We start from the raw sequence: 55,533 nt of genomic DNA, 5'->3' as shown, positions 1-55,533 counted from the left end.
GACAATGGGGCAAAACCCGCCCTAAACATAGATGAATAGGGGTTTTTCGGGGACACTTTCGCGCGCATCCGGGCTTCTGTTTCCCGCAGGGCGACAGTGCCACATTGCGGCCCCAAGACCGGCCGATTCGGGTCAGAGGCCTGAAGGAGACGTTACCGGGATGCTCAAAAATGTCGCATAGCTGTGGAGAACCTGCTTAAGGTGGCAACAACACTCGGTGTGTATTTCGAGTCGCAGAAGGTCAGGGAGGACCACTATGAGCCCAAGGAACGAACCCAGTTTTCGTGAGAGTGTGGATCTGATGTTCAACAGGGCGGTCGCCCTGATGGACCTGCCGCCGGGGCTTGAGGAAAAGATACGGGTTTGCAACGCCACCTACACGGTCCGGTTTGGCGTGCGGCTTCGCGGTCAGATCCAGACCTTCGTCGGCTATCGCTCGGTGCATTCCGAACATATGGAACCGGTAAAGGGTGGTATCCGCTATGCGCCCTCGGTCAATCAGGACGAGGTCGAGGCGCTTGCAGCGCTGATGACCTACAAATGCGCGCTGGTCGAGGCACCGTTTGGTGGCTCGAAGGGGGGCTTGTGCATTGATCCGCGCCAGTATGACGAACATGAGCTGGAACAGATCACCCGCCGTTTCGCCTATGAGTTGGCCAAGCGCGACCTGATCCATCCCTCGCAGAACGTGCCGGCCCCGGACATGGGCACCGGCGAGCGCGAGATGGCCTGGATCGCGGACCAGTACATGCGGATGAACACCACCGATATCAACGGTCGCGCCTGTGTCACCGGCAAGCCGATCAATGCGGGCGGCATCCAGGGCCGGACTGAGGCCACCGGGCGTGGCGTGCAATACGCGCTGCGTGAGTTTTTCCGCGACACGCGCGGCATGGAAAAGGCCGGGATGACCGGCTCGCTTGATGGCAAACGTGTGATTGTACAGGGGCTGGGCAATGTGGGTTTTCACGCCGCCAAGTTCCTCGCTGAAGAGGACGGCTCCAAGATCATCGGCATCATCGAGCGTGACGGCGGGATATACAGCGCTGACGGGCTCGACGTGGAAGGCGTGCGCAACTGGATCGTCAAACATGGCGGCGTCACCGGTTTCCCCGATGCCACCCATGTGGAGGATGGCGCGGTGTTGCTCGAGGAAGAGTGCGACATTCTTATTCCCGCGGCGCTTGAGGGGGTGATCAACCTCGGCAATGCCGAGCGCATCAAGGCGCCGCTGATTATCGAAGCGGCCAATGGCCCGGTCACGGCGGGCGCGGACGAGGTGCTGCGCAAGAAGGGTTGCATCATCATTCCCGACATGTATGCAAACGCCGGTGGTGTGACCGTGTCCTATTTCGAATGGGTCAAGAACCTCAGCCATATCCGCTTTGGCCGGATGCAACGTCGTCAGGAAGAGGCGCGCCACCAGTTGGTGATCGACGAGTTGCAGCGGCTCGACGATTACCTGGGCGACAAATGGTCGATGTCTCCGGACTTCAAGGACAAATATCTGCGCGGTGCGGGAGAGTTGGAACTGGTGCGCTCGGGTCTCGATGACACGATGCGGATCGCCTACCAGTCGATGCGCGATGTCTGGCATGACCGGGCCGATATCGAAGACTTGCGCACGGCGGCCTATATCGTCTCGATCGAAAAGGTCGCGGCCAGTTATCGGGCCAAGGGGCTTTGACCCTTCATGGCGGGCAGGGATCTGGCATTTGGTTGCGCATGTGGCAAGCTGCGCGGTGTCGTACGCGGGGTCTCACCGCGAAACGGAGCGCGCGTTGACTGCTATTGCAAGGACTGTCAGGCCTTTGCCCGCCATCTTGGCGCCGATCACATCCTGGATGAGAATGGCGGAACCGCGATCTATCAGACCCTTCCGGCCCGGCTGGAGCTGACCAAGGGCGTTGAAAACCTCGCCTGCCTGCGGCTGACGCCGAAGGGAACCTATCGCTGGTACGCAAAATGCTGCAACACGCCGCTTGCCAATACGGGCGGGCCGAAGCTGCGCTTTGTGGGCACACTGCTGGCCGGATACAAGGATGGCGAGATGGCGCAGGTGATGGGGGCACCCACCGCCGTGGTCAATGTCGGCGAAACCGCTGCTGCGGCGGGTGTGAAGGCGCGGGGCATGAAGGGATTGGTGATGTCGATCCTGTGGCGGCATTTCAAGGCGGGGTTCAAAGCAAGAGACCGCGAATCGCCGTTCTTTGATGCCGCCGGAAAACCGGTCGTCCCACCCGAGCTTGCGCCGCGCACATGAAAAGCCATGCGATCGGCCTTTGACATGATTTTGTCGCAAACCGCTTAGGTTTGAATCCGATCCGCCTATAGTCCTGAACATGAGCGCCTCATTGCGCCGACGGGGAGGGTGACAGATGCGGTTTTCCGGGCTGCGGGTCCTGAAAGAGGGGCTGACCGGCAACAAGGGCTGGACGCCGCATTGGCGCGATCCCGAACCCAAAGCCGAATACGACATCCTTATCATCGGCGGTGGCGGGCACGGGCTGAGCACCGCCTATTACCTTGCCAGCGAGCACGGGCTGACCAATATCGCCGTGCTCGAGAAGGGCTATATCGGCGGCGGCAATGTCGGGCGCAATACCACCATCGTGCGCGCCAACTACTTCCTGCCGGGCAATTCCGAATTCTATTCCCATTCGCTGAAGCTGTGGGAGGGGCTGGAAGAGGACCTGAACTACAACGTGATGCATTCGCAGCGCGGCGTCATCAACCTGTTCCACTCGGACGGGCAGCGCGACGAGGCGGCGCGGCGGGGCAACATGATGATCAGCCAGGGCGATGACGCGATCCTGCTGGGGCGCGATGATCTGCGCAATATGCTGCCCTATCTCAACTACGACAGCGCACGCTTCCCGATATATGGCGGGCTCTACCATCCGCGCGGCGGCACAGCACGGCATGACGCGGTGGCCTGGGGGTATGCGCGTGGCGCGGATCAGCGCGGTGTCGATCTGATCCAGAATTGCGAAGTCACCGGCATCGACATCGCAAACGGCGCGGTGACCGGCGTGCAGACCACGCGCGGTCCGATCCGGGCCAAAAAGGTCGCGATGGTCGCGGCGGGCCGGTCGGGGCAGGTGGCGGCGATGGCGGGCATGCGCCTGCCGATCGAAAGCCATGTGCTGCAGGCCTTTGTGACCGAGGGGCTGAAACCCTGCATCGACCATGTGGTGACCTTCGGCATGGGCCATTTCTATATCAGCCAGTCCGACAAGGGCGGGCTGGTCTTTGGCGGCGATCTGGATTTCTACGCCTCTTATGCCGCGCGCGGCAACCTGCCTACGGTCGAACATGTGATGGAGGCGGGGGTGACCCTGATGCCGATGATCGGCAAGGCGAAAGTCCTGCGCAGCTGGGGCGGGATCATGGACATGTCGCCCGATGGCTCTCCGATCATCGACCGGACCGACACGCAGGGGCTCTACCTGAATTGCGGCTGGAACTACGGTGGCTTCAAGGCGGTGCCGGGCTCGGGCAATGTCTTTGCCCATCTCATCGCGACCGGCAATTACCATGAAAACGCCACCGGGTTCCGGCTGGACCGGTTCCGCACCGGGCGCGGGATCATCGACGAAGAGGGCAAGGGCTCTCAGCACAATCTGCACTAGGGACTGGCGCAAGCCGGATTTGGGAATGTTCAGGACCAGCACACAGGGGATAGCGCCATGAGGATCACCTGCCCGCATTGCGGCGAGCGCGACCGGCGCGAGTTCTACTATCGCGGCGCGGCGGTTGATCTGGACCGCCCCGCGCCCGATGCGGGCGAGAAGGCCTGGGACAGCTTTGTCTATCTACACGACAACCCGGCGGGCGAGACCCGCGACCTCTGGTATCACGAGGGCGGCTGCGGTGCCTGGCTGGTGGTGACCCGAAACACGGTGACCCATGCGGTGCTGAAAACCGAGCTTGCGTCGCAGGCGCGCTCATGAGGGTTGCGGGCAAGGGGTTGATCGACAGGGACAAACCGGTGCCGTTCACCTTCGATGGCCGGGCGTATTCCGGTTTCGAGGGCGACACGCTGGCCTCGGCCCTTTTGGCCAACAGCGTGCGTTTGATGGGGCGGTCCTTCAAATACCACCGTCCACGCGGCGTGCTGACGGCGGGCAGCGAGGAACCCAACGCGCTGGTCACGCTGGGCGATGGCGGCGCTCAGGAGCCCAATATCCGCGCCACGGTGCAGGAGATCTATCCGGGGCTTGCCGCCCGCAGCCAGAACCGCTGGCCGTCGCTCGATCTCGACCTGATGGCGGTGAACGATCTTGCCGCGCCATTTCTGGGGGCTGGGTTCTATTACAAAACCTTCATGTGGCCGCGCCGTTTCTGGGAGAAACTCTATGAGCCGGTGATCCGGCGTGCGGCGGGGCTGGGTGCGCTGTCAGGTGCGGCCAATACCGACCGCTATGAAAAAGCCTATGCCTTCTGCGACCTGCTGGTGATCGGAGCGGGCCCTGCCGGCCTGATGGCGGCGCTGGTGGCTGGCCGCGCCGGGGCCGATGTCATTCTCGCCGATGAAGATGCCAGGATGGGCGGTCGCCTGCTGGCCGAAACGCTTGCAGTGGACGGGCAGCCGGGTGCCCTCTGGGTTGATTCGGCGCTGGAGGAGTTGCGCGCGCTGCCCAATGTGCGGCTGATGACGCGCACCACCGTGACCGGGGCCTATGATCAGGGCACGTTCTCGGCCTTGGAACGGGTGTCGCACCATATCGGTCAGCGGCCCTCTGGTGCGGTGCTCGAAACCTTCTGGCGGATCGTGGCGAAACGCACGGTGCTGGCGGCGGGCGCGCTCGAGCGGCCCATCGCCTTTCGCAACAATGACCGGCCCGGCATCATGATGGCGGGGGCCGTGCGGGCCTATCTGAACCGCTGGGGGGTTGCTGCGGGCAAGCGGGTGGCGATCTTTGGCAACAATGACGGCATTCACCGCACCGCGCGTGACCTGCTGCAGGCGGGCGCCCATGTCGCGGCGGTGATCGACAGCCGCCACGATGCGCCCTTGTCGGATGACTACAAGGTCTATCGTGGTGCGCAGGTCTGCGACACCTCGGGGCGCAAGGGGCTGGAGGCGGTCACTTTGCGCCGCGCCAGCGGAATGGATCGGATTCAGGCCGATTGTCTTGCCGTGACCGGCGGCTGGAACACCTCGGTGCATCTGACCTGTCACATGAATGCCCGCCCGGACTGGCGGCGTGACATTGCCGGTTTTGTGCCGGCACCGGACGCGGTGCCGGGCCTGCGCGCGGCGGGGGCCTGCAACGGCGCCTTTTCGACTGCCGCCTGTCTGCGCGAAGGGGTCGAGGCGGCGCTTGCGGCTCTGGGTGATCTGGGGATCAAACCTGCCGACGCACCGATCCCGGCTGCCGAGGACGACGCCTACACCCTGTCGCCGCTCTGGGCGGTGCCGGGACGCGGGCGGGCCTGGCTCGACTTTCAGAACGACGTCACCGTCAAGGATGTCAAACAGGCTGCCACCGAAAACTTCCGCTCGGTCGAGCACATGAAGCGCTATACCACGCAGGGCATGGCGACCGATCAGGGCAAAAGCTCGAACGTGGCCGCTTTGGCGGTGCTGGCGGATGCCACCGGGCGCGCCATCCCCGAGACCGGCACAACCACCTTCCGCCCGCCCTATACGCCCACGGCCATTGCCGCGCTGGGCGCGGGCGGCGAAGGGATGGGCTTTGCCCCGCAACGCTTCACCACCTCGCATCAGGCGCTCACCGCGCGCAACGCGCCGATGGTGGAGGCCGGGCTCTGGTACCGGCCCAGCTATTTCCCGCAGCCCGGTGAGACCACCTGGCGGCAATCCTGTGATCGCGAAGTGCGGATGGTGCGCGAGGCGGTTGGTGTCTGCGATGTCTCGACACTGGGCAAGATCGACATACAGGGGCCGGATGCGGGCGCGTTTCTGGATTTTGTCTACACCAACATGTTCTCGACCCTGAAACCGGGCTGCGTGCGCTATGGTTTGATGCTGCGCGAGGACGGGCATGTGATGGATGACGGCACCACCGCGCGACTGGGCGAGCATCATTATCTGATGACCACCACCACGGCAGCGGCGGGCGAGGTGATGCGGCATCTGGATTTCGTGCATCAGGGGCTGTGGCCCGATCTGGATCTGCGGTTCACCTCGGTCACGGAACACTGGGCGCAATTTGCCGTGGCCGGGCCGAAATCGCGCGCGATTCTTGAGGCCGTTCTGGGCCAGACCCTCGCGGATGAGAACTGGCCGTTCATGGCCTGCGGTTCGGTGCGTATCGGCGATGTCGAGGGGCGGCTTTTCCGGATCTCGTTTTCGGGCGAGCAGGCCTATGAAATTGCCGTGCCTGCCCGCTTTGGCGCCAGCCTCTTCGACGCGCTGACCAAGGCGGCCGAGGCTGAGGGCGGCGGGCTGTATGGCATGGAGGCGCTGAACGTGCTGCGCATCGAGAAGGGCTTCATCACCCATGCCGAAATCCACGGGCGGGTCACTGCGTTCGACGTTGGCATGTGGCGCATGGTTTCGGCCAAGAAGGATTGCATCGGCAAGACCATGTCCCAGCGCCCCGGCCTGTGCGACGACAGCCGCGAGCAGTTGGTGGGCGTGAAACCGGTGGGTGAAAGCCGCGAACTGCTGGCGGGCGCGCATCTTTATCGCGAAGAGGATCAGCCGGTGCGGCAGAACGATCAGGGTTATCTGACCTCGGTTTGTTTTTCGCCCACGCTGGGCACAATGCTGGGGCTTGGGTTCCTGAAAAACGGCCGGGAAAGACATGGCGAAGTGGTCAGGATGATGGATCACCTGCGCGGGGTCGAAACGCTCTGCGAAGTGGTGGATCCGGTTTTCTTCGACCCGGACGGAGGGCGGATGCGTGGTTGAACTTTTGGCAACGTCCCCCTGTGAGGGGCTTCTTCCGCTCTGCATCGGCCAGGTCACCTTGCGCGAGGAAGAGGTCGGGCACCTGACCTCGCTTGCGCCCTACAGGGGGCAGTCGGACGCGCTGTCGCAGACCTTGCACTCGGCCCATGGCGTGGCGTTCCCCGCGCCCAACCGGGTGACCGGCAAGGCGGGGGCGCGCGCAATCTGGTTTGGCCGTGATCAGGCCCTGCTGATGGGACCGGAGCCCGACCAGAGCCTGCGCGCCCATGCCGCCATCGCCGATCTGTCTGATGGTTGGGCCGCTGTCCGGCTTGAGGGAGACGGCGCCGAGGATGTGCTGGCCCGTCTGGTGCCGGTCGATCTGCGCCGGGAGCACTTCAAGCGCGGGCATACGATCCGCAGCCAGATTTTCCACCTGAACGCCTCGATCTCGCGGGTGGATGACAACGGATTCGTGATGCTTGTATTCCGCTCCATGGCGGCCTCATTGGTACATGACCTCAAAACGGCGATGGAAGGTGTCGCGGCGCGCGGGTAGTCTTGCCGGGTCTCAACTGATTCCGGAGTACCCTGATGATCCGCTATGTGTTTGTTGCCGCGTTGCTGGCGACACCTGTTCTGGCCACGCAAGCTCTGGCCAAGGAAACCAAAGAGCAAAGCTGCGGGTATCAGGCGCAGGTCATCCAGGCGATCCAGAAGGCGCGGCTGGATCGGGTGAAAGAGGCGGATGTGGCGGCGACGATCGCGGCCAGCAACCCGACATGGCCAGCGAAATACAGCGCCGCGATCCCGCAATTTGTGCCTTGGGTCTACAGCCAAAAGAAACGCGATCTGCGCAAGACCGATCTGGGTGCGCAATTGCAGGTCCAATGTCTGGAGAACTGGGATAAGATCCAGAAGATGCAGAAACAGTTGAAGAACTGATATGTCGCTGCCGCCCGGCTTCCTGGATGAATTGCGCAGCCGCGCCAGCCTGTCACAGGTGGTGGGCCGCAAGGTCATGTGGGACGCGCGCAAATCCAATCAGGGCAAGGGCGACATGTGGGCACCTTGCCCGTTCCACCACGAGAAAACCGCCTCGTTCCATGTGGATGACCGCAAGGGGTTCTATTACTGCTTCGGCTGCCACGCCAAGGGCGACGCGATCAGTTTTGTGAAAGAGACCGAGAATGTCTCGTTCATGGAAGCGGTCGAAATCCTTGCGCGCGAGGCCGGGATGCCGATGCCCGAACGCGACCCGCGTGCGCAGGAAAAGCAGGACCGACGCACGCAACTGGCCGAGGTGATGGAGCAGGCGGTGCAATTCTTCGGCCTGCAACTACGGAGCGGGGCGGGCACGGCGGCGCGCGATTATCTCAAGCGACGCGGGCTGGACGGTGCCTCGGCCGAACGGTGGGAGATCGGCTTTGCCCCCGATGGCTGGCAAGGGCTCTGGGACCACCTGCGCGGCAAGAGCGTCGAGGAAGAGCTGATCTTTGGTGCCGGGCTGGCCAAACCCTCGACCAAGAGCGGCAAGCCCTATGACACCTTCCGCAATCGCATCATGTTCCCGATCCGCGATGCGCGCGGGCGCTGCATTGCGTTCGGCGGTCGCGCGATGGACCCCAATGACAACGCCAAATACCTGAACTCGCCCGAGACTGAATTGTTCGACAAGGGCCGCAGCCTGTATAACCAAGGGCCAGCGCGCACGGCGGCGGGCAAGGGCCAGCCGTTGATCGTGGCCGAGGGCTATATGGATGTGATCGCGCTGGCCGAGGGCGGCTTTGGCGCATCGGTCGCGCCGCTGGGCACCGCGGTGACCGAGCACCAGTTGCAACTGCTCTGGCGCATTGCGGACGAACCGATCCTCGCGCTGGATGGTGACACCGCCGGGTTACGCGCAGCGATGCGGGTGATCGACCTGGCCTTGCCGCTGCTGGAGGCGGGAAAATCCCTGCGGTTTGCGCTGATGCCCGAGGGCAAGGACCCCGACGATCTGATCCGGGCAGAGGGGCCTGCGGCAGTGCAGGCGGTACTCGATCAGGCGATGCCGATGGTGCGCCTGCTCTGGCAGCGCGAGACCGAGGGCAAGGTGTTTGACAGCCCCGAACGCAAGGCGGCGCTGGACAAGGCGTTGCGCGAAAAGATCAAACTGATCCGTGACCCTTCGATCCGCAGCCATTACGGGCAGGAGATCAAGGACCTGCGCTGGGAGTTGTTCCGTCCTCAGCGCAAGCCGAAACAGGGCAACTGGCAGCCGCGCGGCAAATGGCAACCACCCAGGCCGACGCCGCTGCCGCAGACCCGCGCCTCGCTGCTGGCCTCGCAGGGGGAGCAGAGCCAGATCCAGATGCGCGAGGCTGTCATTCTGGCCGCCGCCATCGCAACGCCGCAAATCGTGGTCCAGTTCGAGGCGCAGATCGAAGAGATGGAATGCCGCGATCCCGATTACGCGGCGCTGCGCGATCAGGTCCTGCGCCACGCGATAGATGCGCCGGAACAACTGTCGGACCGAATTTACGAGGCACTTGGCCCCGAGGCCCTTGAAAACCTGCACCGGCTTCGCCATGTGGCCATCAGCCCCTGCGTGCGCCGACCCGGCGATGTTGAACTGGCCGAGATGACCCTGGCCGAAGAACTCGCAAAACTCACCGCGCTGCGTGGGCTGACCGCCGAGATGGCCGAAGCACGCGAAGAGATTGCCGAACTCGAAGACGAGGCGGTAACCTGGCGCGTGGCGCAGGCCGCCGAAGAGCATAATCGTGCCAGCCGCTCGCAGAACGAGGACAAGGCGATCTTTGACGTGGCAGACAATGGCGCGCGAATCAAACGGGACGAACGGGACGCTCTGGATGCCATCGTTTCGGGAATCAACTTTGAACGAAAACGCCGTTAGGGGCGTTTTGCTAAGGAACACGTAGAAAAAAGAGGGTAAACGGGTGGCCGAATCAGATCTTCGCGCTAATGATTCGTTTCAGCCGAATCACCCAGCCCTGCAGGAGCATTGAATGGCCGCCAAAGACACCAACGACGACCGCAAGCCCGACGAACAGGAACCTGAAACATCGCTGGACATGAGCCAGGCCGCGATCAAGAAGATGATCGCCGAGGCCCGCGAAAAGGGATACATCACCTACGATCAGCTCAATCAGGTGCTGCCGCCCGATCAGGTCAGCTCGGAGCAGATCGAGGATGTGATGTCGATGCTCTCGGAAATGGGCATCAATATCATCGAGGATGAAGAGGCCGAAGAGGAAGAGCAGAAAGGCTCGACCGATCTGGTCACCACCGAGGGCGCGCGCGAGGTCACGCTGGCCAGTGCTGCCACCGAAAAGCTGGACCGCACCGACGACCCGGTCCGCATGTATCTGCGCGAGATGGGGTCCGTCGAACTGCTCAGCCGTGAGGGCGAGATCGCCATCGCCAAGCGGATCGAGGCCGGGCGCAACACGATGATCGCAGGGCTGTGCGAAAGCCCGCTGACCTTTCAGGCGATCACCATCTGGCATGACGAACTTCTGTCCGAAGACATTCTGCTGCGCGACGTGATCGACCTTGAAACCACGTTCGGTAACCAGCTGGGTGACGAGGAAGAAACCGTCGAACCCGTTGTCGCGCCTGCTGCGGCGCCTGTGGATGCGGCGAAACCGGCCAATACCGATCAGGGGCCGGAACTGGATGCCGATGGCAACCCGATCGCGCAGGACGACGATGACGACGAGGATGATCAGGCCAACATGTCGCTGGCCGCGATGGAAGCGGCCCTGAAGGATCAGGTCCTGACCACGCTGGAGCGGATCTCATCAGATTATGCCCAGCTCAGCGAGATGCAGGACAACCGGATTTCGGCGACGCTGAACGAGGACGGATCGTTCAGCACCAAGGACGAGGACATCTATCAGGCGCTGCGCTCCGAGATCGTTGAATTGGTGAACGGGCTGCACCTGCATAACAACCGGATCGAGGCGTTGATCGACCAGCTCTATGGCATCAACCGCCGGGTGATGTCGCTGGACAGCGCGATGGTGAAGCTGGCCGATCAGGCCCGCATCAACCGCCGCGAGTTCATCGATGCCTATCGCGGGCGCGAGCTTGATCCGAACTGGCTGACCGAGATGGCCGAAAAACCGGGCCGGGGTTGGCAGATGTTCATCGAACGCTCGACCGACAAGGTCGAGGAACTGCGCGCCGACATGGCGCAGGTGGGCCAGTATGTCGGTCTGGACATCAGCGAATTCCGCCGCATCGTCCAGCAGGTCCAGAAGGGTGAAAAAGAAGCCCGCCAGGCCAAGAAGGAAATGGTTGAGGCCAATCTGCGTCTGGTGATCTCGATCGCCAAGAAATACACCAACCGTGGTCTGCAATTCCTTGATCTGATTCAGGAAGGTAATATCGGCCTGATGAAGGCGGTGGACAAGTTCGAATACCGCCGCGGCTATAAATTCTCGACCTATGCGACCTGGTGGATTCGTCAGGCGATCACCCGCTCCATCGCCGATCAGGCCCGCACCATCCGTATCCCGGTCCACATGATCGAGACGATCAACAAGCTGGTCCGCACCGGTCGCCAGATGCTGCATGAAATCGGGCGCGAGCCGACGCCGGAAGAACTGGCCGAAAAGCTGCAGATGCCGCTTGAGAAGGTCCGCAAGGTGATGAAAATCGCCAAGGAACCGATCAGCCTTGAGACGCCGATCGGCGACGAGGAAGACAGCCAGTTGGGCGATTTCATCGAGGACAAGAATGCCGTGCTGCCGCTGGACAGCGCCATTCAGGAAAACCTCAAGGAAACCACCACCCGCGTGCTGGCCTCGCTCACCCCGCGCGAGGAACGGGTTCTGCGGATGCGGTTCGGGATCGGTATGAACACCGACCACACGCTGGAGGAAGTCGGTCAGCAGTTCAGCGTGACCCGCGAACGTATCCGGCAGATCGAAGCCAAGGCGCTGCGCAAGCTGAAACACCCCAGCCGGTCGCGCAAGCTGCGGTCTTTCCTGGATCAGTAAGCACAGATCACATCGACAAGCCCTTGAACCCGCTGGTTTTCCGGCGGGTTTTTGTGACGCTGGACAAAGTCGCTGACAAGCATGTGACGTGCCGTTTCCGTGCGGCGCGACACACCTATCTATAGGTAAGATCAAATCAGACAGGATGTTTCGCCATGAAAACGCCCCTTCTTACCACGGCTTTTACCCTTTGCGCGCACGCCGCCCTGGCGTTGGGACAATCCCCGGATTTCGTCTTTGACCGTGTGAACATCAATCAGGTCGATTCAGCCGTTTTCGAAGCCATTCCAAGGGGCGCGGCCAGCACGGACCGTATCTGGTGCGCCGCGTCGGAATACGCCGTGCGGCGCCTTGGGGCGGATTGGCGTCAGAAGCTCTATGTTGAACGGGGTTATGCCCGAAGCGTCACCACAGGTCGCCCGACCTCAGTCCAGTTCACGCTTGATCCGAAAGCGACAGGTCTGCAGACCAAAGAGCCGGGATTCGGGTTTCAGCCGGGGGCAAACGTGACGGTCCAACTGGCGAATACGCGGTGCGGACAATTTCCGTTCGGCATGAACTAAGCGGCAATGGGCTTAGGTTTTAGCGTTGCGGTGAGGTCGATAACATTTTCCGAAAGGATGGGAAGAAGGTCAGCCAGTTTGTCACCATGTCATGCAACATTTCAAGATGAGACACTGTGCTCAGGTTGTTTTCCCGGCTATCCTTCAACCAAGGATCGATTGTAAGGAGTTTATTATGAAGAGATGTTTCGCCCTGGCGGCGTTGTTGCTGGCCTCTGCATGTGACATCGAAACCGGGGAAGCGCCGAAATACGCCTTTGTGTCCCCCTATGGCCCACGGGTGAACCCGGTCAACGCCAACGAGTTCGAGGTGATCCTGAGCGCTGGTGGCGCTTTTGACGGCTACTGGTGCGGGGCCTCTGACTATGCGCGGCGCAAGCTGGGCGCGGCCTGGACCGATCGCGTCTATGTGGCAAGCCCGATCAGCCAGAGTGTGACCACTGACCGGCGCTCGGCGGTGCGCTTCACGCTTGATCCCGCGGCGCTGGGGATCACGCCGGTCAACAAGACCTTCAGCGCCGGGCTGCAGGTCGGCGACAACATGTCCGTCACCCAGGCGAACACGCGCTGCAGCTATGCGCGACCGTTCACGGTCGGGGGACGCTTCTGACAGAGGCGCAAGCGCCGGTGATCCGGGACCTACAGATCGAGACGCGGGGCCAGGGCCTTTATGAGGTGACGGGGCAGGTGCGTGCCGCCTTGACCGGTGACGGCGACGGGGTGCTGACCCTGTTCGTGTGCCATACCTCCTGTTCGCTGCTGATCCAGGAGAATGCCGATCCCGAGGTGCAATCTGATCTGAAAGCCTTCTTTCACCGGTTGGTGCCGCCCTCGAACCACCCGTCGATGTCTTACTTGCGCCATACCTATGAGGGGCCCGACGACATGCCCGCCCATATCAAGGCGGCGCTGTTGCCGGTCAGCCTGCAAATCCCGGTCTCGGGCGGTGTGCCGATGCTGGGCACCTGGCAGGGCGTTTATCTGTTCGAACATCGCGACGCGCCGCATAATCGCCGGATCGCGCTTCATTTCGGCTAAAGACACACCATAATCTAGCGGTGCATTTTTCCGGCTACCCAAAATGCAGAGGGTATCCTATAGTTGTGGATAAGTGGGCCGAAGCGCTCACAATTCGAGGCGGAAATACAAGTCAGGACAACGAGGGAGACGGCGAATGCGCTGCCCGTTTTGCGGAAATATCGACACGCAGGTCAAGGATTCACGACCGGCCGAGGACCACGTTTCAATCCGGCGGCGGCGGTTCTGTCCGGCCTGCGGTGGCCGGTTCACCACTTATGAGCGGGTGCAACTGCGCGATCTGGTGGTGATCAAATCCAACGGCAAACGCGAGGATTTCGATCGCGACAAGCTGGAACGCTCGATCCGGATTTCGATGCAGAAACGCCCGATTGAACCCGATCGCATCGACCAGATGATCTCGGGCATCGTGCGGCGGCTGGAAAGCATGGGCGAGACGGATATTCCCTCGAACCGGATCGGCGAGATCGTGATGGAGGCGCTGGCCCGGATCGACACCGTGGCCTATGTGCGGTTTGCCAGCGTTTACAAGAACTTCCAGGCGGCGGATGATTTCGAGGACTTCGTTCACGAACTGCGCCCGCCAACCGCACCCGGCGAAGAATGACGTCAGCAGACGAAAGATACATGGCGTTGGCCCTGACCCTGGGCCGGCGCGGTCAGGGCATGACCTGGCCTAACCCCTCGGTCGGATGTGTGATCGTGCGCGAGGGGCGCGTCGTCGGGCGCGGCTGGACCCAGCCGGGCGGGCGGCCCCATGCCGAAACCGAGGCGCTGGCGCAGGCAGGCGCGGCGGCACGCGGTGCCACCGCTTATGTCTCGCTGGAACCCTGTGCCCATCAGGGCAAGACGCCGCCCTGCGCGCAGGCGCTGATCGATTCCGGTGTCGCGCGGGTTGTGGCCGCTGTCGAGGACAGCGACGCGCGTGTGGCGGGACAGGGATTTGCGATGCTGCGCGCGGCGGGTGTGACGGTGGAGACCGGCGTACTGGACCAGCAGGCGATGCGTGATCATGCAGGGTTTTTCCTGCGGACCGAGCAGGGGCGACCCTTGGTGACGCTGAAACTGGCCAGCAGTTTTGATGGCCGGATCGCCACAGCCACCGGGCAGAGCAAATGGATCACCGGTCCGCAGGCGCGCCGCGCGGTGCATGCGATGCGCGCGCGCCATGACGCGGTGATGGTCGGGGCCGGAACCGCGCGGGCGGATGACCCGTCGCTGACGGTGCGGGATCTGGGCGTCGCGCAGCAGCCGGTGCGGATCGTCGTCTCGCGCCATCTGGATCTTCCTTTGATGAGCCAACTGGCGCGCAGCGCCGCCGAACATCCGGTCTGGCTCTGCCATGGGCCGGGCGCCGATTCCGAGCGTATGCAGGCCTGGGAGGGGCTGGGTGCAAAGCTGATCCCTTGCGCGGTGGACGGCTCGCAACTGGATGCCGGTGATCTGCTGCAGCAACTTGGGGGCGCCGGGCTGACGCGGGTGTTCTGCGAGGGCGGCTCGGCGCTTGCGGCGTCGCTTCTGGCCGAGGATCTGGTCGACGAGTTTGTGGGCTTTGGCGCCGGTCTTGCCATCGGGGCCGAGGGGCTACCGGCAATCGGTGCGATGGGTCTGGACCGGTTGGAGGATGCGCCGCTGTTCACCCTGTCGGAAACCCGTCAGATCGGCGCGGATATCCTGCACCGATGGACCCGCGCGCTAAAGTGACCCGTCAGCGCCAATAAGGCGCATAGGTCGCAAAAATCCCCTGCAGCTTTGACAGCAATCTGTTGGCCAGACCCGGATGGGGAATGTCTCCGCTGGCCAGCCGGTCGACGGCGACTTCGACCGGGCAGGGCAGGCCGGTCACAGGATCACGGTAGCGCGGGTAGTCGATCAGCACCGCATGAACCAGCCCCATCAGATCGGGCCGCGCTCCGCGCCGCGCCGGAACCGGACCCAGATCATCGGTGAGGCCCCAGCCCGCATAAAACGGCGCGCCCAGCGTGGTCACTTTGACACCTCGCAACAGCGCCTCGAACCCCAGGAGCGAGGTCATGGTCCAGACCTCGTCCACCTGCGCCAGCAGCGCTGCCGGATCGCTATGCTCGGTCACCAGATCGGCCAGCCCGGTGGCGTCTACTCTGCCCACGCGCAACCCTGCCTCGACATCGGGGTGCGGCTTGTAGATCAGGATCGCATCGGGATGCGCGGCGCGCACGGATTGCAGCAGGCCCAGATTGGTCCGCACCGCCTCGGTTCCCTGCAGGATCGAGGCGTCGTCTTCGACCTGTCCCGGCACCAGAATGCGATGCCCCGCGGGCAATTCCGGCCTGCCCCCCGCCAGATTGTATTTGGTCACGCCATCCGCCGTCAGCCGCGCCACCAGACGCTCAGCGCGCCTGCGCTCGCTGTCGGTCAGGCTTTCGCGCCGCGCGATCAAATCTTCCAGATCCGAGGGGCGTTTGGGATCGTAGTAGATGCCGCTCGCATCGGTCACCAGCGACAGGGGCGGCACCAGTTCAGCCCCCAACCCCCGAGAGCGCAAAAATCCGTCCTCGACCCGTGTGATGTCAGTCTCATTGCCCGCTTTCGACGCCCAGATCATGCGCGGGCGTGGGTCGCCCGGCGGGCGGGTTTCGGCGAAACTGACCTTGCCATGGCCGCCAAACGCCCGCCGGAGCGCGGGACGTTTCCATAGCCGCATACCCGAGGCGATCCAGCCGCGATGGTCCTGCCGCCAGGCCCGCGCCTGCGCCTCCATCCCGTCCAGCGCGGTTTCCAATTCGCAAAGCTGGTCGCGAAAGGGATCGTACCAGACCGGGTAAAGGATCATCGCCGCCGCAAACAGTTGCGCCCGCGTCAGTCTGCGTTCGCGCCGGGGGACCGGGTTTTCGTCCTGCGTCAGCCCCCAGCCCGCATAGAAAGGCGCGCCGAAGATGCGGGGTTTGTGCCCGGCCAGAATTGCCTCGAACCCCAATTGCGAGGACAGGGTATAGACACCGACCGCACCCTCCAGCAACGACCACGGGCTGACGGGTTGATCCAGCAGCGAGATACGGTGATTGGCATCCGCCTGCGTGTAATAGCCGCCGCGATGACCCGCTGCGGTTTCGGGATGGGTCTTGATGATGACGCGCGCGCCGGGATGTTCCTCCTGCGCAAAGACCAGCATTTCGCGGAACAACGCATCCGTACCGCCGCTGGCCCGGACCGAGGCATCGTCGCGGGTCTGGTCGACCACCAGAACATAGCCAGGGTCGGGCGGCGGCAGGGTTGGATCGGTGGCGCAGTATTTGCTCAGATGCTGGTGCCGCATGCGGGCCATTGCGTCCCGCGCGCGGTTGAGCAGCGCCGTGTCATCCAGCGGGTGCGTGGTCAGCAGGACTTCCAGGTCGGACCGGGTCGCGGCATCGAAATGCACGCCCGAGCGGTCCAGGTTGAGGCCGATCGGCGGCTCGCCATGCCGACCGGGATGCAGCGAGCGTAGGAAGCTGTCTTCGACCCGCAGTAGGGGGGCACCTCGGCGCGCGGCAATGGATGTGCCGCGATGGGCGGTTGGGCTGTCACCCCAAATCCCGACCAGATCACCTGCGCCGGGCAGGCCAAGCCGGATGTCATAACCCGCCAGCGTGAGGATCCGGCGGATGCGGGGCTGGGTCAGGAAGCCGCCATTATACACAAACAGCCGGTGGCGTTCGCCCCCGGCTGCCGTTTCGCGTTCGCGGTGCACCGGGTCAGCTGCCGGCCAGCGTCTTGACGTTTGCAAAGGGTGTCAGGCCACCGGAAATGAGCGAGATCGCCTTGGTCCATTGCGCATATGGCGCTTCGGTCACATAGAGCGTATCCTCGTCCCGGATCACGAAATCGCGGGCCAGGAACAGCCCGTTGGGTTCGGTCAGGTTCAGCACATAGACCATCCGCTGCGCGCCCTGAAGATCGTTGCGGCCCAGAACCTGCCCGGCAATTTCGGCCGGTTCGTTGCGCAGGACAAACACGCCGGTCGGGTCCGACGCGGATGAGACAAGCCCGCCGATCTGCGCGATCGCTTCAAGCGCTGACAGGTCCTGTGTCTCGAACGGGACACGCGCCTGGCTCTGGGTCGCCCCCAGCGCAGTGAAGGTGCGGTCGTCTTCTTCAACCAGGATACGGTCACCGCCGCGCAACGCCACATCCAATTCGGGATGCTGGAACAGGTCCTGATACCAGATCTTGCCCTTGTGCCGTCCGCGGATGACGGTCACCTGGGCTATCTCGGGCTCGATGATTATCCCGCCCGCTTGCGCAAGCATGGCGGACAGGGTGCGCGTCGGACGCTCGATGGGAAAGACACCTTGCGCCCCGACCGATCCTGTCACCGATACGGTTGCGCCATCGCCTGCCAGGCGTCGCACCTCGACCTGCGGGTCCGGGGTCTGCTCTTCGAGCTTTGCAGTGATTTCCTGACGCAACTGGTTGGGCGTGCTGCCCGAGGCGCGCACCCGCCCGGCATAGGGCACGAAGATAAATCCGTCGCTGTCAACCTGCACCTCTTCCAGAGGGGTCGAGTTGCTGGCCTCGCCCGAAAGCAGCCCGTCATCGACGTTTTCCCATATCGTCAGACCCAGAACGTCGCCTGGGCGAATCGTATCGGACGTGAGACGCGAGGCTGATTTGAAGCCATCGGAAAACCCAAGCGCGGGCACAACGGCGGTCGCTCGCGTAACGCGGTCATTGACCGCCACGACGAAGGCATCGCCGTCATTTTGCACTGAACCCGCAAAAATCTGGCTTTTGCTGGGCCCGGAACGGGGCAGCGCGCAGGATGCCACCAAGCCCAAAACAGCCAGCAACGCGATGGGCTTGGCCCAGCGATTGGAAATGGAATTCACTGTCGGTCTCCTCGACCCTTTTTTTATGCCTGCCTCGGATCTCGAGGCAAGCTACAGAAATCGAGGGCAAATATCCAGAGGTTGTGGGTGCGACAGTCAGTTCACCAGACGTAACTGTTGCCGAGGAGCCGCGTTCCCGGATTTCAGCATTTCATAGGGATCGCCGGGGGCCAGCATCATGTCGACCACTTGCCGCAGCAATTGCTGCCGTCCCTTGCGGGCGTAATATCCACCAGGCACCTGGCTGGTTTCCAGCAGGTACCGGCGATAGCACCGATAGGCTTCCTTGTCGGGGCGGGTTGGTGCGTCGAAGAAGGCAGGCAGGGTCTGGTCCGAGACAAATTCGGGCTTTGCATAGACCGCCGTGCCGAAGATTTTCAAAGGAAGGCCGCGCCACAGAACCTGCTGGCCCGACGTGGAATTCACCGTCACCGCGCTGCGGGCATCGTCCAGCAGTTGCGCCAGCTTGCCGCCGCGCACGTAATGCACGCGGTCGCCAATACCATGCTGCTTAGCCAGCCTTCTGACCTCGTGGCGCAGCGGGACGCGGTCGTTTTCAAGCGGGTGCGCCTTGATGACAAGATGGTGGTGAGAGGGCGCGCCCTCGGCAAAACCGCTGAATAGCGTGTCGAGAAATTCCGCCATCCGCGCAAAGGGCGAATGGGCCTGAAACGAGCTGTCCTGTTCCAGCTGCAGCAGGGCAAGGTGGTATGGGAATCCGCCGCTACGCACGCGCCGCGTCGCGATGCGGCGCTCGATCGCATGGGTTGGCATCAACAGCAGCCGTTTCAGGTAGAGCCTGAATTCGACCGTCACCGGAAACTCGCGATGCGGTTGGAAGTTGCGATAGCGCCGGTTCCGGAACATCACGAACCAGTGATAGAGCGCGCCGTAGAAAATGTGCTCGCGCATGTCGCCCCAATGGGCCGGTGGCGGCGGAGAATCATGGTCTGCGTGGTCCAGATCGTCCTGCATCTGCGCCACGCTCATCCCCATCAGCCGTGAGTTGCCGTTCGAGCCGCCGCGTTCATAGGTCACCCAATAGGGGCGCAGATAACCTTCTTCGAAGACATGCACCGTGACACCGCGCGCGCGGGCGATACGGATCGCCCCGGCATGAATCGGGCGGGCATCGCCATAAAGCACGATATCCGTCACGTCATGTTGGTCCAGCAGGGCGCTTAGCGTGTCGGGCCAGTCCGCGATCGTGCCGCGATAGGGGATGTAGCGTTTTGAGTGGCGCCAGAAGGCCCGGTCGCCCGCGTTAAATCCGACGCGCCAGGTCTCGGCGCCGGTGGTGCGCAACATGCGGGCAAGGCCGTGAAAGAACGGACCATGCGGACCCTGCAGAAACAGGAACACGCGCTGCGACTGCGGCGTCTTGGTGTCCCGTAGGTCTGCCCGGTTGCTCATCTGCGCGATACTGCTCTGTCTTTTGGTCGAAACTATGACCATAACCGCGCCCTTGGGCAAGCGGGGGCTTGCCCGCTGCGTGGTGCGCCGTTAGGTCAGCAGATAGACAAACACGCAGAGGTTTCGAAAATGTTCACGGGTATCGTCACGGATGTGGGCACGGTCATCGAACTGGATCAGCAGGGCGACCTGCGCGCGCGCATCCGGACAGGCTATGACACGGCTGGCATTGATATCGGGGCCTCGATCGCCAGCGACGGCGTCTGTCTGACGGTAATCGCGCTGGGCGACGACTGGTATGACGTGCAGATCAGTGCCGAGACCGTGTCGAAAACCAACCTTGGTGCCTGGCAGGTCGGCAAGTGTGTCAATCTGGAACGCGCGCTCAAGGTGGGCGACGAGTTGGGTGGGCATATCGTATCCGGTCATGTGGATGGTGTGGCCGAGGTGATCGCGGTTGAGGATGAAGGCGACAGCACCCGCGTCACCTTCCGCGCGCCTGGCGGTCTGGCGCGGTTCATCGCGCCCAAGGGCTCGGTCGCGCTGAACGGCACCTCGCTGACGGTGAATGATGTGCAGGGCCGCGAGTTCGGCATCAACTTCATCCCGCACACCAAAGAGGTGACCAACTGGGGCAAGGTTGGCGTTGGTGATCACATCAACCTTGAGATCGATACGCTGGCACGCTACGTCGCGCGGCTGAACGAGGTCGGCTGAACCGCACCGGCAGCTTGCCGCGCATACGGGCAACGTCTATCAAGGCTCAACAAGGGCAGAGCTCAGGCAGGGCAGGGACAACATGCGCATTCTTCTGACCAATGATGACGGCATCAATGCGCCGGGTCTCGCCGTATTGGAAGAGATCGCCGCCGAGATCGCTGGCCCCGATGGCGAGGTCTGGGTCGTGGCGCCCGCTTTCGAGCAATCCGGCGTGGGGCATTGCATCAGTTACACCCGCCCGATGATGGTCATCAAGCTGGCAGAGCGCCGCTACGCCGCCGAGGGCAGCCCGGCGGATTGCGTCATGGTCGGCGTGCATGACGTGATGAAAGAGATGCAGCCCGATCTGGTGCTCTCGGGTGTGAACCGGGGCAATAACGCGGGTGAGAATACGCTGTATTCCGGCACGATCGGGGCCGCGATGGAGGCGGCGCTGCAAGGGCTGCCCGCCATTGCGCTGTCGCAGTTTTATGGCCCGGACAATCGTGATCTCAACGACCCGTTCGAGGTGTCGCGTGTGCATGGCGCGCGGGTGGTCAGGTCCATTCTCGACAACAACCCGCCGGATGGCGGCGATTACCGCCTGTTCTACAACGTCAATTTCCCGCCGGTGCCGGCGGACGCATTGGCGGGCATTCGTGTGGTCGCGCAGGGCTATCGCGGAAATTCGCGGTTTTCGGTCCTGCCGCAAAATGCGCCCTCGGGGCGCCGGTTCCTGTGGATACAGGGCGGCGATCAGCGGCAGCGGAGCGCGCCGGGCACCGATGTGGCTGTCAACCTTGACGGTTATATCTCGGTCACGCCGATGCGCGCCGATCTGACCGCCCATGACCAGCTAGACGCGCTGAAAGCGATCGAATGAGCGGACCTGACGCCGAAACCAAGATGCAGTTCCTCTATCACCTGCGCGCGCGCGGGGTGACGGATTCCAAGGTGCTGGCCGCGATGGAAGAGATCGATCGCGGACCCTTCGTGCGCGGGCTGTTCACCGGGCGCGCCTATGAGGACATGCCGCTGCCGATTGCCTGCGGGCAGACGATCAGCCAGCCCTCGGTGGTGGGGATCATGACCCAGGCGCTGGAGCTGACACCGCGCGACAAGGTGCTCGAGGTCGGGACCGGCTCGGGCTATCAGGCGGCGGTGCTGGCGCGGCTGACACGGCGGGTCTATACGATCGACCGCCATGCGCGGCTGGTGCGCGAGGCGATGCAGCTGTTTCAGGACCTCAACCTGGTCAATATCACCGCCATTGTCGGCGACGGATCGCATGGTTTACCCGAACAGGCCCCCTTTGACCGCATCATTGTGACCGCAGCCGCCGAAGATCCTCCCGGCCCGCTCTTGGCGCAACTCAAGATCGGGGGTATCATGGTGGTGCCGGTCGGTCAGTCCGATACGGTTCAGACGTTGATCCGGGTGCGCCGGACGGATGCGGGCTACGATTACGATGAACTGCGCCCGGTGCGCTTCGTGCCCTTGCTGGAAGGGCTGGGAAAAGACGGCTGAACAGGGTAGGGCAGACCCGGCACATCAAGCCTCCGGTCAACAGGGGGCGCGGATTTTGAGGATTGAGATATGGCAGTACCCTTTGACGGTTCCCGTATGCGCTGGCCACTGGCCATCGCGGCCACGGGGCTCCTCGCGGCCTGCGAAGGTCCGCTGGATTATGATCTGCGCGGCCAGGTCGGCGCGTTCAACACCACCGAAGCGGCCCAGAACGTCAATACACAGGCCCGTCCGAGCCCCGACAGCCGGGGCGTGATCTCGTACCCGAATTATCAGGTCGCGGTGGCGCGGCGCGGTGACACGGTCACCTCGCTGTCGAACCGGATCGGGGTGCCCCCCGGTGAGGTGGCGCGGTTCAACGGGCTCAACGCCAGTGACAAACTGCGTGATGGCGAGGTCGTGTCATTGCCGCGCCGTGTGGCCGAGCCAGCGCCGGGCAGCGGCAATGTGGATATCGCCACGATCGCCGGGTCGGCCATTGATCAGGCGCCGGATACCACGCCGGTGCAGACCACAACACTGGCCCCGGCCAAACCTGCCGCACCCGCCGCTCCGGCTGGCCCGGAACCGATCCGCCACAAGGTCAAGCGCGGCGAGACCGCCTATACCGTCTCGCGGCTTTATCAGGTGCCGGTCAAGTCACTGGCCGAATGGAACGGGCTTGGCCCCGATTTTGCAATCCGCGAGGGGCAGTACCTGTTGATCCCGGTCAAGGATCAGCCCGCGCCGATCTCGGTCGCCGTCGCCACGACCACCACAGCGGTCAGCGGGCCAGGGCAGGGCAGCCCGACCCCGACGCCGCCCAGCTCGACCGCGGCGCTGCCGGATGAAAAGATCTCGGCCAAACCGCCGGAAGCGCCGGATGTGTCGCTGCCCGAGAAAGCCACCAACAGTTCCGCCCGGCTGGGCTATCCGGTGACCGGCAAGGTCATCCGAACCTATGCCAAGGGCAAGAACGAGGGTATCGACATCGCGGCTGCCCCCGGAACGGCTGTTCTGGCCGCCGAGGCGGGCACCGTTGCCGCGATCACCGCCGATGCGGACGAGGTTCCGATCATCGTTGTGCGCCACAAGAACAACCTGCTGACGGTCTATGCCAATGTCTCTGGTATCGAGGTCAAGAAGGGCAGCCGGGTCAAACGCGGCCAGAAGATCGCGCAGTTGCGCAGCGGCAACGACGCTTATGTGCATTTCGAGGTGCGTCAGGGCTTCGAAAGCGTCGACCCCGAACCTTACCTGAAGTAATTCCGGCGCGTCAGCGGCAATAATTACCACCCCGATGGCGCGCGGTATCCATGTGGAAATGGTCCTGATGATAGCGGTCGGCATTGGGGCCCAGCACGGTGCCGAACGGTCCGCACGCCGCGCGCCAGGCGCGCAGCAGGGCCTTGCGGGACTGACCAGTGCGCCAGCCGCTCGCAACCGTGATGGTGCGGCCGGTATCCAGGGTGAAGCCCGAGATGTCGATCGCCTTGCCCTTGCCGTGTTCCGAAATTTTCGCGCCGCGCTTGTTGTTGCGGGTGCGGCAGGCGTAATGCGCCGCCACTTGCAACTGGGCCACCCGACCCATCGGCTTGAATGCAGGTTTGACCCCCCGCTGGACCCATTTATTGAGCGCTTCCGCCGTCTCGCAGGTCATCAGCGACGGGCGGCTGAGCATGACGCCGCTCACGGATTTCACCCGCACCGCGTTTTTTGCGCCGCAACCGCGCTTCTTGCCGGGAATCTTGCCGACCTTTTCGCCCTGAATGTCGATATCGCCGCAGACCGAGGTCTTGCGAAGTTTGCGCTTCTTGAAAAACACCTTCTGCTCCAGCCCTTTTGGCCGCTCTGCCGGACGCAACGACAGGGCCGGGCCGGGGGTGATGTCTTCGAGGATGCGCGCGGTTGCCAGCATCGCCTGCTCCGAGGCCGGGCGCGCGACGGGACGCAGGCGCGGGGCGGTGGTCACAAAACCGGCGCGGGTCACCTGCGCGGTTTCAACCGGGCGTATCCGGGGGCGGGGCGAGGTATCGGGACTGAGTGCTTGCGCCATGTCGCCGCCGATTACCAGTGCGGCAATTGCCGCCAGACCCCACCCCCGCTTTGTCATGTCTTGACCTTTCCTCGTCCGAAATCCGGGGCGTCGGTATCTTGCCCCGCTTCGATAATGCCGCGCCGGATGGCGCGGGTGCGTGTGAAATAGTCGTGCAGCATCTCGCCATCGCCGGTGCGGATGGCGCGTTGCAGCGCAAAAAGCTCTTCGGTGAAGCGGCCCAGAATTTCCAGCGTCGCCTCCCGGTTGGTCAGGAAAACATCGCGCCACATGGTCGGGTCACTGGCCGCGATCCGGGTGAAGTCACGGAACCCGGCGGCGGAATACTTGATGACCTCGCTATCGGTGACGCGCCGCAGATCATCGGCCACACCGACCATCGTGTAAGCAATCAGATGCGGCGCGTGACTGGTCACCGCCAGCACCAGATCGTGGCGCTCGATCTCCATCTCTTCGACGTTGGAGCCCAGCCCCTCCCAGAACGCGCGCAGCTTTGCCACCGCCCGGGTATCGCTGCCCTCGACCGGAACCAGCAGACACCAGCGGTTGTCAAAGAGTTCGGCAAAGCCCGATTCCGGACCGGAATGCTCGGTCCCGGCCAGCGGGTGAGCGGGCACGAAATGCACCCCCTCGGGGATATGGGGCGAGACCGCCTCGACCACACTGCGCTTGACCGAGCCGACATCCGAGACCGTCGCACCGGGTTTGAGATGTGGCGCGATTTCGGCGGCCACGGCACCCATCACGCCCACCGGGACGCAGAGCACCACCAGATCGGCGCCCTCCACCGCTTGGGCAGCGTTGTCGCAGACCCGGTCGCACAGACCGATGCGGCGGGCGGTGTCGCGGGTTTCCTGCGAACGGGCATAGCCGGTGACCTCACCGGCGAGACCACCACGCTTGATCGCCCAGAACATCGACGAGGCGATCAGGCCCAGACCGATCAGGGCCACACGGTCATAGATCTGGCTCATGCCCGGCCCGCCTTGAAACTGCGCACGGCCTCGGCCACCCGTTTGCAGGCCGCGTCATCGCCCACGGTGATCCGCAGCGCATTGGGCAGGCCATACCCAGCCACCCTGCGCACGATCAGACCCTGCGATTGCAGATAGGTGTCGCAGGCCTCGGCTTCGTCTCGATCGGCAAAGCGGGCGAGGATGAAATTGGTGCAGGAGGTGTCCGAGGGCACGCCCGCCTCGGCCAGTTCGCCCGCCAGCCAGGCCCGCAAGCGGGTATTCTCGGCACGGCAGTGATCGACATAATCGCGGTCCCGCACGGCGGCCTCGGCGGCCAGCAAAGCGGTGGAGGACAGATTGAAGGGCTGGCGGATGCGGTTCAACACATCAATGATGTCCTGCGGGGCATAACCCCAGCCGACCCGCATCCCGCCCAGACCGTAGATCTTGGAAAAGGTACGCGTCATGATCACGTTATCTCGCGCCGCAACCAGCGCCGCGCCGCCATCGAAGCCGTCAACAAATTCGGCATAGGCCCCGTCCAGAACAAGGACCGCCTGTGGTGGCAGAGCGTCGGCCAGCCGCGCGATCTCACCCTCGGCCAACATGGTCGAGGTCGGGTTGGCAGGATTTGCGAGGAACACCACTTTTGTGCACTCCGAACACGCCGTCAGGATCGCATCCACATCGACCTTACGGTCGCGCTCGTCCACCTGCACCGGGGTGGCACCGACCATCCGGGCCAGGATCGGGTACATGGAAAACCCGTGCTTGGTATAGATCACCTCGTCGCCGGGACCGGCATAGGCATGCACCACGAATTGCAGCACCTCGTCCGAGCCCACACCGCAGATGATCTGCGCAGGGTTCAGCCCGTGCACCTCGCCAATCGCGGCGCGCAGGGCTGCGTGATCGGTCGAGGGATAGCGATGTAGCAGCGACGCGCTGTCGCGTACCGCCGCCATCGCCTTGGGGCTGGGCCCATAGGGATTTTCGTTGGAACTCAGCTTGATGACATTGCTGACGCCTTCGACATGCGCAGCCCCACCCCGGTATAGGGCGATGTCCATTATTCCGGGCTGCGGCGTAAGTTTGTTCATGTCGGGCTCCTTGATGGACCCCTAATAACGGCCTCACACCGCAGAGGAAAGTGGCAAGATCAGGCGGCTTTCTTCATCGCCTTGGCCTTGCGCGCAAACTCGGTGCGGATCATGTCCTGCATCTTCTTGCGCAGCTCGGCATCCTTGCGCATGGCGTCATTGGCGAGCTTCTGCATCTGGCCTGCATTCTGCGACCCGTCCGAGGCATTCACCGCGTCCACCGCCGCCTTTTCGATCGCCTTGCCGGTCAGGCTTTCGGCCACTTTCAGATAGATCTCGCCCGCATGTTTGGTGGCCAGCGTGTCGAACGTGTCGGCACCATAGATCTTGACCAGATCCTTGCGCATCGAGTCCATGATCTTGGGGGCCATGGTTTTCCGCAGAAACGCCTCACCCGCGCCGGGCAGCTTTTTGGTGAACCCGTCCAGCGCCTTGGCCGAGGCATGGGACATGATGCCCGCCGTCAGCGTCTTGGCGACCGCTTCCTTGATCTCCTTGAGGTTGGGCGCGCGGCCCTTTTCGATCAGCGGCTTCATCAGCCCGATGGTTTCCTTCAGTGCGTTGGTGACCATGGCTTGACCGGCCTTGGAGGTGAGGAAACGCTTGAAGAACGTCTCGGCCGCCTTTTTAGAGAGATTGCCGGACAGTTTCGGCAGCACCGCAGCCGCCAGCTTGGTCGCCAGGCCTTTGGAGAGCGCATCGCCCAGCTTGCCGCCCGCCGCCCCCGCAAGTCCGGCGATGAAACTGTCGATGAACACCTTCTTGGCGGCGCCATCCCAGGTCACGTTGTTGCCGGCAAGATATTCGCCGAACTGACCGGCGCCCGATTTCAGCGCCTCGGTGCTGGCGGCGGCCACGGCATTTGCCTTGGCCGGGGTCATGCCCTTGGTGACCACCAGACGGGCGGTCATATAAGCCTCGACCACCGAAAACGAGGTGTCGCGCACGATCTCCAGATTGCTGACGATCGAGCTTGCCGTGCCGATCCGGGCCTGAATGAATTTCTTGAAGGTCTTGACCGCCTTGTTATAGGTCTTGGTCGCCTTCAGGTCCTGTTTGTGAACCTTGTTCCAGTCCGGTGAGGATTTGCCAGCGAAGGCTTTCAGCAACGACGCTTCAGAGCGTGCGTTCAGGATGTCTGTCCAGGGCGGGTCGGTCTTGTCATTGACCGAGCTGACCGCAAATTCGACCAGCGCATCCAGCAGCCCGTCCTGCGCCTGCCGGGTCTTTTCGATGTCGTTGCAGATGCTGACCCAGGATTCGGCCTCGGAATGCATCTTGTTGGCCTTGGACAGGATCTCTTTCTGCAGCGCCTTGACGCCAGCCTCGTATTCCTTCTTGGTGACCAGCTTTTTCTTGCCACCCTCATAGACCTCATAGACTTCGACCTTGGAATCGGCGGCGACCTGCGCGGCCAGTTTCGGCAGACCCGCGTTCCAGGTGCGCATGCCGGGGTCGACAATGCCGTCGGGTTTCTTGAAACCCAGCTTCTTTTTCTGGAAATCGCGAATCGTTTTGATCAGCCCGGCATCGCATTTGCCGTGGATGGCGACCGCATAGCCGTTCGCCTTCAGCATCAGCCGAACCATTTCCACATCCGCCGGTTTGTTCTGTACCGGCTTGAATTTGGCGTTCTTTTTCTTCGGGTCGGGTTGGGTTATTCGCTTCTTTTCACCAACGGGGGCGGTAATTTTCAAGGCCATGCCTCAACTCCAATAGCAGATTTAAAATATGCACATAATCTGCCAGAGGGCTGCGGCGTTGACTGTGAGATCGTTCACATTGCCGGCGTCATGCGGCCTTGAACCGGGCTGTCGTAGCGTCAACTTTGTAATGTGGTGCAAACTCTTCGACGCGGCGCGTCAGGTCATTGACGGCATCAATGATGAACCGCACCGTGTCTTCGCGCATCAGATACGAGAAATTCAGCCGCACCCAGCCGGGCTTGCTAAGTTCGTGGCCCGCCAGCAATTCCTCATGCAAGGCGTCGGACGTCTCATGGTCGATCCCCAGCAGGTGATGCGCATAAGGGCCGGCGCAGGCGCAGCCGCCGCGTGCCTGGATACCGTAGATATCGCTCAGCATCCGGGTGAAGAGTTGCTGGTGCACCGGGTGCCCGGCAGCGTCCCGCACAAGGAAGGAAAAGATCGGCAGGCGATGCTCTGCCTCGGCCCCCAGCAAGATCAGATGCGGGTTGCCGCGCCACCCCTCCAGCGCCATGCGGTTATAGAGCGCCTCGCGTTCGGCGATGGTGTCGCTGCCAACCTCATCCTTGATTATGAAGGCCAGCGCGGCGCGGATATCCCCGATCACATTGGGGGTTCCGGCCTCTTCCCGCGTGGCGAGATCGTCGCTGTAATCATGCCGCCAGGGTGAGACGAACGACACCGTGCCGCCGCCGGGCCAGCTGGGGCAGGTCCGCTGCACGGCGGATGTGTTGACGACCAGCACACCCGAGGCACCGGGGCCGCCGGGAAACTTGTGCGGCGAGATCACGATCGCGTCCTTTTGCGCATCCCGACCGCTGGCCATGTCGATGGGCAGATAGGGGCCACCGCCCGCATAGTCCCAGATCGCGCGCGCGCCAAAGCGGCGCAGCAGCCGTGTTACCGGGTCCGGGTCGGTGATAATGCCGGTCACGTTCGAGGCCGCCGAAAAGCTGCCGATCAGCAGATCGGCATCACCATGCGCCACCAGCGCGGCCTCCAGCGCGTCCAGATCGACGCCGCCGCCGGTTGCTTCGGGGATTTCAACCACCTCGGCCTTGCTTTCGCGCCACGGCAGGATGTTGGAATGATGCTCATAAGGTCCAATGAACACGACCGGGCGCTCCGCCTCGTTCACGCCCATCAGGCTGACCAGCCGGTTCAGACCGGCGGTGGCGCCCGACCCGGTAAAGATCACTGCATCCTCTTTGCCCGCATTCACCGCCCGCGCGATCTCGGCCCGTGCTTCGCCGCGCAGCCGGGTCATGTAAGCGCCGCAATAGGAGGCCTCGGTATGGCTGTTGGCGTAATAGGGCAGCACCTGTGTGGTGACGAAATCCTCGACCTGGCGCATGGCGCGCCCAGAGGCCACGTAATCGGCATAAACCAGCGGCACATCGCCCGAAAATCCGGGGATCATGATGCCTTCGCCGATCGACCCGTCCTGCAGGGTTCCGGCATGAATGGCGTCCTGTATGGTCTTGCGAAACTGGTCGAGTGGCATGGGTCGAACTCCTTCTGTGAGTTCAATATGACCCTTATTAAAGCAATAAACTTCACCAATCTCTCTGGATTATCTCGCAATTTCGTGTCATTTGATTGGAAATGTCTGACAAAATAGATCACATTGACCTCAAACTGCTACGCGAGATGCAACTGGATGCCAGCCTGTCGCAGCGCGACCTGGCAGAACGGGTGGGGCTGTCGCAGAACGCCTGCTGGCGGCGGTTGAAGGCTTTGACCGAGGCAGGGGTGTTGCAAGGGTCCTGCGCCCGTGTCGCGCGGGAAAAGCTGGGGCTGAAGCTGGTCGTCTTTGTCATGCTGCGCACCCGGCACCATTCGGCAGACTGGCTGCAGGCCTTTCGCCGCCATGTCCTGACCATCCCCGAAGTGGTCGACTTCCACCGCATTGGTGGCGATTACGATTACCAGCTCAAGGTGGTGACCCAGGACATGACCAGTTTTGATAAGGTCTATCAGCGGCTGATCGAAAAGGTAGAACTGGACAGCGTGACTTCCTATTTCGCGATGGAGGCGATTGCCGAAGGGCGGCCGCTGCCGCTTTGAGGCAATTGGGGATAGGGTCAATCCATGTGGATATTCCTTGCACTTGTGATGCTGGTTCCGGCCGCGCTGGGCTATCGTTATTGGGCCAGAAGGCAGGCGCGTCACAGGCTGCTGGACACCCCGCTTTCCGACGCTCAGCGCGCCACCATCGAAAACATGGTTCCGATTGTGCGCAGACTTCCGCCAGGCCTGCGCGCCGTGATGGACGGCAAGGTGAACCTGTTTCTGGATCAGGTGGATTTTGTCGGTTGCGACGGGCTGGAGGTGACCGAGGACATGCAGCTCTCCATCGCGGCGCAGGCCTGCCTGCTCGTTGTGAATAGCGAGCTGTGGTACGAGAACCTGACAACGGTGCTGATCTACCCGAACGCTTTCAAGTCACGGCAGCGCCGGCAATCCGGTTATGTCGTGACCGAACAGGAGGTCGTGCGCACCGGCGAAAGCTGGGATCGCGGCCCGGTGATCCTGTCCTGGGCGCATAGCCGGCAGGGCGCGCTGAACGACCGGGACGGGCAGAACGTGGTCTTTCACGAATTCGCGCATCAGATCGATGATCTGTCCGGGCGCACCAACGGGGTTCCCATCCTCAGCCAAGGGCAGAGCTTTGCCGAGTGGGAGCATGTGTTTCTGACCGCCTATGACGCCCATGTCCGGGCCATTGAAGCCGGGCACCGAACGGTGATCGATCCCTATGGCGCAGAAGGGCATGAGGAGTTCTTTGCGGTCTCGGTGGAGGTGTTTTTTGAGCGGCCACAGGCGCTGAAAAGCGACGTCCCGGAGGTGTATGAGCAATTGTCAAAGCTGTTTCAGCTCGACCCGGTAGCGTGGTCCTGAGCGAGGCACGCCCGCTCAATCCGGCACATAATCCGACAGGCGCTTGCCCGGCTCGTCCACGAACAACTCGGGCAGGGGGGTGAGGTCTTCGATCAGATCGACGCGGAAGACCCGGAAATCATCGCGCGCCTCGCACCAGGCGGTCAGGGTCCAGACCCGACCCCAGTATTCCATATGCAGCGGGCGGATTTTGCGGTGGGTCAACGTGCCATCGATCCGGCGATAGGTCAGGTCAAGCTTCTGGCGGGATTTGATCGCAGCCCTGAGCGGGGCCATATGGGTAAATCCGCGTGCGGCGTCGGCAAAGGGATAGACCGCGAATTTCCACGCATCCGCCGCGGCGACCACCTCGGTCGGCAGTACGGCGTCGATCTTGTCAGCGAGCGACTCCGCCGCCGCGCGCAGGTCGGGATCGGCGGCCTCGGCCACGATGGCCATGCCCAGATTCAGCGCTTCTAGCTCTTCGGCGGTCAGGGTCAGCGGCGGCAGGGTGATCGCCTCGCGCACCATGTATCCCACGCCGCGCTCGCCCTCGACCGGGATGCCCGAGGCGGCCAGCGTGTCCATGTCGCGATAGATCGTGCGGACCGACACCTCGAGCCGGTCCGCGATATCCTGCGCGCGGTGCAGTTTGCCGTCGCGCAGGATCTGGATGATGTCGAACAGGCGGTCAGTGCGGCGCATCGCCCATGCCTGTTCGCGAACACGGCATCATGCAACCATGTCCCAGTGAATATGTTCGTGCCGCATCTTCACGGTTTCGGGGTCGATCGCCGCCATCAGCTTTGGCGCGAACTCCTGATCGGCAAATGTTTTGGCCACTCGCTGCGCCGTGTCCATATCCCGCCAGACCACGTAATCGGTCCAGCTGCCATCCTCGCCCTGGCTCAACTGTCGATGCAGAAAGCCGGGGGTAGAGCGCACAAAGGCCTCGGTAGCCTGGCTGAGTTCCACGAAAGCCTCGGGGGAAACGCCGTCGGCCAGATGAAAAGTGACGATTTCGGCGACATGGGTCATGTTCAGTTCTCCTGTATGTGTTGACACAGCGCCGGTGCTAGCAGCCTACAACTGACATAAACCTGTCAGTTGGATCAAGCCTTGCGCAAAAAATACGACGCGGCGGATCAAATCGCCGGGATTCGCACCCGCCAGCGCTTCCACCTGAAGGGCGCTCTGCGCTACAGCGGTGCCAGATCAAAAGGAGTGGCGCGTCTGCGCCTCAGACTAGGAGAATATTCATGCTGAACAATATCGGCCTTCCGGGCATCCTGCTTATCGCCGTTGTGGTGCTGGTTCTGTTTGGACGCGGCAAGATCAGTTCGCTGATGGGTGAAGTGGGCAAGGGCATCACCTCGTTCAAGAAGGGCATCAGCGAAGGCGCCAAGGAGTTGGAAGAAGACGCGGCAGAGGTTGCCAAGGACGTCACGCCCGAGGCGGAAACCGTGTCCGACAAAGACAAGGCGTAATCGCAGATGTTCGACCTGGGCTGGACCGAGCTGCTGGTCATCGGCATCGTGGCTCTGATCGTTGTGGGGCCAAAGGACCTGCCGGTACTGTTCCGCAATGTGGGCCAATGGGTCGGCAAGGCGCGCGGCATGGCGCGCGAGTTCAGCACCGCGATGCACGAGGCCGCAGATGAGGCCGGGGTCAACGATATCTCGAAGGGGCTCAAGGCCGCGACCAACCCGGTGAACACCGCGATGGACAGCGTCAGGAAGGCCTCGAAGGATCTCACCGACAGTATGGACCCAAGCAAGTTCGACCCCGACAGCGAGACCGGCAAGCTGGCCGCCGAACGGGCCGAACAGGCCAAGAAAATACAGGCCTCTGCCGCACGCAAGGCTGCCGAACGCAAGGCGCGCGAGGCCAAAGAGGCGCTGGCCAAGGCTGACGCGGCCGAGGCGGCGCTCAATCCCGAGACCAAATCATGAGCAATACCGACGAAATCGACGATTCCGCGGCCCCGCTGATCGAACATCTGACCGAGCTGCGCACGCGGCTCATCCACTGTGTGGTGGCGTTTCTGATCGGCATGATCATCTGCTTCACCGTGGCGACGCCGATCTTCAACTTCCTCACTGCGCCGCTCTGTCAGGTGCTGAACGAGCGCGGGCAGGATTGCGGGCTGATCTTCATCTCGCCGCAGGAAGGCTTCTTTGTCGCCATCAAGGTCTCGCTGCTGGGCGGGTTCATGCTGGCCTTTCCTTACATCGGGATGCAGATGTGGCGGTTCGTGGCGCCGGGGCTCTACAAGTCCGAGAAAGGCGCGTTCCTGCCGTTCATGCTGGCCTCGCCCTTCATGTTCCTGCTGGGGGCGTCGTTTGCCTTTTATGTCGTGACACCATTGGCTTACGACTTCTTCCTCGGGTTCCAGCAATTCGGCGCCGAGGGTGAGGCGCTGCCAGCAGATGCCGCCGCCCCGCTGAGCGTGGTGTTTCAGGGCTCGGCGCAGGAATATCTGAACCTGACCATCAAATTCATCGTGGCCTTTGGCTTGTGCTTCCAACTGCCGGTGCTGCTGACGCTGATGGGCAAGGCCGGGCTGGTCAGCGCCGAGGGGCTGGGTGCGGTGCGCAAATACGCGGTGGTGGGCATCTTGGTTCTGGCCGCGCTGGTCACGCCGCCCGATGTCATCACGCAGGTGATCCTGTTTGTGGTGGTCTACGGGCTTTATGAGATTTCGATCTTCCTCGTCGCCCGCGTCGAGAAGAAGCGCGAAGAGCAACTGCGCGCTGAGGGTTATTACGACGACGAAGAGGGTTTCGACGACCCGGTGCTCGCGGAATTCGACGAGGACGACAGCAAGTAGACCGCATCAGGTGGACGGAAATCTGGTGCGCCGGTTTATCGGCGCGCCTGTTTTCTTGCCAACAGGAATGGCAGGCGCGTTTTGACGATGACACGGCGAACCGCACTTTGGATCGGTCAAGCGCGTTAGCCGTATTCTGCGCAATGCGGGCTGATTTTCGAGTAATGGCTGTCGGTGTCGATCTTGAGACTTTTGACTGCCACTTTGAAGTACGGACCGTCATCCATTTCTTTGAAGGCGCCGAAGGCGATCTTTTTGACCGCCGTGGCCTCGTTGGCGCTCAGTTTCTTGATGTCGCCCTTGTAGGATCTCAGCACTGCGTCGAAATGCTTTTTCAGGATTTTCCGGCAGGCACCAGTGGCGGCCTTGGTGCCGGCGATGCAGATTTTCTGATGCTCCTGCTCGTGTTCTTTGACCAGTTTGAAGCATTTCGAGTTCTTGTCGATGGCCTTGCTGATATAGATCTGCCCCGAGTATCTGACCTTGATCACAAAGGCCGACACACCGGTGGGAGATTTGGTTTTCTTGTCCATGTCCCATTCGATGGATGCGTTAATCAGCTTCCAGTCAGGGCGGTGCTTTCCAAACAGGACGCCGGATTTGCCCTTGCGCATCTTCTGCATCGCCGCATGGGCGAGCAGGGTGATCGGCGCCTTGGCAACGATGTCGGTTTCGACGGTGATCCTGGGCTTTGCCATTTACCGGGTCCTTGGTGCAGGTCATTTCATGTTCCGCGACGCTGGTGGCGACGGTCAATGGCGAATTTCCCGTCTCCACTTGTCGCCGGTTCCGGTTCATGCTTTGACACCCCGGCAACAGGACGGAGCATGGATATGGATCACGACGCGCTGACCCGCATCGCCGAGGCGCTGGAGCGTATGTCGCCCGCGCCGCTCGCCGCGCCCGATTTTGCAAGCGCCACCGCCTTTGTCTGGCATGTGGCCCCCGAACGGCTGGAACCCGTGGCAGAGGTCAACCGCGTCGATCTGGACCTGCTGCTGGGCATCAACCGCTCGCGCGACACGCTGGCCGACAACACCCGCCGCTTTGCTCGGGGGTTCAAGGCCAACAATGCCCTTCTCTGGGGTGCGCGCGGCATGGGAAAATCAAGCCTTGTCAAGGCATTGCATGGCGCGCTTCATTCGGAATTCCCGGACCTGAAATTGATCGAGCTGCAGCGCGAGGATCTGCCTTCGGTCGGGCGGCTGCTGAACCATCTGCGCGCGGCGCCTTACCGGTTCATCCTGTTCTGCGACGATCTTTCCTTCAGCCATGACGACCAGCATTACAAAAGCCTCAAGGCGGTGCTGGATGGCGGGATTGAGGGGCGGCCTGAGAATGTGGTCTTTTATGCCACTTCGAACCGACGCCACCTGATGCCGCGCGACATGATCGAAAACGAGCGCTCCAGTGCCATCAACCCGTCCGAGGCGGTCGAAGAGAAGGTCTCGCTCAGCGACCGTTTCGGGCTATGGCTGGGCTTCCATCCCTGTACGCAGGATGAGTATCTGGCGATGATCGACCGCTATTGCCTGGCCTATGACGTCACGACCGAGCCGGAATCCCTGCGCGCCGAGGCGATCGAATGGCAGGCCACACGCGGCGCCCGATCCGGTCGGGTCGCCTGGCAGTTCTTTGTCGATCTGGCAGGCCGACAGGGCGTGCGCCTCGAATAAGACACGGTGCCGCCTCTTCTTCTGTTCAAAAATACCTCCGCCGGAGGCATGGTCCGAAGGACCATTCCCTAAAGCGTCGCCAGTAGTCTCGCCGCCTCATCCGATGGTGCGGCCAGCGCAGCGCGATCCTCGCCCGGAAAGAACCGTGCACGCAGGGCGGTGCTCATCGGGTTCGGAGACAGGATCTGGACCTTGGGTCCGGTCCGCTCGCTCTCGGCGGCCCAACTGCGCGCCAGCGCCATCTGAGCGGCCTTGGTCGCGCCGTAGCTGCCAAAGAACTTCTCTCCTGCGCGCGGATCGTCAAAGAACACCGCCTGACCGGACACGCCCAGCAGGGGCGCGACATAAGAGATCAGCAATGCGGTCGCATTTGCATTCACCGCCAGCGACTTGTCCCAGTCCTTGCCCTCGACAAAGATCGCGGGCGTCAGCGGTGCGGCGTGGATCGCGCTGTGCAGCCACAGATCCAGATGACCCCAGCGGTCATGGATGCCCCGGCACAGCGTCGCCATCGCCTCCCTGTTGGTGATGTCCATCGGCGCCAGCGTCGCCGCGCCGCCTTTGGCCTGAATGCGGTCATCCAGTTCTTCCAGTGCGCCGGTTGTGCGACCCACGGCAATTATGTGATACTCGGGTGCAAGCGCCTCGGCCATCGCAAAGCCAAGACCGCGGGACGCACCGGTGACGAGGGCGGTTTTCCTGATTTCACTCATGGGCCGCTGATTTCATCCTTTTCGCTGCGTTTCAAGCCGCGTTGCTTGACATTTTGCAGCCGCAGCAAAATTATGCGCCCAAATTCGAAGGAGAAACAAAATGACTCGCGAAACTGTTCTGGGCAAAGCCATCATCGGCTCTGAAGCTCTGGGTTGGAAGGCGGCGATGGTTCTGGGCGGTTCGCTGTTCATTGCGGTGGCCGCGCAGATCAGCGTGCCGATGTGGCCCGTCCCGGTCACCATGCAAACACTGGCGATCCTGATCGTCGGCCTGAGTTTCGGCTCGCGACTGGCCGCCGTAACACTGCTGGCCTATCTGGCCGAGGGCGCGCTGGGCCTGCCGGTCTTTGCCGGCGGCAAGAATCTGGCCATGGCCAGCACCACGATCGGCTTCCTTGTGGGCTTTGTCGCAATGGCCTGGTTGGCCGGTCTGGCGGCTGAGCGCGGCCTGGCCAAAGGTGTTGTCAGCACCTCGATCATCTGCATCGCGATTTCCGCACTTCTCTATATTCCCGGCGTTGCCTGGCCGATGGCCATCGCGGGCATGGCGGGTTTCGAAGGCAGCTGGGTCGGGTCCTCGGCAGACACGATCTGGACCTACTGGGTCAGCCCCTTCCTGCTGGGCGACGCCATCAAGGCCGTGATCGCCGCGCTGGTGGTCACCGGCGGCTGGACGTTGCTGAAGGCGCGCAAGGGCTGATATCCCTTTCTGACGGAAGTAAAAGGGCGCCTCGGGCGCCCTTTTTTGTTGCCCGTGCCACGATCCTATACTCTGATTCTTCCAAACAGGACCGTGAGGAGGGTGAGATGCGCGCGATGATCTTCGATGGCAGGACCCCGAAACTTAGCCTGTCGGACATCCCAATCCCCGAACCGGGTGCCGGGCAGGTCCTGATCCGGGTCGAGGCCTGCGGCGTTTGCCGTACCGATTTGCATGTGGTTGACGGTGATCTGACCTCTCCGGCGCTGCCATTGGTGCCCGGCCATGAAATTGTCGGGCGGGTCGAGGTGTTGGGGCAGGGCGTGGAGACCCTCAGACCCGGTCAGCGGGTCGGCGTGCCGTGGCTGGGTCATACCTGCGGCTGTTGCGCCTATTGCGAGTCGGGACAGGAAAACCTGTGCGATACGCCCGGTTTCACCGGCTATACGATCAATGGCGGCTATGCTGAATATTGCGTGGCGGACGCCCAGTTCGTCTTTGCCCTGCCTGAGGGCCCCGATGCGGTTGATCTGGCGCCGCTGATCTGCGCCGGGCTGATCGGGTATCGCAGCCTCAGACTGGCGGGCGAGGTCTCGCGGCTGGGGCTCTACGGGTTCGGGGCGGCGGCGCATATCCTGTGCCAGATCGCCCGCCATCAAGGGATTTCGGTCTATGCCTTCACCCGCGATGGTGACACCGCGGCGCAGGAGTTTGCGCGCGCGCTGGGGGCGGACTGGGCGGGACCGTCCTCGCAACCACCACCCGAGGAATTGGACGCCGCGATCATCTTTGCCCCTGTGGGTGCGCTGGTGCCGCTGGCGTTGAAATCCGTGCGCAAGGGGGGCCGCGTTGTCTGCGGCGGTATCCACATGAGCGACATCCCCGCCTTTCCCTATGCCGATCTGTGGGAAGAGCGCAGCATCCTTTCGGTCGCCAACCTGACCCGCGCGGATGGAGACGCGTTCTTTCCGCTGGCAGAGGCGGCGCGTGTCAGGACCGAAACCGTCCGTTATCCGCTGGAGCAGGCCAATTCCGCACTGGATGATCTCAGGGCAGGGCGACTGCAGGGCGCGGCGGTGCTGACCGTTTCAGTCTGATGGCCCTGTCGCCTCGTGCAGGCGGCGCAGTGCGGCCTCGCACATGCCGTATTCCAGCCATTGGCAGCTCTGGCAGATCACACCCAGATCGCCGGGTATCACCCGCGCGCGGATACGCGCCTTGGCAGTTCCCCAGCTCAGCCTGTCACCAGCGCGCAGGTCCAGCGCGGCAGCGTGCCGTGTGTCCAGCGCTTCGATCTTGTCCTGGCTCTCGCAAAGCGTGTCGCGGCGATGCGGGCAGGGGCCACAGATCGAGTCGGTCTGCGCGGTCACTTCGATCTCGACCGCGTCGCCACCCTCGCCGCGCAGCCTGCCCTGCACGATCAGGTCCATGTTGCGGGTGAACGCGTCGCTATAGCCTTTGCCCTGATAGCCCAGAGCGCAGAGAAAGTGATGCGGCCGGAACCGGAGCCGGGCAGTATCAGGATCGGAATTGGTCACTGAAGCAGGGTCATCCGTTGGGCTTGGCCGTTCTTCTGGACAATCAGCCCGTCCGCGTCAATGGCCGCGACCTGACCGCCGCTCAGACGAGTGCCCGGCTTGATCGTTTTGACCCGCCCGCTGGGCATGCGCACCAGCGCCTGCATGGCATCCTTGGGGCCAAAGACACCCAGCAGCGACACGGCACTTTTCTTCAGCGCGCCACGCTGGGTGGCGGCCTTGTTCACATCTTTGCTCGACATTTCGGACTTTCCCGGCGCGGGCCGGCCCCAGCTTTCTCAGACGCGCCGCGATAACAAGCGACCACCGGATTGGAAAGCAGGACCGCGCGTCATTTGGGGCGGAGGCGGAGTCCCGCCGTTACCAGCCGCCGGATTGGCCGCGACCCGACTGGCTCGCCCGGTTTAACCGGACGTGGCCACACCGCTGCGGTTCCACGAGGCGCCGGACAGCGGCATCTCTTTGATCTTGGCGCTGACCCGGCTGGTGTTTTCCAACCGCTGCAAATAGTCGTCATTGACGCTGCCGGTGATGTAATTGCCGTCAAAGCACGAGCAGTCGAACTGCTCGATCTCGGGGTTGCCTTCGCGCGCGGCCCAGATCAGATCGTCGAGTTCCTGATAGAACAGGGCATCCGCCCCCAGTTCCTGCCGAATCTCTTCGATGCTCTTGCCGTCGGCGATCAACTCGTGCCGAGTGGGCATGTCGATGCCGTAGACATTGGGAAACTTCACTGGTGGCGAGGCGCTGGCTACATAGACCTTTTTGGCGCCCGCCTCGCGACACATCTGGACGATCTTCTTGATCGTGTTGCCGCGCACGATGGAATCGTCGATCAGCATCACATTGTGATCCTTGAATTCCAGCGGCACCGCATTCAGCTTCCGGCGCACCGATTTCTGCCGCTCCTGCTGGCCGGGCATGATGAAGGTCCGCCCGACATAGCGGTTCTTCACCAGCCCTTCGCGATACGAGATACCGGTGGCCTTCGCCACCTCAAGCGCGACGGGGCGGGCGCTGTCTGGCACCGGGATGATACGGTCGATCTCAAGGCCCGAGGCCTCGATCTGGCGGGCCAGGGTCTGGCCCATGCGCATCTGGGTCTTGTAGACCGACACGCCGTCCAGCATCGAATCGGGGCGCGCCAGATAGACATATTCAAAGATGCAGGGCGTCAGCTTGCCCTCGATCGCCTGAAAGCAATGCATGTTGCCATCCAGATCAATCAGGATCGCCTCGCCGGGTTTCACATCGCGCAGCTTTTCGAACCCGTTGATGCCAAAGGCGACATCCTCGGAGGCGAAGGCATAATCGTCGCCATCACCCTCGGCAGGCCGTTTCGCGACCGAGAGCGGGCGGATACCGTGCGGATCGCGGAAGGCCAGCATGCCGACACCGGCCACCAGGCAGATCACCGAATACGCCCCCTGAACCCGTTCCATCGTCATTTTGACACCGGCAAACAGATTGCGGATGGGTTCGGCGTTGCCATTCACCTTGATCGCGTCTGCAACCTTGTCGGCCAGCACGTTCAGCAGGATTTCCGAATCCGAGGTGGTGCGCAGGTGGCGGCTGTATTTGGCGGTGACCTTTTCGCGCTGCTCGGCGGTGTTGGTGATGTTGCCGTTATGGACAAGGTAGATGCCATAAGGCGCATTGACGAAAAACGGCTGCGCCTCAGAGGCGCTCAGCGATCCGGCGGTCGGGTAACGGACGTGGCCCATACCGACCTTGCCGGTCAGCACATGCATGTCGTCGGAGTGAAACACGTCCTTGACCAGACCGTTGGCCTTGCGCTCGCGAAAGAACTCGCCGTTGAAAGTCACGACGCCCGAGGCATCCTGACCGCGATGCTGGAGCATCAGCAAACCATCGTAAATCTCGGCAAAGACGTCGTCATTCCGGTTTGCGATCCCCAAAATCCCGCACATGTAATGGGCTCCACTTTCGTTGAGGCGTAGCTATCTGATCAAGGTATTGCTGCGTGTCGACGGTCGGATGGCAAGGTCAATCAATGGCGCTTGCAGGCTAGGCACGGTTAACGGCTCCGAATCCGACGATCATTTCGCCTTTCACTTAAAGCCTAACGGTCCCACTGTCACGAAAGGATCACAGGGGTTTTGATGAAATCGGGATATTTGCCGCTGCGGCACGGGGGCCTCGGTTCTCGCGGCAATACTTTGGGGTCGGCAAATCGTTGGATCGGCGGGTCAGACCCCGGTGGCGGGTCTGAACCATCAGGCGGGCAAAAGAAAACCCGGTGCGCGGGCTGCGGACCGGGTTTCGCATGATCACAAGGGCGGGGCTTACTGGGCGCAGGTGCCGACCAGATCCTCGTATTGCTGGGTGATCCAGCCAAGGGCCGCCTCGGGGTCCTGCGCCTCGATCTGCTGGGTCAGACGCTCGAAAACCAGCGCCGAGCGGCTTTCGTCGACCACGGTAAAGGTCTCGCCCGTCATCACGGTGTCGTAGACAAAGAAGGCGATGGCGACCAGAAGGATGCCCCGCAACACACCGAATAGAAAGCCGATCCCCTGATCCAGGCCCCCAAGCGCCGAGCGCTGGACCAGTGAAGAAAAGAGCGGGGTGATGAAGCTGACGATGATCAGCGCCACCGCAAAGACGGCGGCAAAGCCGGTGATGATCGACAGCTCGCAATTGTCGCCCAGAATGTCGCGCAACACCGGTATCTCGCGTACCAGCGGCGTCGTGGTGGGTGCAAAGATAAAGGCCAGTACGGCGGCCGCGACCCAGCCCGCGATGGCCATCACCTCGCGCACAAAACCGCGCGCATAGGCCAGCAGCGCCGACAAGACGATGACAAGGGCCACGACCCCGTCGATGATGGTGAAACCTTCCATGGCGCGCGCCTGCTCTTTCGTTTCCTGCCCGATTGCGGGCGACCTTAACCTGCTCCGAAGGTTTCGCCAACAAACCCCGCCAGATCGGAGGGTCGGGTGAGTTGCAGACCGGCAACGGTGCCGGTCTTGCCACCAGCCGGAGCAATCGCGGCGGTGAAACCAAGTTTTTGCGCTTCTTTCAACCTGTTTTCCGTCTGCGAGGCCGGTCTGAGGGCGCCAGACAGGGAAATCTCGCCGAAAACCACCGTATCTGCGGGCAGGGCCGCATCCTCGCGGGCGCTCAGTAACGCTGCGGCAACTGCCAGATCGGCGGCGGGTTCGCTGATCTTCATGCCGCCCGCGACATTCAAATAGACGTCGAGACCGGCAAAGGGGATGCCACACCGCGCCTCGAGCACCGCGAGAATCATCGCCAGCCGTCCGCTATCCCAGCCCACCACCGTGCGGCGCGGCTGTGAATGCGGCGAGGGGGCGACCAGCGCCTGCAACTCGACCAGCACGGGCCGGGTGCCTTCGATCCCGGCGAAAACCACCGATCCGGGGCTGGTCTCGCCCCGTTCGCTGAGGAAGAGAGCGGAGGGGTTGGTGACCTCGCTCAACCCCGCGCCGGTCATCTCGAACACGCCGATCTCGTCAGCGGCGCCAAAGCGGTTCTTGACCGCGCGCAGGATGCGGAACTGATGGCCGCGCTCGCCTTCGAAATAAAGCACCGTGTCGACCATATGTTCGACGACGCGGGGGCCGGCGATCTGGCCCTCTTTGGTGACATGGCCGACCATCACGATCGACACGCCGTGGCGTTTCGCGAAAGTGGTCAATTCATGGGCCGCCGCGCGCACCTGGCTGACCGAGCCCGGCGCGCTGTCCACATTGTCGGCCCACATGGTCTGGATCGAATCGATCACCGCAAGTTGCGGCTTTTCCGCCTCAAGTGTTGTGAGGATGTCGCGCAGATTGGTCTCGGCGGCCAGTTTCACCGGCGCCTCGGTCAGCCCCAGCCGCTGCGCCCGCATCCGCACCTGCGCCGCCGCTTCCTCGCCAGAGACATAAAGCGTCTTCAACCCGGAGCGGGCGAACTGCGCCGCCGCCTGCAACAGCAGCGTGGATTTGCCGATGCCGGGATCGCCGCCAACCAGAATGGCCGAGGCAGGCACCAGCCCGCCGCCCAGGACCCGGTCCAGCTCGCCCATGCCACATAGCGTGCGGGGCGGAGGTGCCTCTTCTGTGCTCAGATCGCTCAACTGCACCGGCGAGCCGCGCCGGTTGCCCAGCGATTTCGAAGGGGGGCCCGCCGACAGGCCCGCATCCTGCGATATCGAGTTCCACTCACCGCAACCTTCGCAGCGGCCCGACCATTTGGAAAAGCTCGCGCCGCAGGCCGAGCAGGAGAATGTCTTCTTTGCCATAAGGGCGTTTCTGCCCGAGGCATCGCCCGGTCACAACCGCCAATCCGCGCCTATTCCGCAGCGCGCCCCGGCTGCAACGGCAGGATAGTTGCACCGTCGCCGTCATCGGCGCCATGCTGCGCCGCAAGCTCTGGCAGCAGTTCGAACATCTCTTCGCGGATACGGTCAAGTTGCGATCGCGCCACCGATTCCTCGATCTCGATCTCGTGGTGCCACTGCCGCATCTCTTCCAAGGCGATCTTGGCATCGCCCACCCGCTTGTTGAACCGCTCCAGCTCTTCCTGACGCTGTTGCAGGAAGCCTTTGGCGCGGGTGACCTTGTCGTCGGAATAGACGCGGGCCAGCTCGCGGCTGATCTGGCTCATCTGCGCGGCCAGTTCCAGAATATCGGGCTCCAGATCCTCAAGATCGGGATGCTCGCGCATGAAGGCCAGCCGTTCCTTCACCGCGTCAAATTCGGACGACAGGTTGAAATACCCCTCGCGATCCGCCGAATGGGCGGCGTGATAGGCGTTGGCCACATCGTGCATGTTGATGGAAAAGTCGCGATGCGAGCGTTCCAGCGCCATGATCCGCGCATTGGCAGGCAGGTAGAAGGCCAGCATCAGGATCAGACAGGTCAGGGCAATCTGGGCAATCGGACCGGCCAGAGGCGACACCGCGCCCCCGACACCTGCCGCAAGCGACAGCCACGGCAGAACGCCCATTGCGGCCAGAAGGGTCAATCCGACGCTTAAAACCGCACCGGCACAGATAATGAAAATCGTCAGGCGCGTCAGCAGCTCCTGACTCTGGAATAGTATTGAACGCAACGCCAACATGGCAAAACTCTCCACCCTCATCAAATACTGATGAACCGGCGGAAAAGCGCTTAACAATATTTCCAGCACTCAGCGCATGGTTCATCCACACGAAACAAATGCTCTGACCTCAATGAGAGGATGATACACAGATATTGGTTTTCAAGCAATTACACGTTGTGTTGACCGGCTTTGATCGCGTTTTCGGTGAGATATCCCAGCAACAGTGAGGCCAGGATACATCCCGTGAACAGGTAGAGCCCCCAGGCGGTTTCGATGGTTCCGACCCCGATGGACTTGACAACACTTATGTAGACCGCTGCCAGGAAAACATCGCCCATCGCCAGTTTTCCGAGGATGTGCAAGCTGGGCAGCAGGCGGGTATCCAGCAGGCCCCATTGCACCAGCACAAGGCCGATTGTCTTGAGGTAGGGCGCAAAGATCGCCAGAAAGGTGACCAGCAGCGCGAGGGCCACATCGGTCCCCCAAAGCGCCTGCAAGCCCGAGATCACGCTGATCTCGCTCAGCCTGAAGATTGGTAGCAAGCCCGCCCGCATCAGAGGTGCGAACCATGCGATGGGGTAGAGGATCAGCAGGGAGAGGGTGAGGAGGCGGAGAGGCATAGGGTTCCATAGGACGAATCTTTGCACCCGACCTAGTAACTGTCATTAGACAGAGCAAGGTAGGCAAAAAGCCTCGACGACCACCGAGGCCTATTTGATTTGAACCAAATTTAGCCCGGCAAACTGAATCTTCGCAGTTTAGGCCCAGTCGACCTTAAGACGGCCAAGAGCAGTTTTTCTTGAGAGTCCGCTCCATGGTCTAAACTGTTTCTTTATTCTGTTGCGCCGTGGCAGCTTTTCGATCGCGTCCATGTTGTTGGTGCCGTTGTACCAGGAGTCGAACAGCAGCGCCTTGACATCGTCATCAAGGACAGCATCGGCAACGCGATAACTGCACATGCAATCGGATTGGCTCATTCCACCGCCACGACCATCCGATATCATTTTTTTGCAAATCTGTTGCCCTGTTGGGGCTGCGTTGACTGCACCAGAGATCACAAGGCCTGAGAGAACGAATGCCATGCCAAACCGATTGTTAAATTTCATCTTTTTTTGGATTTCCTACATAGATGTTGTTGTTGGATCGCGGCGTTCGCTCGCGCTGACGTCGTAGAGCTTCGAGGGCATTGAAGAAGGCCCACTTGATGTGAGCGAGCGCTCAACGAACCGCCTCTATCGGCCCCTCGGCGCTGCCCGTAATAAACTGTTCCAGATAGGGATCGCCCGAGGTGTCCATTTGGGACACAGGCCCGGTCCACTGGATCACCCCGTCATGCAGCATGGCCACATTGTCGGCGATGGCGCGGACCGAGGACATGTCGTGGGTGATGGTCATGGCCGTCGCGCCCATCTCGACCACGATCTCGCGGATCAGGTCATTGATGACGCCGGACATGATCGGGTCGAGGCCGGTGGTGGGCTCGTCAAAAAAGATGATCTCGGGTTCGGCGGCGATGGCGCGGGCAAGGCCGACGCGTTTTTGCATCCCGCCCGACAGTTCCGCCGGAAGCCGGTCGGCCACATCGGATTTCAGCCCGACGCGGCGCAGCTTCTCGATGGCGATCTCGCGGGCTTCCTCGACCGGGCGTTTCAGCGAACCGCGCAGCAGGCGAAAGGCGACATTCTGCCAGACGGGCAGGGAGTCAAACAGCGCACCGCCCTGAAACAGCATGCCGAAGCGGGCCAGAAACGCGTCGCGATCCCCGGTCGAGGCATCTTTGCCATCGACCATGATCCGCCCCGCATCAGGTTTGATCAGCCCAAGGATACATTTCAGCCCCACCGATTTGCCGGTGCCAGACCCGCCAATGATCACCATCGAGGTGCCCTTGGGGATCTCAAGATTCATGCCGCGCAGCACGTGGTTGTCGCCAAACGACTTTTGGACATTCTCCATCAGGATCATAGCGAGAAGAACACCCCCGTGAGTACAAAATTGGCCGCCAGGATCAGGATCGCCGCCGCCTCGACCGAGCTTTTGGTGGCCCGGCCCACACCTTGTGCTCCGCGGCCTGAATCCATGCCGTAGTAACAGCCCATCACCGCCGCGATCCCGCCGAAAGCCGCGCCTTTGGCGAGCGAGGAGACGACGTCGCGCATCTCCAAAAAGTCAACGGTATTGCGCAGATAGGCGGCGGGGTTAAAGCCAAGATTCTGCACCGCAACAGTATAGCCGCCCGCGATTCCGATGATGTCGCCGATGCCCACCAGAACCGGCACGGTGATCAGCGCCGCCAGCACGCGGGGCGCGACGAGATACTTCATCGGATTGGTCGAAAGCGTCACCAGCGCGTCGATCTGCTCGGTCACCTTCATGGTCGCGATCTCGGCCGCGATCGAGGAGGTGACGCGGGCGGCAATCATCAGGCCGACCAGAACCGGCCCCAACTCGCGCACCATGCCGATGGCAACGATTTGCGGCACCACCGCCTCGGCGTTGAAGCGCGCGCCGCCGGCATAGATCTGCAATGCCAGCGCGCCACCGGTAAAGATCGCGGTCAAACCCACCACCGGCAACGACAGCCAGCCGATGTTGAGCAGCGAGATCATCAATTCGCGCGGATAAAAGGGAGGGCGGAAAATATGGCTGATCGCACGTGCTGCAAACAGCGACACGGCTCCGAATGTGCTCAGCAATTCGAGCGTGAGACGTCCGAGCCAGCCCAAAGGCGCCAGAAGGATCATGCGATGTAGCTCCGGCGGTATCTGTTGCCCAGCGAGGTCAGGATCTCATACCCGATCGTGCCCGCCGCCTCGGCAAGGTCGTCGACCGTCTGCATCCGGTTCAGGATTTGCAGGCTTTCGGGCGCTTTTTCCAGATCGGTGATATCGACGGTGATCAGGTCCATCGACACGCGACCCACGACAGGGCAGGTCTGGGTGCCATGGAACAGGTCGATACCTGCGCCAAGCGCGCGGTGCAGCCCGTCCGCATAACCGGCAGCGACGGTGGCGATGCGGGATTTGCGCGGCGCGGTCCAGGTGTTGCCATAGCCCACGGTTTCGCCTTCTTCGACACTGCGCACCTGGATCACCGGCAGATCAAGCGTGACAACCGCCTTTGCCTCGTCAAACGGTTCCCCGCCATAAAGGCCGACACCGGGCCGGCAGAGGTCGAAGTGATAATCCGGTCCAAGCAGCAGACCACCGGTGGCGGCCAGCGACCTGGGAACTTGAATATCGTCCGTCAGCTCTTTGAAAACACGTAATTGTTGCGCGCTCATCTCGTGATGCGGTTCGTCCGCACAGGCCAGATGCGACATGATCAGCGTCGGGCCCTGTCGCAGCGCGACATCCCTGAGCGCGGCCCATTCATGCGGTTCCAGCCCCAGTCGGTTCATGCCGGTGTCAAGCTGGATTCCAAAAGGGTGGCCGCCCAACTCGCGCGCATGTCGCAGCATCTGTTCGACCGAATTGATCATCGGTACCAGCTTGTGGTCGCGCAACAGCGGGGCGTCGCCCGCCATATGGCCGGCAAAGACCGAAATGACCGGCCCGTCACCAACGGCCTTGCGCACGGCGGCGCCTTCTTCGGCCACAGCCACAAAGAACTGCCGCGCACCGGCCTCAGCCAGCGCCTTGGCAGCCCGGCCCACGCCCAGTCCATAGCCGTTTGCCTTGACCACGGCACCGGTTTCACTGGTGTTTCTGGCATCCAGCGCTTTCCAGTTATCGGCCAGCGCGGTCAGGTCGATTGTCAGATGTGATGTGCTCATGGCCCCGTTCATGACATGGAGGCAGGGCAGGTCAAGTCAGAAATCCCCGCAGTCGGGCGGGTTTACGCAGAGATTCCGGCAAAGTCTAGCTTGGCGTTTCCGGTCCGGAAACAGGGGGCGGAAAAACCGCGACATCGTCTCTGCTTTCATAGGCCGCAAGACCTGTGCGCAAAACGCCAAAGTGATAACCATCGAGACCGGTGCAGGATTGCGCGGCCCCTCTGGCGCGGGGCCTCAATGCCCCATGTCTTCGATCCCCTGTTGCCAGGGTTTGACCAGGTTGCCGAACCGGGTGAACTGCGCCTCGAAGCTGAGTTCAACCGTGCCGATGGGGCCGTGACGCTGCTTGCCCACGATCACCTCGGCCTTGCCATGCAGGTGTTCCATCGCGGTCTTCCACTCTTCCATCTTGTCGAGTTCGTGATCGCCGGGCTTTTCGCGTTCCTTGTAGTATTCCTCGCGGAACACGAACATCACCACATCGGCGTCCTGCTCGATCGAGCCGGATTCGCGCAGGTCGCTGAGTTGCGGGCGCTTGTCGTCGCGGTTTTCCACCTGACGCGACAGCTGGGACAGGGCCACGACCGGGATCTGCAATTCCTTGGCGATGGCTTTCATGCCCATCGAAATCTCGGCGATCTCGTTGACGCGGTTGTCGGCCATGCCACGGCAAAGCTGCAGATAGTCGATCACCAGCAGGTCCAGCCCATGAGTCCGTTTCAGTCGACGCGCCCGGGCCGCAAGCTGCGCAATGGGCAGGGCGGGTGTGTCGTCGATGAACAGCGGACAGGCCTCAAGATCCTTGGCGGCATTGACAAAGCGGCGGAACTCGCCCTCGGTCATGTCGCCCTGCCGGATTTTGTGCGACGAGATTTCCGAGGCCTCGGCCAGAATCCGCCCCGCAAGCTGCTCGGCGCTCATTTCCAGCGAGAAGAACCCGACCACGCCACCATCGACCGCGCCTTCGCTGCCATCGTTTTTCAGCCCGCGCTTATAGGCCTTGGCCACGTTGAAGGCCACGTTGGTCGCCAGTGAGGTTTTCCCCATCGAAGGGCGTCCCGCCAGAATGATCAGGTCCGAAGGGTGCAGGCCGCCCAGTTGCTTGTCCAGGTCGGCCAGACCGGTCGAGAGTCCCGCCATGCCGCCGCCACGCTGATAGGCTTCATTGGTGACGTTCACGGCTTCGGTGACGGCCTTGAGGAAGGATTTGAACCCCTGTTCGGTCTGGCCCTGCTCGGATAGTTGATAGAGTTTCTGCTCGGCCTCGACGATCTGTTCCTTGGGCTCGGAGGCTACGTCAACCCGCGCCGCCTTGTCCGAGATTTCGCGGCCCAGCCCGATCAACTCGCGCCGGATCGCAAGGTCATAGATCATCTGGGCATAGTCATGCACCGCAAACGCGCTGATCGAGGCCCCGGCGAGGTTGATCAGATAGGTGGCGCCGCCCAGTTCTTTCAGGCCCTCGTCATCGGCCATGAAGGATTTCAGCGTCACCGGCGAGGCCAGCGTGTTCTTGGCGATCCGGGCCGAGGCGACCTCGTAGATGCGGGCATGCACCGGGTCATAGAAATGCTCGGGCCCGATGATGGCGGCCACCCGGTCATACAGGTCGTTATTGGTCAGGATCGCGCCCAGAAGCTGCTGTTCGGCCTCGATGGAATGCGGCATGGTCTCCGCATTCTGAATCTGGATCTGCGCCTGATCGATACTGCTGATCTCGTTCATTTTGTTCTCACCGCCCTTGAGTGAGGGGTCATAGCTTATTCGCCGCGGCGGGGGCAAATTGTATGTTTCTGGGGATAGTTTGTGAGTAGTCACCCGCCCCCAACATCATGCATGGGCAGGGCGTGCCCCGTCAACATCTTGTGTGCTCGGCGGGAGTTTACCGGTCGGGGCACACGGGTGGCCGCAGATGACGTAAAGTCAGCTTTTTTGGGCGTCCTGCCATCCGCGCGGGTCGTTCAGGAACGCCTCGACCCCTTCCAGAGTCTCGGCGTCAAAGGCGTTTTGGGCGCGCGCCTCGGCCAGCACATCCCACCAGGTGCACAAGTGATGCAGTGCAACCCCGTGATCGCCCAGCGTCTTTTCCGTATCCGGGAAGATGCCGTAGTAGAAGATCACTGCCGTGTGTCCGCAGGTTGCGCCGGTCTCGCGGATGGCATCGACGAAGCTCAGCTTCGATCCGCCATCGGTGGTCAGGTCCTCGACCAGCAACACCCGCTCGCCTTCGCTCATTGCGCCTTCGATTCGGGCGTTGCGGCCGTAGCCTTTGGGCTTCTTGCGCACATAGGTCATCGGCAACGCCATGCGCTCGGCCACCAATGCGGCAAAGGGTATGCCTGCGGTCTCACCGCCCGCGATATTATCGAACGCCTCGAGGCCCGCGTTGCGCATTACGGTGACGGTCAGGAAATCCATCAGGGTGGACCGGATGCGCGGATAAGAGATCAGCTTGCGGCAGTCGATATAGGTCGGGCTGGGCAACCCGCTGGCCAGCGTGAAGGGCTCGCGCGCATTGAAATGCACCGCCTTGATCTCAAGCAGCATCCGGGCGGTCAGGCGGGCAATCTCGTCGGCGGGCGGGTAGGATGTGGGGATCATCATCAGGTCCTTGAAGTCGTTGTTCAGGCGGTGACGTGCCAATGCACCGGGAAACCGGGATCAAAGACCGTGACCGGGCCGTCGCCGGTGTCGATCTTGTCGGGGTAGCTGACGGCATCGCCCTTGGTCAGGGTCAGGCTGCCCTCATTGACCGGCAGGCCATAAAACGCGGGTCCGTTGCGCGAGGTGAAGCCTTCGAGACTGTCCAGCGCACTCTCTTCTTCGAAGACATGAGCCAGCAGCGACATGGTGTTGGTGGCGGTGAAACAGCCCGCGCAACCACAGGCGCTTTCCTTGAGCGGGTCGGTATGGGGCGCAGAATCGGTGCCCAGAAAGAACCGGGCATCGCCGCTGGTGGCGGCAGCGCGCAGGGCCAGACGGTGTTCTTCGCGCTTGGCGACGGGCAGGCAGTAGTAGTGCGGCTTGATGCCGCCCACCAGGATATGGTTGCGGTTGATGATCAGGTGATGGGTGGTGATCGTCGCGCCCAGATCCTGCGCATTGGCCTTGACATAATCGACCCCGTTCTTGGTGGTGATATGTTCCATCACCACCCGCAGGCCGGGCGTGTCGCGGCGGATCGGGTCGAGGACCCATTCGATGAACAGCGCTTCGCGGTCGAAAATGTCGATCTCCGCGTCGGTGACTTCGCCATGCACGCAGAGCGGCAGGCCGATCTCTGCCATCCGTTCCAGCACGCCGCGCACCTTGTCGAAATCGCGGACCCCGCTGGCCGAGTTGGTGGTGGCACCCGCCGGGTATAGCTTGACCGCCTTGATCAGCCCGCTGGCGTGCGCCGCGGCCACATCCTCGGGATCGGTGTCCTCGGTCAGGTAAAGCGTCATCAGCGGCGCGAAATCCATGTCCTCGGGCAGGGCGGCCAGGATGCGGTCGCGATAGGCACCGGCCTGGGCCCCGGTCACCACGGGTGGCACCAGGTTCGGCATGATGATGGCACGGGCAAAATGACGGGCGGTTTCGGGCAGGACGGCCTGCAACATTGCGCCGTCGCGCAGATGCAGATGCCAGTCGTCGGGGCGGCGGATCGTAAGGCTTTGGCTCATGCGACCCGGCTAGCACAGGTGCCGGTGACGGGAAAGCCCTTGTGGCCCGGATCAGGTGGACCTGTCCGGCGGCGGCCTGAAGACCCCCTCTGCCGCGAGCTGTTGCAGCCGTTCCAGGCGACGTCGCAACCGGCGCATCGGCAGTCGGGCAATTGTGTTGCGGCACAGCAGCATCTCAAGATAGGGGCGTTCCTGGTGTTCCAGAATGTTTCGCAGCATCCGAAGATAATGTGGAGACGCGCGGCGGGCGCGGAACATCCTATAGAATTCGATCTCTGTCAGCGTGTTCTCGGCTGCTTTTGTCAGCAGACGGGACAGCAGCTTCATCTCGGACAGGCGGGCCTGCAGATCGCTGCCCATATGACGCATGCGCAACCGCGTCACATTGGGTCGCGCAAAGAGCGTGGCATGCATCGCATCCAGTTGCTGGCCGGGATCGTAGAGCACAAAAGCCTGATCAGCGGCATCCAGCATGTCGGGTGCATAGCCGAACCGGTCATCAAAGGCGGTGCGGCGCATCGAGGTGAACCGGTCGTCCCATTCCGTCATCCGTGGGTCCAGCGTCGCTTGCGGCTGGACCGCAATGACCGAGGCACCGGGGGCAGCGACAGAAAACGCCGCCGCAGCATAGCCGCACGACCCCGCACCATAGAACACCACCTTGTCATACGCCTCGAATATTCCGTCATCGATCAACCGGTCGAAAAAGGCATAGACCGCGTCATCGCGAAACCAGGTGTCGCCGTTGGAGATGAGGCACAGATGCGACCAGGACCTCTTGCGGATCATCTCGAATCCCAGGGGTTGCTGGCTGTCCGAGAGGGCGCGGATATCCTGCATCGTCTCGAAACTCACCAGCAGGGTCGGGCTGCGGGGTATGAAGGTTGCGAAGTGCTGCTCGCCCAGCTCATGCGCTTCCCCCTCGGCCCGTGCCTGGTCCAGCAATCGCGCCTTCCACAGGCGGGGGCGCAGGTTGACCAGCGGCTGGTCAAGGGCGCTTTCGATGTCCTTCATATGCCGACCCTCAGAGATCCGGTCGCTTCGCGGACCGGTTGGATACCCCCATGAATAAAGGGCGAATGAGGCCAAATCGGGGTTGAACTCAGGTCTCTTTCTGGCTGTTATCCGCCCCGGCGCCTCTGGTCTTCATGAGGCCGAGACTGGCAAACCCGGCCAGTGTTTCGGCCGCGCTGGCTGAAACCGGGCGCGATGGGGGCGTCATCAGCAGGCGCGTGAACAATGCGCGATATGCGTCCTGCTCCATCAACTCGCGGAACCGTTCGTGTCGCCAATTCACCGCGCTTTCATGCAGATGGGCGAGATCGGGATCTTCCAGCATCTCGGCGCGCAGCGGATCGGCGCGCTCGCTGATACGCAAGATACTGTCGTCGGTCTCGGTGTTGAGGTTTCGTTCGACCCAGTAATCCATGCCCAGCAGGTCGCCAGAATGCACCGCGCGACCCCGATCGGCCTTGAGCACATAGCTCTCCATCGCGCCAAGCGGGTAGTGGTTCAACTGCGCCAGGCCATAATTGTCGCGTCCATAGTCGGAAAACACCCTCTTCTTCTGCTGCTTCAGGTCGATCTCGCGCCCGGACCCGTCGAACCAGCGGGCCTCTGCCTCGTTCTCGGGATGCGGCGAGCGGGGGCGGTGCACGCCCAGTTTCCGGTAGCTTCCGTCATTGCGGTAGAGCGTCTTGAACATTGCCGCACGCCAGGGCCAATGCATGATCACCGGCGCGCAGCGGGTGAAGGTCCGTGGCACCGAGGTGTCAGCGTAACGCGTGACCTCGCCATTGCCGAACAGCCGCCAGGTCAGCGTGATGGCCGTGGCGTCGGGCAGGGCGGCGGTCAGTTCCTGTACGGAGCCGTCGCCGATATGGATGTTGACGAACTCATCCACATCCAGCGGCAGAATCCAGTCGGCCCGTTTGACCAGCCGGTGCTTTGACGCCGCTTTGAGCGCGGTGAACTGGATGCCACCCTTGTCATAGGGGCCGTCGTTGCGCAGATGGGTCAGGTGGCCCATCTCCTCCAACCGGTCGAGGATCGCGTCAGTGCCGTCCTGGCAATCGTTGGAAAACACCAGGAAATCGGTGAAACCCGTCGCCTGATGATGGGCAAGCCAGTCCAGCAGAAAGGCCCCTTCGTTGCGAACCGTCAGCACGGCCAGATATCGCATGCAATCTCCCCGATCCCGTGACCGGGATGCTTTGCATCTTGCCCGCGCAATTCATGGCATCTTGCCCCCAACCCGTCAATCGCCCGGACCGGGGCAAGCGTGATGCGACTAAGGTCGCACCGCTCTTTGCTTGACGCCAGAGCCGTGCCATGACCTGCTGCACCGGGAAAAAGGGAGATGACATGCAGCGACCAGACAGCATCGATGCGGTTCAATCCGCGCTGACCGCGCAGGGCTATGTCTGCGGCCGCGCGCTGGCCACGGTTGTGTTCCTTGCGCTCAAACTGGGCCGCCCGCTGTTCCTTGAGGGCGAGGCGGGCGTCGGCAAGACCGAGATCGCCAAGGCGCTGTCGGCCGCGCTGGGCCGCCGCCTGATCCGGCTGCAATGTTACGAGGGACTCGATGCCTCGAGCGCGGTGTATGAGTGGAATTTTCCGGCCCAGATGATTGCCATCCGTACCGCCGAAGCTGCGGGCGGCGCGGATCGCAGCGCGCTGCAATCCGAGCTGTTCAGCGACGATTATCTGATCGAACGCCCGCTGCTGCAGGCCATGCGCCCGGATGAGAACGGCGCGCCGGTGCTGCTGATCGACGAGCTTGACCGCACCGACGAACCTTTCGAGGCTTTCCTGCTGGAGGCGCTCAGCGATTTTCAGGTCACCATCCCAGAGTTGGGCACGATCAAGGCCGCCGAACCACCTATCGTCATCCTCACCTCGAACCGCACGCGCGAGGTGCATGACGCCCTGAAACGCCGCTGCCTCTATCACTGGGTCGACTACCCGGATTTCACCCGCGAGGTCGAGATTCTGCACGCCCGTGCCCCCGAAGTCGCCGAGGCGCTCAGCCGCGAGGTTGTGGCGTTCGTCCAGCAATTGCGCACCGAGGATCTGTTCAAGAAACCCGGCGTGGCCGAAACCATCGACTGGGCCAAATGCCTGCTGGCGCTGGACGTGATCGACCTCAGCCCCGAAGTGATCGCCGACACGCTTGGCGCGGTGCTGAAATACCAGGACGACATCCAGCGGCTTGAAGGCTCCGAGGCCAAGCGCCTGCTGGATCAGGCCAAGGCAACGCTCGAACCGGCCTGATGTTTCTTCTGTTCAAAAATACCTCGGGGGTATGGGGGCAGCGCTGGGCCGGCCCAATTTTTTTTCATTGCGGAACGTTTTAATTTTCATCGTCGCTGCCGTCTAGCCGGTTTCTGATTTCGGCTTTTCGGCCTCGATTGAGGTGGTGAAGCCGCCCCCGGCGATCCGATGTCTGGCGCTCTTGATCGACCAGGTGCCGGAAACCCCGACGCGGAAGCCGGTGGCGAGGATTTGGCCCTCGGCAGCGATGAGCGGATCACCAACCATTTCGATGCTCAGCGTGTCGTTGCCACGCCCCAGCTCGTCCAGTTTGGCACGGGCGGCGCGCTGGGCCTCGCCCTGATCGGGATAGGCATGGCGCAACCGCTTGACCGGCGCACCCTCGCCAGCGGTCACCTTGTCGCGTGTTCCTGTCTGCTGATTGTGCCAGGTGGCCTCGACCGTGCGGAAGTTTCCGCGTGTCGCCAGCGTCATCGACCAGCGGATGTTGCCGGTCTTGCGCTCCGGCACCGGTGGCATCGGAACGCCGCCAGCGGTCTTGCCTTCACCCTTGCCCATGAATACCAGCGTGTCGCCCTTCACGCTGGCAATGGCGTCGTGATCCTTCGCCAGCCGTGTCATCAGGTTGATGTCGCTTTCGTCGGTCTGATCGAGGTGGCCATATATGATGTCACGGAACCTCTCAGATACCTTCGCCTTGAGGCCATGCGCCTCGGCAATGGTTGCGGCGATGTCGGAGAGGGTGCTGTTGTCCCATGCGCGGGTCACCTGGGCCTTGATCGAGCCGCCCAGGTTGGCGGCCTTGCCCCGGATAATCACCCGGTCAGGCGGGCCTTTTGCCACCACCTCAGCCGACGTAAAGGCCCCCATGGGCGCGAGGAAGGTTTCCTCGTACCCCATGAACACCGCAAGCGGCGCACCGGGCAGCGGCAGCTCCACGGCGTTGTCGCGGTCATCCAGTGTGATTTCCACGCGATCCGACTTGAACCCGGCCTCGTCGGTCACGACCAGGCTCAGCAGCCGCTCGCTGATCTGGTCGGTGATGTTCACCCCCGCCGCAATGACTTTGAAAGCTGGTGTCATGGTTTGCTCCCTTGTCGCAAATGGGCTCCGCCCCTTCGCCTCTCAAACCATCCCCCGGATGGTTTGCCGCTGCGCGGACAGAGGCTCAGCCCCAAAGCCGCAGGGTTGGCCGCTGGGGCGCGGCATCCTCGACCGGCGGCAACTCGATCAGCAGGCCCGAGGGCAGTACCGCCCCCCGCGCCGAAAGACCGGGGTTGGCCGCGATCACATCTTCGATCCGCCAGGACAGATCGCCATAATGCTTGGTGCAGACCGCATCCAGCACGTCGCCATCTTTGGTGCGATACTTCATGTCAGGCCCTCAAGTAACCAAGTGGCAGGCGCATCAAACGAGCCTCGCCAGCGTCGAAACGGCGGCAATACCGAGTTGGAACCCGTCGACGCCGCCCGCGTCACCGCCATATTCCTTGAGCGTCATGGAAAACGTTATGACACGCGGCGACCCGTCGCCCATCAGCTCGGACTTGGTTTCGGCAATCCTGATAATGACCCAATCGCCCAGCACAAAACCGCCATACCCTTCCAGCATCAACAGCGGCTTGCCGCGCTCGGCAGTGGCGCGCATGAGGTCGAGC

58 protein-coding genes are annotated in these 55,533 nt (G+C 62.4%); 27 read left to right on the top strand and 31 right to left on the bottom strand.

Translation table 11 applies throughout. The annotated features are described in order from the left end of the window. The first annotated feature begins 256 nt into the window (after positions 1-256). The 14 genes from M3P21_RS14585 to ribD all read left to right on the top strand — a co-directional run bounded on the left by M3P21_RS14585 (position 257) and on the right by ribD (position 15,176). Entirely contained in the window at positions 257-1,687 is a 1,431-nt protein-coding gene (locus M3P21_RS14585) for a Glu/Leu/Phe/Val family dehydrogenase (RefSeq protein ID WP_249710924.1), read from the top strand. 6 nt (positions 1,688-1,693) lie between these two features. Continuing rightward, entirely contained in the window at positions 1,694-2,263 is a 570-nt protein-coding gene (locus tag M3P21_RS14580) for a DUF6151 family protein (RefSeq protein WP_249710921.1), read from the top strand. 115 nt (positions 2,264-2,378) lie between these two features. Further along, the gene (locus M3P21_RS14575) at positions 2,379-3,632 is read left to right on the top strand and encodes a sarcosine oxidase subunit beta family protein (protein ID WP_249710919.1); all 1,254 of its coding nucleotides are present in this window, start codon (positions 2,379-2,381) and stop codon (positions 3,630-3,632) included. A 57-nt stretch (positions 3,633-3,689) separates the two neighbouring features. Beyond that, positions 3,690-3,953, top strand: coding sequence for a sarcosine oxidase subunit delta (locus M3P21_RS14570; protein ID WP_249710915.1), 264 nt, complete (start codon positions 3,690-3,692; stop codon positions 3,951-3,953). Further along, on the top strand, positions 3,950-6,883 hold the full coding sequence (locus M3P21_RS14565; RefSeq protein ID WP_249710913.1) for a sarcosine oxidase subunit alpha family protein: 2,934 nt from the start codon (positions 3,950-3,952) through the stop codon (positions 6,881-6,883). Before M3P21_RS14570 ends, M3P21_RS14565 begins: the two co-directional genes overlap by 4 nt. Continuing rightward, complete coding sequence (locus M3P21_RS14560; protein ID WP_249710911.1) at positions 6,876-7,421, top strand: sarcosine oxidase subunit gamma; 546 nt, start codon at positions 6,876-6,878, stop codon at positions 7,419-7,421. The genes M3P21_RS14565 and M3P21_RS14560 overlap by 8 nt, the downstream gene beginning before the upstream one ends. A gap of 35 nt (positions 7,422-7,456) precedes the next feature. Continuing rightward, positions 7,457-7,807 (top strand): hypothetical protein, encoded by a 351-nt coding sequence (locus M3P21_RS14555; RefSeq protein ID WP_249710908.1) that lies wholly within the window; start codon positions 7,457-7,459, stop codon positions 7,805-7,807. Position 7,808: 1 nt separating this feature from the next. After that, positions 7,809-9,761, top strand: a complete 1,953-nt coding sequence (gene dnaG / locus M3P21_RS14550) for a DNA primase (protein WP_249710906.1) — start codon at positions 7,809-7,811, stop codon at positions 9,759-9,761. A 112-nt stretch (positions 9,762-9,873) separates the two neighbouring features. Continuing rightward, positions 9,874-11,871: an RNA polymerase sigma factor RpoD gene (rpoD, locus tag M3P21_RS14545; RefSeq protein WP_249710903.1), complete on the top strand. Its 1,998-nt coding sequence runs from the start codon at positions 9,874-9,876 to the stop codon at positions 11,869-11,871. A gap of 155 nt (positions 11,872-12,026) precedes the next feature. Continuing rightward, positions 12,027-12,434, top strand: a complete 408-nt coding sequence (locus tag M3P21_RS14540; protein ID WP_249710901.1) for a hypothetical protein — start codon at positions 12,027-12,029, stop codon at positions 12,432-12,434. A 175-nt stretch (positions 12,435-12,609) separates the two neighbouring features. Next, positions 12,610-13,044: a hypothetical protein gene (locus tag M3P21_RS14535; protein WP_249710900.1), complete on the top strand. Its 435-nt coding sequence runs from the start codon at positions 12,610-12,612 to the stop codon at positions 13,042-13,044. A 17-nt stretch (positions 13,045-13,061) separates the two neighbouring features. Further along, complete coding sequence (locus M3P21_RS14530; protein WP_249710898.1) at positions 13,062-13,472, top strand: secondary thiamine-phosphate synthase enzyme YjbQ; 411 nt, start codon at positions 13,062-13,064, stop codon at positions 13,470-13,472. A gap of 136 nt (positions 13,473-13,608) precedes the next feature. After that, positions 13,609-14,079 carry a transcriptional regulator NrdR gene (gene nrdR / locus M3P21_RS14525; RefSeq protein WP_249710896.1) on the top strand — a complete coding sequence of 157 codons (471 nt, stop codon included), beginning with the start codon at positions 13,609-13,611 and terminating at the stop codon, positions 14,077-14,079. Then, positions 14,076-15,176 (top strand): bifunctional diaminohydroxyphosphoribosylaminopyrimidine deaminase/5-amino-6-(5-phosphoribosylamino)uracil reductase RibD, encoded by a 1,101-nt coding sequence (gene ribD / locus M3P21_RS14520; RefSeq protein ID WP_283780993.1) that lies wholly within the window; start codon positions 14,076-14,078, stop codon positions 15,174-15,176. The genes nrdR and ribD overlap by 4 nt, the downstream gene beginning before the upstream one ends. A 4-nt stretch (positions 15,177-15,180) precedes the next feature. On the opposite strand, the gene M3P21_RS14515 is transcribed toward ribD, so the two are convergent. The 3 genes from M3P21_RS14515 to M3P21_RS14505 form a co-directional block, all read right to left on the bottom strand. Further along, positions 15,181-17,181: a capsule polysaccharide biogenesis protein gene (locus tag M3P21_RS14515; RefSeq protein WP_249710892.1), complete on the bottom strand. Its 2,001-nt coding sequence runs from the start codon at positions 17,179-17,181 to the stop codon at positions 15,181-15,183. A gap of 4 nt (positions 17,182-17,185) precedes the next feature. Beyond that, entirely contained in the window at positions 17,186-18,310 is a 1,125-nt protein-coding gene (locus tag M3P21_RS14510; protein ID WP_373320032.1) for a polysaccharide biosynthesis/export family protein, read from the bottom strand. 105 nt (positions 18,311-18,415) lie between these two features. Continuing rightward, positions 18,416-19,732, bottom strand: a complete 1,317-nt coding sequence (locus M3P21_RS14505; RefSeq protein WP_249710888.1) for a capsule polysaccharide biogenesis protein — start codon at positions 19,730-19,732, stop codon at positions 18,416-18,418. 129 nt (positions 19,733-19,861) lie between these two features. On the opposite strand from M3P21_RS14505, the gene M3P21_RS14500 reads away from it, so the two are divergent. The 4 genes from M3P21_RS14500 to M3P21_RS14485 all read left to right on the top strand — a co-directional run bounded on the left by M3P21_RS14500 (position 19,862) and on the right by M3P21_RS14485 (position 23,203). Then, a complete protein-coding gene (locus tag M3P21_RS14500) occupies positions 19,862-20,449 on the top strand; it encodes a riboflavin synthase (RefSeq protein ID WP_249710885.1) in 588 nt (195 codons plus the stop codon). 82 nt (positions 20,450-20,531) lie between these two features. Beyond that, the gene (gene surE, locus M3P21_RS14495) at positions 20,532-21,314 is read left to right on the top strand and encodes a 5'/3'-nucleotidase SurE (protein WP_249710883.1); all 783 of its coding nucleotides are present in this window, start codon (positions 20,532-20,534) and stop codon (positions 21,312-21,314) included. Beyond that, entirely contained in the window at positions 21,311-21,958 is a 648-nt protein-coding gene (locus M3P21_RS14490) for a protein-L-isoaspartate(D-aspartate) O-methyltransferase (RefSeq protein WP_249710881.1), read from the top strand. Before surE ends, M3P21_RS14490 begins: the two co-directional genes overlap by 4 nt. Positions 21,959-22,027: 69 nt before the next feature. Continuing rightward, positions 22,028-23,203 (top strand): peptidoglycan DD-metalloendopeptidase family protein, encoded by a 1,176-nt coding sequence (locus M3P21_RS14485; RefSeq protein ID WP_249710879.1) that lies wholly within the window; start codon positions 22,028-22,030, stop codon positions 23,201-23,203. Positions 23,204-23,213: 10 nt separating this feature from the next. Here the strand turns inward: M3P21_RS14485 and M3P21_RS14480 are convergent, their stop codons facing one another. The 5 genes from M3P21_RS14480 to M3P21_RS14460 all read right to left on the bottom strand — a co-directional run bounded on the left by M3P21_RS14480 (position 23,214) and on the right by M3P21_RS14460 (position 29,259). Continuing rightward, positions 23,214-24,050, bottom strand: a complete 837-nt coding sequence (locus M3P21_RS14480) for an extensin-like domain-containing protein (protein ID WP_249710877.1) — start codon at positions 24,048-24,050, stop codon at positions 23,214-23,216. Further along, positions 24,047-24,967 (bottom strand): prephenate/arogenate dehydrogenase family protein, encoded by a 921-nt coding sequence (locus tag M3P21_RS14475; RefSeq protein ID WP_249710875.1) that lies wholly within the window; start codon positions 24,965-24,967, stop codon positions 24,047-24,049. Before M3P21_RS14475 ends, M3P21_RS14480 begins: the two co-directional genes overlap by 4 nt. After that, positions 24,964-26,049, bottom strand: coding sequence for a histidinol-phosphate transaminase (hisC, locus tag M3P21_RS14470; protein WP_249710873.1), 1,086 nt, complete (start codon positions 26,047-26,049; stop codon positions 24,964-24,966). The genes M3P21_RS14475 and hisC overlap by 4 nt, the downstream gene beginning before the upstream one ends. A 59-nt stretch (positions 26,050-26,108) precedes the next feature. Beyond that, a complete protein-coding gene (locus M3P21_RS14465; RefSeq protein ID WP_249710871.1) occupies positions 26,109-27,752 on the bottom strand; it encodes a peptidoglycan-binding domain-containing protein in 1,644 nt (547 codons plus the stop codon). Positions 27,753-27,840: 88 nt separating this feature from the next. Next, positions 27,841-29,259, bottom strand: a complete 1,419-nt coding sequence (locus tag M3P21_RS14460) for an aminotransferase class V-fold PLP-dependent enzyme (RefSeq protein WP_249710868.1) — start codon at positions 29,257-29,259, stop codon at positions 27,841-27,843. Between the two features lie 101 nt (positions 29,260-29,360). Between M3P21_RS14460 and M3P21_RS14455 the strand changes: the two genes are divergently transcribed. After that, positions 29,361-29,822, top strand: a complete 462-nt coding sequence (locus tag M3P21_RS14455) for an Lrp/AsnC family transcriptional regulator (protein WP_249710866.1) — start codon at positions 29,361-29,363, stop codon at positions 29,820-29,822. A 24-nt stretch (positions 29,823-29,846) separates the two neighbouring features. Further along, on the top strand, positions 29,847-30,656 hold the full coding sequence (locus M3P21_RS14450; protein ID WP_249710863.1) for a M90 family metallopeptidase: 810 nt from the start codon (positions 29,847-29,849) through the stop codon (positions 30,654-30,656). Between the two features lie 15 nt (positions 30,657-30,671). On the opposite strand, the gene M3P21_RS14445 is transcribed toward M3P21_RS14450, so the two are convergent. After that, the gene (locus tag M3P21_RS14445) at positions 30,672-31,340 is read right to left on the bottom strand and encodes a helix-turn-helix transcriptional regulator (RefSeq protein ID WP_249710860.1); all 669 of its coding nucleotides are present in this window, start codon (positions 31,338-31,340) and stop codon (positions 30,672-30,674) included. A gap of 27 nt (positions 31,341-31,367) precedes the next feature. Then, positions 31,368-31,673: a hypothetical protein gene (locus tag M3P21_RS14440; protein ID WP_249710859.1), complete on the bottom strand. Its 306-nt coding sequence runs from the start codon at positions 31,671-31,673 to the stop codon at positions 31,368-31,370. A 221-nt stretch (positions 31,674-31,894) separates the two neighbouring features. On the opposite strand from M3P21_RS14440, the gene M3P21_RS14435 reads away from it, so the two are divergent. From M3P21_RS14435 to tatC, 3 genes are read left to right on the top strand one after another with little or no spacing between them, the layout of a single operon-like run. After that, positions 31,895-32,122 carry a twin-arginine translocase TatA/TatE family subunit gene (locus M3P21_RS14435; protein WP_249710857.1) on the top strand — a complete coding sequence of 76 codons (228 nt, stop codon included), beginning with the start codon at positions 31,895-31,897 and terminating at the stop codon, positions 32,120-32,122. A gap of 6 nt (positions 32,123-32,128) precedes the next feature. Continuing rightward, on the top strand, positions 32,129-32,587 hold the full coding sequence (gene tatB / locus M3P21_RS14430; protein WP_249710856.1) for a Sec-independent protein translocase protein TatB: 459 nt from the start codon (positions 32,129-32,131) through the stop codon (positions 32,585-32,587). Then, positions 32,584-33,465, top strand: coding sequence for a twin-arginine translocase subunit TatC (gene tatC / locus M3P21_RS14425; RefSeq protein WP_249710854.1), 882 nt, complete (start codon positions 32,584-32,586; stop codon positions 33,463-33,465). The genes tatB and tatC overlap by 4 nt, the downstream gene beginning before the upstream one ends. A gap of 125 nt (positions 33,466-33,590) precedes the next feature. Here tatC and M3P21_RS14420 read toward each other — a convergent pair whose 3' ends face one another. After that, on the bottom strand, positions 33,591-34,163 hold the full coding sequence (locus tag M3P21_RS14420; protein WP_249710853.1) for a hypothetical protein: 573 nt from the start codon (positions 34,161-34,163) through the stop codon (positions 33,591-33,593). Positions 34,164-34,298: 135 nt separating this feature from the next. Between M3P21_RS14420 and M3P21_RS14415 the strand changes: the two genes are divergently transcribed. After that, positions 34,299-35,141, top strand: coding sequence for an ATP-binding protein (locus M3P21_RS14415; protein ID WP_249711008.1), 843 nt, complete (start codon positions 34,299-34,301; stop codon positions 35,139-35,141). Between the two features lie 68 nt (positions 35,142-35,209). Here M3P21_RS14415 and M3P21_RS14410 read toward each other — a convergent pair whose 3' ends face one another. After that, positions 35,210-35,854 (bottom strand): SDR family NAD(P)-dependent oxidoreductase, encoded by a 645-nt coding sequence (locus M3P21_RS14410; protein WP_249710852.1) that lies wholly within the window; start codon positions 35,852-35,854, stop codon positions 35,210-35,212. A 100-nt stretch (positions 35,855-35,954) separates the two neighbouring features. Here M3P21_RS14410 and M3P21_RS14405 point away from each other — a divergent pair, with 100 nt between their 5' ends. Both M3P21_RS14405 and M3P21_RS14400 read left to right on the top strand, forming a co-directional pair. Continuing rightward, the gene (locus tag M3P21_RS14405; RefSeq protein WP_249710851.1) at positions 35,955-36,554 is read left to right on the top strand and encodes a biotin transporter BioY; all 600 of its coding nucleotides are present in this window, start codon (positions 35,955-35,957) and stop codon (positions 36,552-36,554) included. A 107-nt stretch (positions 36,555-36,661) separates the two neighbouring features. Beyond that, entirely contained in the window at positions 36,662-37,651 is a 990-nt protein-coding gene (locus M3P21_RS14400; RefSeq protein ID WP_249710849.1) for a zinc-dependent alcohol dehydrogenase family protein, read from the top strand. Here M3P21_RS14400 and M3P21_RS14395 read toward each other — a convergent pair. From M3P21_RS14395 to M3P21_RS14320, 16 genes are all read right to left on the bottom strand, one after another. Continuing rightward, positions 37,643-38,092: a DUF1284 domain-containing protein gene (locus tag M3P21_RS14395; protein WP_249710848.1), complete on the bottom strand. Its 450-nt coding sequence runs from the start codon at positions 38,090-38,092 to the stop codon at positions 37,643-37,645. The genes M3P21_RS14400 and M3P21_RS14395 overlap by 9 nt on opposite strands. Then, on the bottom strand, positions 38,089-38,334 hold the full coding sequence (locus M3P21_RS14390; RefSeq protein WP_249710846.1) for a hypothetical protein: 246 nt from the start codon (positions 38,332-38,334) through the stop codon (positions 38,089-38,091). The genes M3P21_RS14395 and M3P21_RS14390 overlap by 4 nt, the downstream gene beginning before the upstream one ends. 162 nt (positions 38,335-38,496) lie before the next feature. Further along, positions 38,497-40,023, bottom strand: coding sequence for an amidophosphoribosyltransferase (purF, locus tag M3P21_RS14385; protein ID WP_249710844.1), 1,527 nt, complete (start codon positions 40,021-40,023; stop codon positions 38,497-38,499). Positions 40,024-40,398: 375 nt separating this feature from the next. Next, a complete protein-coding gene (locus M3P21_RS14380; protein ID WP_249710843.1) occupies positions 40,399-40,953 on the bottom strand; it encodes a CvpA family protein in 555 nt (184 codons plus the stop codon). A gap of 44 nt (positions 40,954-40,997) precedes the next feature. After that, positions 40,998-42,359 (bottom strand): DNA repair protein RadA, encoded by a 1,362-nt coding sequence (gene radA, locus M3P21_RS14375; RefSeq protein ID WP_249710842.1) that lies wholly within the window; start codon positions 42,357-42,359, stop codon positions 40,998-41,000. A gap of 50 nt (positions 42,360-42,409) precedes the next feature. Further along, entirely contained in the window at positions 42,410-43,180 is a 771-nt protein-coding gene (locus tag M3P21_RS14370) for a DNA repair protein (protein WP_249710841.1), read from the bottom strand. A 149-nt stretch (positions 43,181-43,329) separates the two neighbouring features. After that, a complete protein-coding gene (locus M3P21_RS14365; RefSeq protein ID WP_249710840.1) occupies positions 43,330-43,782 on the bottom strand; it encodes a paraquat-inducible protein A in 453 nt (150 codons plus the stop codon). A gap of 138 nt (positions 43,783-43,920) precedes the next feature. Continuing rightward, positions 43,921-44,268 carry a hypothetical protein gene (locus tag M3P21_RS14360; protein WP_249710838.1) on the bottom strand — a complete coding sequence of 116 codons (348 nt, stop codon included), beginning with the start codon at positions 44,266-44,268 and terminating at the stop codon, positions 43,921-43,923. Positions 44,269-44,380: 112 nt separating this feature from the next. Beyond that, entirely contained in the window at positions 44,381-45,127 is a 747-nt protein-coding gene (locus M3P21_RS14355; RefSeq protein ID WP_249710837.1) for an ABC transporter ATP-binding protein, read from the bottom strand. Next, complete coding sequence (locus M3P21_RS14350; RefSeq protein ID WP_249710836.1) at positions 45,124-45,906, bottom strand: MlaE family ABC transporter permease; 783 nt, start codon at positions 45,904-45,906, stop codon at positions 45,124-45,126. Before M3P21_RS14350 ends, M3P21_RS14355 begins: the two co-directional genes overlap by 4 nt. Beyond that, positions 45,903-46,937, bottom strand: coding sequence for an alanine racemase (gene alr / locus M3P21_RS14345; protein ID WP_249710835.1), 1,035 nt, complete (start codon positions 46,935-46,937; stop codon positions 45,903-45,905). Before alr ends, M3P21_RS14350 begins: the two co-directional genes overlap by 4 nt. Before the next feature lie 234 nt (positions 46,938-47,171). Further along, positions 47,172-48,662: a replicative DNA helicase gene (locus M3P21_RS14340; RefSeq protein ID WP_249710834.1), complete on the bottom strand. Its 1,491-nt coding sequence runs from the start codon at positions 48,660-48,662 to the stop codon at positions 47,172-47,174. Between the two features lie 198 nt (positions 48,663-48,860). Then, positions 48,861-49,538, bottom strand: coding sequence for an orotate phosphoribosyltransferase (locus M3P21_RS14335; RefSeq protein WP_249710833.1), 678 nt, complete (start codon positions 49,536-49,538; stop codon positions 48,861-48,863). 23 nt (positions 49,539-49,561) lie between these two features. Further along, positions 49,562-50,602, bottom strand: a complete 1,041-nt coding sequence (pyrC, locus tag M3P21_RS14330; protein WP_249710832.1) for a dihydroorotase — start codon at positions 50,600-50,602, stop codon at positions 49,562-49,564. 51 nt (positions 50,603-50,653) lie between these two features. Continuing rightward, on the bottom strand, positions 50,654-51,616 hold the full coding sequence (locus M3P21_RS14325; RefSeq protein ID WP_249710831.1) for a phosphoadenosine phosphosulfate reductase: 963 nt from the start codon (positions 51,614-51,616) through the stop codon (positions 50,654-50,656). Positions 51,617-51,704: 88 nt separating this feature from the next. Beyond that, positions 51,705-52,784 (bottom strand): glycosyltransferase family 2 protein, encoded by a 1,080-nt coding sequence (locus M3P21_RS14320; protein WP_249710829.1) that lies wholly within the window; start codon positions 52,782-52,784, stop codon positions 51,705-51,707. Between the two features lie 182 nt (positions 52,785-52,966). Here M3P21_RS14320 and M3P21_RS14315 point away from each other — a divergent pair, with 182 nt between their 5' ends. Further along, complete coding sequence (locus M3P21_RS14315; RefSeq protein ID WP_249710826.1) at positions 52,967-53,875, top strand: AAA family ATPase; 909 nt, start codon at positions 52,967-52,969, stop codon at positions 53,873-53,875. A 102-nt stretch (positions 53,876-53,977) separates the two neighbouring features. Here the strand turns inward: M3P21_RS14315 and M3P21_RS14310 are convergent, their stop codons facing one another. From M3P21_RS14310 to M3P21_RS14300, 3 genes are all read right to left on the bottom strand, one after another. Next, positions 53,978-54,958 (bottom strand): contractile injection system protein, VgrG/Pvc8 family, encoded by a 981-nt coding sequence (locus M3P21_RS14310; RefSeq protein ID WP_249710824.1) that lies wholly within the window; start codon positions 54,956-54,958, stop codon positions 53,978-53,980. An 85-nt stretch (positions 54,959-55,043) separates the two neighbouring features. Next, entirely contained in the window at positions 55,044-55,250 is a 207-nt protein-coding gene (locus tag M3P21_RS14305; protein WP_249710823.1) for a tail protein X, read from the bottom strand. A 33-nt stretch (positions 55,251-55,283) separates the two neighbouring features. Further along, on the bottom strand, positions 55,284-55,533 hold a 250-nt coding region (locus tag M3P21_RS14300), incomplete at its 5' end, for a phage tail protein (RefSeq protein WP_249710822.1).

It is taken from the genome of Ruegeria spongiae, assembly GCF_023502395.1.
Taxonomy (GTDB): Bacteria; Pseudomonadota; Alphaproteobacteria; order Rhodobacterales; family Rhodobacteraceae; genus Ruegeria_C; species Ruegeria_C spongiae.
The sequence above is the reverse complement of the archived record's forward strand: the minus strand, read 5'-3'. Positions and strand labels throughout refer to the sequence as shown.

Bases quoted from the DNA above. Each gene is read 5' to 3' on its own strand.
- M3P21_RS14585 (WP_249710924.1), top strand. From the start codon at position 257: ATGAGCCCAAGGAACGAACCCAGTTTTCGTGAGAGTGTGGATCTGATG.
- M3P21_RS14580 (WP_249710921.1), top strand. From the start codon at position 1,694: ATGGCGGGCAGGGATCTGGCATTTGGTTGCGCATGTGGCAAGCTGCGC.
- M3P21_RS14575 (WP_249710919.1), top strand. From the start codon at position 2,379: ATGCGGTTTTCCGGGCTGCGGGTCCTGAAAGAGGGGCTGACCGGCAAC.
- M3P21_RS14570 (WP_249710915.1), top strand. From the start codon at position 3,690: ATGAGGATCACCTGCCCGCATTGCGGCGAGCGCGACCGGCGCGAGTTC.
- M3P21_RS14565 (WP_249710913.1), top strand. From the start codon at position 3,950: ATGAGGGTTGCGGGCAAGGGGTTGATCGACAGGGACAAACCGGTGCCG.
- M3P21_RS14555 (WP_249710908.1), top strand. From the start codon at position 7,457: ATGATCCGCTATGTGTTTGTTGCCGCGTTGCTGGCGACACCTGTTCTG.
- dnaG (WP_249710906.1), top strand. From the start codon at position 7,809: ATGTCGCTGCCGCCCGGCTTCCTGGATGAATTGCGCAGCCGCGCCAGC.
- rpoD (WP_249710903.1), top strand. From the start codon at position 9,874: ATGGCCGCCAAAGACACCAACGACGACCGCAAGCCCGACGAACAGGAA.
- M3P21_RS14540 (WP_249710901.1), top strand. From the start codon at position 12,027: ATGAAAACGCCCCTTCTTACCACGGCTTTTACCCTTTGCGCGCACGCC.
- M3P21_RS14535 (WP_249710900.1), top strand. From the start codon at position 12,610: ATGAAGAGATGTTTCGCCCTGGCGGCGTTGTTGCTGGCCTCTGCATGT.
- nrdR (WP_249710896.1), top strand. From the start codon at position 13,609: ATGCGCTGCCCGTTTTGCGGAAATATCGACACGCAGGTCAAGGATTCA.
- ribD (WP_283780993.1), top strand. From the start codon at position 14,076: ATGACGTCAGCAGACGAAAGATACATGGCGTTGGCCCTGACCCTGGGC.
- M3P21_RS14505 (WP_249710888.1), bottom strand. From the start codon at position 19,732: ATGAGCAACCGGGCAGACCTACGGGACACCAAGACGCCGCAGTCGCAG.
- M3P21_RS14500 (WP_249710885.1), top strand. From the start codon at position 19,862: ATGTTCACGGGTATCGTCACGGATGTGGGCACGGTCATCGAACTGGAT.
- surE (WP_249710883.1), top strand. From the start codon at position 20,532: ATGCGCATTCTTCTGACCAATGATGACGGCATCAATGCGCCGGGTCTC.
- M3P21_RS14490 (WP_249710881.1), top strand. From the start codon at position 21,311: ATGAGCGGACCTGACGCCGAAACCAAGATGCAGTTCCTCTATCACCTG.
- M3P21_RS14485 (WP_249710879.1), top strand. From the start codon at position 22,028: ATGGCAGTACCCTTTGACGGTTCCCGTATGCGCTGGCCACTGGCCATC.
- M3P21_RS14480 (WP_249710877.1), bottom strand. From the start codon at position 24,050: ATGACAAAGCGGGGGTGGGGTCTGGCGGCAATTGCCGCACTGGTAATC.
- M3P21_RS14475 (WP_249710875.1), bottom strand. From the start codon at position 24,967: ATGAGCCAGATCTATGACCGTGTGGCCCTGATCGGTCTGGGCCTGATC.
- hisC (WP_249710873.1), bottom strand. From the start codon at position 26,049: ATGAACAAACTTACGCCGCAGCCCGGAATAATGGACATCGCCCTATAC.
- M3P21_RS14465 (WP_249710871.1), bottom strand. From the start codon at position 27,752: ATGGCCTTGAAAATTACCGCCCCCGTTGGTGAAAAGAAGCGAATAACC.
- M3P21_RS14460 (WP_249710868.1), bottom strand. From the start codon at position 29,259: ATGCCACTCGACCAGTTTCGCAAGACCATACAGGACGCCATTCATGCC.
- M3P21_RS14455 (WP_249710866.1), top strand. From the start codon at position 29,361: ATGTCTGACAAAATAGATCACATTGACCTCAAACTGCTACGCGAGATG.
- M3P21_RS14450 (WP_249710863.1), top strand. From the start codon at position 29,847: ATGTGGATATTCCTTGCACTTGTGATGCTGGTTCCGGCCGCGCTGGGC.
- M3P21_RS14445 (WP_249710860.1), bottom strand. From the start codon at position 31,340: ATGCGCCGCACTGACCGCCTGTTCGACATCATCCAGATCCTGCGCGAC.
- M3P21_RS14440 (WP_249710859.1), bottom strand. From the start codon at position 31,673: ATGACCCATGTCGCCGAAATCGTCACTTTTCATCTGGCCGACGGCGTT.
- M3P21_RS14435 (WP_249710857.1), top strand. From the start codon at position 31,895: ATGCTGAACAATATCGGCCTTCCGGGCATCCTGCTTATCGCCGTTGTG.
- tatB (WP_249710856.1), top strand. From the start codon at position 32,129: ATGTTCGACCTGGGCTGGACCGAGCTGCTGGTCATCGGCATCGTGGCT.
- tatC (WP_249710854.1), top strand. From the start codon at position 32,584: ATGAGCAATACCGACGAAATCGACGATTCCGCGGCCCCGCTGATCGAA.
- M3P21_RS14420 (WP_249710853.1), bottom strand. From the start codon at position 34,163: ATGGCAAAGCCCAGGATCACCGTCGAAACCGACATCGTTGCCAAGGCG.
- M3P21_RS14415 (WP_249711008.1), top strand. From the start codon at position 34,299: ATGGATCACGACGCGCTGACCCGCATCGCCGAGGCGCTGGAGCGTATG.
- M3P21_RS14410 (WP_249710852.1), bottom strand. From the start codon at position 35,854: ATGAGTGAAATCAGGAAAACCGCCCTCGTCACCGGTGCGTCCCGCGGT.
- M3P21_RS14405 (WP_249710851.1), top strand. From the start codon at position 35,955: ATGACTCGCGAAACTGTTCTGGGCAAAGCCATCATCGGCTCTGAAGCT.
- M3P21_RS14400 (WP_249710849.1), top strand. From the start codon at position 36,662: ATGCGCGCGATGATCTTCGATGGCAGGACCCCGAAACTTAGCCTGTCG.
- M3P21_RS14390 (WP_249710846.1), bottom strand. From the start codon at position 38,334: ATGTCGAGCAAAGATGTGAACAAGGCCGCCACCCAGCGTGGCGCGCTG.
- purF (WP_249710844.1), bottom strand. From the start codon at position 40,023: ATGTGCGGGATTTTGGGGATCGCAAACCGGAATGACGACGTCTTTGCC.
- M3P21_RS14380 (WP_249710843.1), bottom strand. From the start codon at position 40,953: ATGGAAGGTTTCACCATCATCGACGGGGTCGTGGCCCTTGTCATCGTC.
- radA (WP_249710842.1), bottom strand. From the start codon at position 42,359: ATGGCAAAGAAGACATTCTCCTGCTCGGCCTGCGGCGCGAGCTTTTCC.
- M3P21_RS14370 (WP_249710841.1), bottom strand. From the start codon at position 43,180: ATGTTGGCGTTGCGTTCAATACTATTCCAGAGTCAGGAGCTGCTGACG.
- M3P21_RS14365 (WP_249710840.1), bottom strand. From the start codon at position 43,782: ATGCCTCTCCGCCTCCTCACCCTCTCCCTGCTGATCCTCTACCCCATC.
- M3P21_RS14360 (WP_249710838.1), bottom strand. From the start codon at position 44,268: ATGAAATTTAACAATCGGTTTGGCATGGCATTCGTTCTCTCAGGCCTT.
- M3P21_RS14355 (WP_249710837.1), bottom strand. From the start codon at position 45,127: ATGATCCTGATGGAGAATGTCCAAAAGTCGTTTGGCGACAACCACGTG.
- M3P21_RS14350 (WP_249710836.1), bottom strand. From the start codon at position 45,906: ATGATCCTTCTGGCGCCTTTGGGCTGGCTCGGACGTCTCACGCTCGAA.
- alr (WP_249710835.1), bottom strand. From the start codon at position 46,937: ATGAGCACATCACATCTGACAATCGACCTGACCGCGCTGGCCGATAAC.
- M3P21_RS14340 (WP_249710834.1), bottom strand. From the start codon at position 48,662: ATGAACGAGATCAGCAGTATCGATCAGGCGCAGATCCAGATTCAGAAT.
- M3P21_RS14335 (WP_249710833.1), bottom strand. From the start codon at position 49,538: ATGATCCCCACATCCTACCCGCCCGCCGACGAGATTGCCCGCCTGACC.
- pyrC (WP_249710832.1), bottom strand. From the start codon at position 50,602: ATGAGCCAAAGCCTTACGATCCGCCGCCCCGACGACTGGCATCTGCAT.
- M3P21_RS14325 (WP_249710831.1), bottom strand. From the start codon at position 51,616: ATGAAGGACATCGAAAGCGCCCTTGACCAGCCGCTGGTCAACCTGCGC.
- M3P21_RS14320 (WP_249710829.1), bottom strand. From the start codon at position 52,784: ATGCGATATCTGGCCGTGCTGACGGTTCGCAACGAAGGGGCCTTTCTG.
- M3P21_RS14315 (WP_249710826.1), top strand. From the start codon at position 52,967: ATGCAGCGACCAGACAGCATCGATGCGGTTCAATCCGCGCTGACCGCG.
- M3P21_RS14310 (WP_249710824.1), bottom strand. From the start codon at position 54,958: ATGACACCAGCTTTCAAAGTCATTGCGGCGGGGGTGAACATCACCGAC.
- M3P21_RS14305 (WP_249710823.1), bottom strand. From the start codon at position 55,250: ATGAAGTATCGCACCAAAGATGGCGACGTGCTGGATGCGGTCTGCACC.